This is a genomic window from Haliscomenobacter sp. (genome assembly GCF_965225875.1).
Taxonomy (GTDB): Bacteria; Bacteroidota; Bacteroidia; order Chitinophagales; family Saprospiraceae; genus Haliscomenobacter.
In genome coordinates this window covers 1,892,501-1,950,171 of record NZ_CBDDBS010000002.1, presented here as the reverse complement: position 1 = coordinate 1,950,171, position 57,671 = coordinate 1,892,501, and the positions used below count along the sequence as shown (strand labels likewise).

The window sequence follows — 57,671 nt, the reverse complement described above, 5'->3', positions numbered from 1 at the left end:
TCCAAATAAAGCGCCTTATCCGAAACTATCGGACTACGGCTTTTTCACGGGCATCCAACGCGAGTTGAAGCCCAACACCGGCGTTTTGCCTTACGAATTGATCACGCCACTGTTTACCGATTATGCCCACAAAGCCCGTTTTGTGTGGATGCCCAAAGGTACCCAGGCTACCGTAGCTGCCGACGGTCGACTGGACTTTCCGGATCAGGCTGTTTTGATCAAAAACTTCTATTATCCCGCCGATTTTGCCAAGCCAGAAGCGGATTGGGATGTAGTGGAAACGCGGCTTTTGATGAAAATCAAAGGGGAGTGGCAGGCCTTCACCTACGTATGGGATGAAGCCGAAAATGACGCTGAGCTCAACATCGTTGGAGACATCAAACCGGTAAGTTGGCAGGACGAAAAAGGGCATAAACAAAACATTGAATACCTTGTTCCCAATAAGACGCAGTGCAAGAGCTGCCACAACCGGGATGCCATCATTCAGCCCATCGGCCCAAAGGTAGCCAACCTCAACAAGGACCTGCGCTACCCCGATGGCAAAACCGAAAACCAACTGAGTCGCTGGCAAAAGTCAGGCTATTTGGCTACCGGTGATCATGGCGAGAAATTTGCCAAACTCGCCGCTTGGGACAAACCGGAAACGGGCTCACTGCAAGAGCGAGCCCTGGCCTATCTGGATGTGAATTGTGGGCATTGCCACCATCCGCAGGGGCCTGCGCACAGTTCGGGTTTGTACTTGCAGGCCGACCAGCAAGACTTGGCGCACCTGGGTTTTTGCAAGCCGCCTGTTGCGGCAGGTAAGGGTTCGGGAGGGCGCCAATTCAGCATTGTACCGGGGCAGCCCAAGGCATCGATTCTCTTGTACCGTATGGAAAATACTGACCCTGGGGTGATGATGCCGGAAATTGGGCGAGTGATGGTGCATACGGAGGCGGTAGAGTTGATTCGGGATTGGATCGCGGAGTTGAAGGGAGGGTGTAATTGAAAAAATACTGATGAATTTGGCTTATCTTCAAAGGCATGATGAGCGAAACAAAAGCGACATTAATAGCAGCGCGGATGACACGGATTTGGCGGATTAACGCGGATTTTTATCCCGCCTTAGGCGTGATTGAGATAAGATAGCCACGAATTACACCAATTTTCACGAATTGGACATTCACTTTGTTCATGTCAACGCGTTTTTGCGCAAACGAAGTTTGTGCCTGAATTCGTGAAAATTAGTGTAATTCGTGGCAAGTAAAACTTTTGCCGCAGGCAAAAGAAAATCCGCGTTAATCCGCCAAATCCGTGTCATCCGTGTTGCTATTAATGTCGCTTTGGAATGGTAAAATTTTAATAAGCTTTTAAAAAAGCAACTCAAAACGGAATGGAACTCAAAGCACTCAAACTCTTCATCATCAATCAAGTCCTGCAAACCCAGGACCCTGATGTCTTACAAACGGTGGCCAACGTCCTGAGTGCAGCCCATTCACCGACTGCCCCATCCGAACATTTTACCCCCGAATGGGAAGTAGAAGAAGACTACCGCTCCAACTACAGCGAAGACCGTACCCGTGACTTGCAAAAATCCATCGACGAATTGTTTAATCCTTGAACCATAACCCAAGCCATGTTTGAATACAAATTTGTCAAATTGACCACCAACATTTGGAACAACCTCCCCAAAGAGGATTATCAGGCCATCATTGCGGAACACGCTGAAGAAGGCTGGCGACTCGTGCAAATTTTTTCCAGCATGAGTTCGGCCATGCAAATGAGTTATGAGTTGATTTTTGAGCGGCCAAAAACCGACTATGTCTAGAGATGAAAGATGAGAGATGAATGATGAATTGTTAAAATGGTAAGTATGAAAAAATTGGTGTTGAGTTTTGTATTGGGGCTAGCAGGTGTAGTGCTCGGCCTAGCGCAGCAGGCAAAAATATTGACCTTGCGGGAGCAAGCCGTGGTGCAGGATCGCTGGCTGAAAGAGCGTTGCCAAAACCTATTGCCCGAGTTGATGCGCAAGGAAGGGATCGACATGTGGCTAGTCATTGCGCGGGAGTACAACGAAGACCCAGTGCTGCGCACAATGTTGCCCGCAACCTGGTTGTCGGCACGGCGCACCACTATGTTGCTCATTTATGATCCAGGGAAGGACAAACCCCTGGAGTTTCTGGCTTGTGCGCGTTACGACGTAGGGGAGGTATTCAAAAAAGCCTGGGACCCGGATAAAGAGCCTGATCAGTGGAAACGCCTGGCCCAACTGGTGGCCGAGCGCAATCCCCAACGCATTGGCATCAACCTGAGCACCAATTTTGGGCATGCGGACGGCCTCTCCGCATTCCACCACCAAAAACTCCGCGAATCACTCGACAATAAATACGAAAAACGCCTGGTTTCTGCTGAACGTTTGGCCGTCAACTGGCTGGAAGTGCGCACCCCCGCGGAGCTGACCGTTTATGAACAAATCTGCCGCATCGCCCACGACATTATCGCCGAAGGACTTTCTGAGGTAGTCATTCAACCTGGCATTACCACTACCGATGATGTGGTGTGGTTTTATCGGGAAAAGGTGCGAGGCTTGGGACTTGACTCCTGGTTTCATCCCACCTGCGATGTGCAACGGGCTGATCCCAGCGGCAATGAGCAAAACCGCAGCTTTGCCCAACGCCCTGACGCTGCCATCATTCAACCCGGCGACCTCGTACACATCGATTTTGGCATCAAATACCTGGGCTTGAATACCGACACCCAGCAAAATGCCTATGTTTTGAAACCCGGCGAATCGGCACCCCCTGCGTATTTGCTTCAGGCCTACCAAAAAGGATTGCGCTTGATGGACATCCTCACCAGTGAATACAAAACCGGACGTACGGGCAACGAAATCCTGGCAGCTACCCTCAGCAAAGCCAAAGCTGAAGGTTTAAACCCCCAGATTTATTCACACCCCATCGGGTACCACGGCCACGGAGCCGGGCCTGCAATTGGTATGTGGGACATGCAGTCGGGAGTGCCTGGCACAGGAGATTATCCTATTTTGCCCAATACCGCTTATGCCATCGAGCTCAACAACAAAGTCTTTTTGCCCGAATGGAACAAAGAGGTGCGCATCATGTTGGAGCAGAATGCAGTGTTTGATGGTGAAAAAGTGCATTATGCCGACAATCGGCAGAAAATACTGTATTTGATCCCACGCCCAAAACCTAATGCCGGGCAGTGAGGGATTCTGCAAATAATCACAATTGCAAATGAGCTTTCTCCCGAATTAGCGATTGTAATTAAGGGTTTTATCGATTATTTTTCAGGAACTTATCTTTCAACTGACTCGTTGCACGAGAGGTTAATATCTGGTTGAGGAGTTGAGGAGTTGAGAAGTTGAGGCTACCGCAACGATTTTGACAATGTCCTTGTCTAAGTTTCTGCGGTAGCCTCAACTCCTCAACTCCTGAACTTCTCAACTCCTCAACTCCTCAACCTATGCTTGCTCGTGCACTCAACGCCTACCTTAGTTCTTTCGCTGGACTCCATCGCGACATCTGGATGCTCAGCCTGGTTTCTTTCATCAACCGGGCGGGTACCATGGTATTCCCTTTTTTGGCCGTTTACCTGACCCAGGAATTGGATTTTTCCAAAGGGCAGGCCGCGTTGATCCTGACTTCTTTTGGCGCTGGTGCCGTAATTGGTACCATCATGGGTGGGCGACTGAGTGACTTGATTGGTTCATACAAGATCATGTTTTGGTCTTTGTTTTTGACTGGGCTGTTGTTTTTCGCCATACAACACGTTCAGAGTTTGTTGGGCTTATGCATTGCCGTTTTTATTGTGGGCATGGTAGGGGACAGTTTCCGTCCGGCCAACATGGCATCCATTTCGGCTTACAGCAAGCCGGAAGATTATACCCGTTCCTTATCTTTGGTGCGCTTGGCCATCAATCTGGGCTTTGGCATGGGACCTGCACTAGGCGGTATTTTGGCGCATAGCCTGGGCTACCAATGGTTGTTTTGGGTGGATGGACTCACCTGTATTGGCGCCGCTCTTTTCTTGCGCTTCTTTTTGGTAGAGAAAAAATCGATGCGTAAGGAAAAAGCAGCGACCAAGGCTGAAGGCCGCGCCACGTCTCCTTACCGCGACAAGCAGTTTTTGCTCTTTTTTGTCCTGATTGCCATCAACGCCATTGCCTTTTTGCAGTTTTTCAGCATGGTTCCAGTCTTTTTGAAGGAGAGCTGGCATTGGGACGAAAATGTGATTGGCTTTTTGCTGGCGGGCAACGGCATCATCATCACTTTTATTGAAATGCCACTGGTTTCTCGCCTCGAAGGCCGGCACGCCAAGATGAGTCTGGTGATTTTGGGCGCAGCCATGATTGGGATCGGTTTTATCCTGCTCAATTTTACCCCACATCAAGCTACCGCCGCAATCCTGTGCCTGGTAGCTGTGACCTTTGGAGAGATTTTCCAACTGCCTTTTGCCAACAGTATCGTGGTAGATCGTGCTCCCGCGAGCACCCAAGGGCAATACCTGGGTTTGTATTCCAGCGCCTGGTCATTTGGGCACATCATCGCCCCCAACATCGGTATGAATGTGGCCGAGCAATGGGGCTTTAGTAGTTTGTGGTATGTGTTGAGCGGCTGCTGTTTGGTGGGGATGCTGGGTTTTTGGTGGCTGAAGGGGCAGGGATTTGGTAAAAAATATGCAGCGCAATTATAACAATTTGCATTCTAAATTTTACTTTTGTAAGGAACTGAAAATACTTTAGGATGAAAAGCTATACCCATCATATCCTGTTATTTTGGCTCCTATTTTTTACCCTTAATCCACAGTCTTGGTGCAAAATCAGGACTGTGGAACCGAATACAAAGACGGCCTGCAACGCTCCCAATATCGCTACAATACATGCAGGGCCATCTTCTTGCCAAGTTACACTGAGTTTCCCTGAGCTCAATGTGAATTACCAATTTAGATATCGAATTAAAGGGAAAATCAATTGGGAAAGTCAAACAGTGAGAGGAGCCATCCTGTATTTGGCAGGCTTACAACCTTGTACAGAGTATGAATTTCAAGTTCGCAAGGATTGCTTCAACAACCAATTTTCGGATTGGAGCACATTTCAAAACATAAAGACCCAGGGCTGTAATGAAGCCTATTGCCTGGCTTATGCCAATAAAAGTGATGGCTATATTGACAAATTTGGCTTTGGAGAAGTAGAATATCAGTCGGGCAACGATGGTGGTTTAGGCTTACATTTAAGCCCTCGCTTCATTGCCAACCCAGGTGCCGAAGTGCCCTTTTCCATCACTCCGGTTAAGACCATTGAGTTTTGGGACCTGGACGCTTATTACCGGGTTTATTACACCATTTTTATAGACTTTAATCGCGACAAAGATTTTGATGACGCAGGAGAAGCCATTTTTAAAGACGAAGGTGCTCCAGATAAGGTATACTCCTGGAAAATAGCCATCCCCAAAACAGCTTCCCTGGGCTTGACGCGGATGCGGGTTATCATGTCCAGAAAAACGCTTGGAAAAGTTTGTGAACGCAGCCTCAATATCCTGGAGGTAGAGGACTATTCACTAGGTATCTTTACTCCTTGCCCGGCCTGGCAACCCAGTGGTTTTAAATTGGATTCGGTGAGTAGTGGCAACGCAGCGTTGAGCATTACAGGTGAAAACACGGGTTACAGCTGGCGTTATCGCGTCAAAGGGAATACTTTTTGGATTTTTACCGATTCAACTGCCTCGCCAAACTTAAGCATTACTGGTTTGATTCAAAATACGGAATATGAAGTTCAAGTGCGCCGTAGTTGTGGGGGCGGAAACTGGGGCTCGTTTTCCAATACCTATGCATTTAAAACCCTGATTTGTTCCAATTCCAAAGAAATGACCTGGAATACTTATTTGCGAGAACAATCCAGAGTAGGGGTGGAGTTACTTGGACAAAATGCCTTGAATTACCGTTGGCGTTATAGTCCTGACTATTTTAAGTGGTCTCCGATTTATGAAAGTGAAATTCCTAAAATAGAGTTGGATAGTCTAGATCCAGGAAAGGTTTATCAAATTGAAGTAAGTGTGGAATGCTCTTCTGGAAATTGGAGCAACTGGACCAGGAGTAGTTTTTTTACCTGGGGTGAATGCCAACAAATTCCTTCCAGTCAAATGTCTATAAGCATAGATCTGAGTTTCCGCAGCGACAATATCATTCTAACGTCCAAGATGCAAGCCTCCAACCAATTTTTTTGGAGATTCCGAAAATTGGGCACTACCCAATGGGTTCAAGTAAGTACCAATCGCCCTAGTTACGACTGGTATCCCTCCTTTGTGATATCCGAAGCAACGTATGAGTGGCAAGTCAGCTACCTTTGTGAAAATGGACAAAAAAGTGAATGGTCGGAAGTCAAACAAATCGCTGTTTCACCTAGAGTTTGCGAGCCTGCTCAAACCAAGTTTGTAAAAATCAAAAGAATCAACGCAACTAGCGCCGTTCTTTACGCAGATATCCCATACGGGGTTCAATTCGCCTGGCAGTGGCGGGAAAAAGGGGCGTTTTTTTGGACCAATTTATCAGTTAGTTCTTATGCCAACAAAGAAATTGTACTGGATAAGTTAAAACCCAATACTACTTACGAATTTCAGTTTAGGTATTGGTGTACTTATAGCATACTGGGTTGGTCAGATACGCATAGTTTTAAAACGCTAAATGGATTCTCTCCAAGCTACGGAGATTCGGTTCAAGTCTCCATAAAAAATCCTCCAAGGAATATTCCAATCGTGGTTTCACCAAACCCTAATACGGGTGTTTTTCGGGTAGAAAGTGTGTTTACAGGGCCTAAAAACGTAACCCTCACTGTTCGTGACCTCATCGGCAGAGTAGTTTTTCGTCGGGAGCTTCAGGATCAAATTGTCCTCAACGAGACCTTGGAGCTGAGCAATCAAGCCGCCGGAACCTATTTTTTGGAAATCAGAACCGCTGAATTTTCAAAAATCGAAAAAATCATCATTCAACAACCCTGATTTTAATCAAAAACGATGAAACCTCTATCACTACTAACCGTCCTGATGTTATTGTGGATCACTTCTTATTCAGTTTTGTACGGGCAAAAAACGGATACCACCACTTTTATCAAGTTGTACAGTAATTTTTATTTGTTCGAAAAATTCCGCTCGCCTTTGGTCGATTACAATGCCGGCTATGGCGCCTTTGAGTTTGGAGGGTTTTCTCCTGCCATTCAATGGGCCGGAAAAAAGGAGCGCAAATACCATGAATTAGAATTGAGTGTACTGCGCTTTAAACGCAGCGAAGATGAAATTCGAATTTTAAAGGAAAAAGAATTCAGTCTTCGTTATGAATTTGGCAAAAGGCGCTTGTCCAAAAATGGCGGTAAAAGTTATTGGCAGAGGGGCTGGTCGTTGCGTGGATTTGTTTACGAAACAGATGCTGAGCCACTGTTAATGAGTGGAATCCCAAAATTCGAAGGGTATTATGGCTTTAGTTTCAGCTATGTACCTCGGTATACCCTGCGGCTGAACTCAAGATTCAATGTAGAAGCCAATATGGTTCTGGGCTTAAGTTTATCAGCAGTACATGGGATAACGGATAACCCGGCTTTGACAGAGCGCCAAAAAGAACAATGGCTTTTTTCTTTGGATGTACTGGATGAACTTCCTTTGAGGTTAGGAGTGGTTTATCGCCTTTGAAAGCTGAAAAAGCTGAGGTGTTGCCCGCAATCCGCCGACAACACCTCTTCTTACAAAAACCTCTACTAGAATTAAGCGTAAAAAATATCTGGAGCAGTTAGTTACAACCCATGTCTATTTTTGATTGTGGGTCATTATTTGGAAAGCAGTTACCAGACTTGGTCTTAGTTGGTGCATAGCGTTCCAAATTTGGATCAAATAATCCATTTTCAAGGAACTCAGTCAAGTCATCTACTTCATCCTTAGATAAATTGAGCGGTTTGAATAAGCTGGAAATCTGGCTAGCTGGTACCAAAGGATTTTCAGGAATCCCCGCATTGAAATACTCAACCACTTCCCGCAAGGAAGTTTTGCTGGCACCGTGGAAGTAGAATCCTACATTTTTAAGGTTGTACAATTGTGGTACCTTAAACTTGTGCATGTCTTCCTCCTTGTAAGTAAAGCCACCACGGCCGAGGTTGCGGCGATCGCTTGCGTCCGTGCGGAACACATTGAAATTACTTTGGTACAAGTTGTTTACACCTAATGCAAAGAAGCGGTGAGGGAAAGCATTCAATGAAGGCGTATTGTGGCAATTCACACAACCCGCTTTGCCAAAAAAGACAATGGCTCCTTTCTTTTGTTGTGCAGTCATGGCATCTTTTTCCCCTTTCAACCAACGCTGAAAAGGCGCCTGGTTGGTCAGGATAGTGCGGAAGTATGCCGCGATAGCAAAAGAACCCGTTTTGCGGTTGTAGCGGTCTTTTACTGGAATTTCAGGGAATGCCTTATCAAACATCTCGGTGTAACCCAATTGGTCGGTTACCGTTTTGTTGATCACCTGGCGGTGTACTGCTAGTGCCCGGGCATTGTTGGCTTCAAGCCCCATCAATTGCTCGTGGTTGATGGCAACCAGGGTATCCTGATTCCAGACAGCGCTAGTACCTTCATTGACATTGAAAGACCCGAAAGTACCTGCCCAAAGCGCATTGGAAATGTAAGTGGTGTTGATGACTGGAAGTGGTCTGGCGCCTTGTGCATCCACCTCGTGCCCAAAATAGACCGAACTTTTTTGACGGCCTTCACCACTTTTTCCAAAACCGACCGCTCCATCTGCTATGCCCTGAAAGCGCCCGGCAGTGAACCCACGGTTGGGAATGTGACAACTGCTGCAAGAGAAAGTGCCCTTTGATGAAGGGTATTTGTTTTCAAGCGCTAATCCTGTCTCAAAAAACAACAGACGACCCAGCTCTACTTTTTCCGCTGTAACCGGGTTTTTGGCATCCTGGTTAGGCAAATTGGCGAAATCAGTACTTTCTGGCATGATGTATCCAGCGTAAGATCCAGTCACTGATTTCTGATCCAAAATTGCTTCCAAAGGGCTGTCGAGGTCCAAATCACTAGCGACCTCCCGCTCACAAGAAATAACATAAGCGAGCGCAGCCAAAAAAAGAACAGCTACCAATAGCTTTTTCATTACAGTTTTTTTTGATCATGAGTTAAATAGAGTACCCTATGTTGTTGAAAAGCAACAATAGCAATAAACAATGCGGCCCAATGAAATCTCACTGTAGCCTACAATGGTGTGATTCTAGAGATAAAACCAAGATAAAGCGGTATGGAGATGCAGACAATCAAAATGAGGTGAGTACAATGGAGGGGAGGAATACTCAAACTCAAAAAATGTTCACAAAAATAGCCTCTAAATGTCGCATAAGCGATACTTTGACAAAATTAAGTAGAAAAAAATAAAAAGCAAGCACTTGATATTAATTTTTTTACCAATTCTCAAATTTCTTTACTAACTCTTAACCTTTAGTTTATCTCGCCCATTTTTTGAATACAGTAGAAATAACGATGTTTGAGTGGACATTTTTTTGCCCGTTAAAAGAACATTAAATTATCAATAAAAAATTTTACTATTCATCAGAATATTTGTATAAAATTTTGAATTAGGTGCAAATTGCCATAAGTTTAAGCTGTTTTTTACATTACCAATTACTTTAGACAATGAAGCACTCACTACCCTTTCACCCCCAACGCGGCCTAAAATGGCTCGTTGTATTTCTGGGTTTGTTGCTCTGCAACAGCATCATCCAGGGAAGGTCCAATGCGCCGCTTGGCGTTCCAAATCTGACCGAAATTACCGTTTCTGGCCGCGTTATTGACGCAGAAACTCAAGAAGCACTCATCGGCAGCACGGTATTGGTCAAAGGCACCAGCCAGGGTACCACCACAGACATCAATGGAAACTACAGTATTTCCGTGTCCGATCAAAACGCCATCCTCGTTTTTGAATTCGTCGGTTACGACAAGCAGGAAGTGTTGGTCGGCAACCAAACCAAAATCGACATCAGTCTAAAATCCAGTGCACTAGAGTTGTCCCAGGTAGTGGTCGTCGGCTATGGTAGCACCAACAAAAAAGACATGACTGGCTCGGCAAAGTCCATCAAAAACGAAGATTTTAACCGAGGCATCATCAATTCACCAGAACAATTGCTGCAAGGCAAGGTTGCTGGTGTAAACGTCACCTCCACTACTGGTGAACCAGGCGGCCGCCAAAGCATCACCATTCGTGGCCCGGGCGGGGTCCGCACAGGTAGTACACCTTTGTTTGTACTGGATGGATTGGCTCTGGATAATTCCGGCACAGGTGGCAATACCAACCCTTTGACCTTTCTCAATCCGCAAGACATTGAATCGATTGACGTCTTGAAAGATGCCTCGGCTACCGCTATTTACGGCTCACGGGGTGCCAATGGAGTAATTCTGATTACTACCAAAAAAGGCAAATCTGGCTTCTCAGGGATGACTTATTCTGGTGGACTGGGCATCTCCAGCCTGGCCAATCCCATCGATTTGTTCACTGCCGACGAATACCGCCAGGAGGTACCCAAGGTAGGGGGCGTATTGGAAGATCTGAAGGCCAATACCGATTGGCAAAAAGAAATCAGCAGAACCGCCATTACCCGCAACCATAACCTCTCTTTGAGTGGTGGCGCGAACAAGTTGACTTATTATGGTTCCTTTGGCTTGCAACAACAGGAAGGTATCCTGAAAGGCAACGACCTGAACCTGTACTCTGGTCGCTTGAACATCAGCCAGAAATTTTTGGACGATCGCCTGCAGGTAGACGTGAACTTGAATGCGACCAGCACCCTCAACGAGCGGCCTCCAATCGGTGGCATGATCGGCAGCGCGCTTTCGGCCAACCCTACTTATCCTGCGTATGATGCAGCAACGGGTCTGCCCTACCGCTACGCCAGTGGAACCAACCCACTGATTACGCTGGGACTGGAAAAGGACATCACCACGGTTAACCGGGTCATTGGGAGCATTACGCCTTCCTTGACTTTGGCCAAGGGTTTGGTGTACAAGCTCAACTTCGGCATCGACAATGCCACCTCCACCCGCGACCTGCAATCTTTGGCCAGCGCCGTGCCTCAACAAGATGGTCGCCTGGAAACGATCACTACCGTCAACCGCAACCGCCTGATCGAAAACTACATTACCTACACCTTTAATAATGATGTACATGGCTTGACGGCTTTGGCGGGGCATTCTTACCAAAAAATCTTCCTCCAGGGTCGGAATTCCAGCATCAATAAATTCCCAATTTCGCCCATTGAGCCCATTTACAACCCTGGATTGGGGCAAGAATTGACCCTGGCCAATAACCGTCCCGGTGGTTATGCGCTGATCAATGAATTGCAGTCTTTCTTCGGTCGGGTGAATTACCAATTCCACGACAAGTATTTGTTGACCGCTACGGTTCGCGCCGATGGCTCTTCCAAGTTTGGCGAAAACAACAAGTACGGTATTTTCCCTTCTGTTTCCGCAGGGTGGAGAATCATCGAGGAAGGCTTTATGAAAGGTGGAATTTTCAGCGACTTGAAACTCCGCGCAGGTTGGGGACAAACGGGTAACCAGGAAATTCCTTCTAAAATTACCCAGCCTTTGTTTACTTCAACGGTTTCGGGTACTACCAGTTATCCGCTTTCTGAAACCGGCGCATTCCCGGCGGGCACTACCTTTACCCGTTTGGCCAACCCGGACATTCAGTGGGAGGTTTCTACCCAGATTGACCTTGGTTTGGACTTCGCCTTGTTTAATGGAGCCTTGTCAGGAGCAATCGATTATTTCAACAAAGTATCCAATAACATCCTGCTGGAAGTTATTCCTGCCGACCCTGTTCAACCTGCTTCCTCCATCTGGACGAACGTAGAGGACATGGAAATCACCAACCAAGGGGTAGAACTGGAACTGAACTACCGCAAACGTTTCGCCAATGGTTTCAAATTTGAAGTGGGTGGAAACGTCACTTTTATTGACAACATTGTTGAAAATTCACCTTATACCGTTATTCCTTCCGGTTCTGCATCTGGTTCTGGTTTGACTTCGGCTACCATCAATGGATACGTGAATGGTCAACCAATTGGTACCTTCTTTTTGCGAGAATTTACGGGATTTGACGACAAAGGTTTGAGCACCTACCGCGATACCGATGGCGATGGCGTGGTGAGCGACAAAGACCGCATTTCGGCAGGTAGCGCTTTGCCAACGCGGATGTACAACTTCAATACCGTATTCACCTTTAAAGGCTTTGACTTGCGAGCCAACTTCAACGGGGTTGCGGGCAACATGATTTACGACAACACGGCCAATACCAACTTTTACAAGTTACGTTTGTCCAAGGGCATCAACACCACCAGAGAGGCCATTTTGTTCCCCAACGAATCGGTCAACAATGCAGCGCCAGTATCTACTCGTTTTTTGAAAGATGGAGCTTTCTTGCGTTTGAACAACCTTGCCTTGAATTATACCTTCAACACCGAGGCACTGGGCATCAACAAGTATGTAAAAGGTTTGAACCTGTCGGTAACGGGGCAAAACCTTTGGTTGAGCACGAAGTATGACGGATACGATCCTGAAGTCAACAACGACCGCAGCATCAGTGGCATTTCTTCTTACGGTATCGACTATTTGAGCTACCCTCGCGCCAAATCAGTGATCTTTGGCCTTAATGTAACTTTCTAAGGGCAACAAAAAATAAGTGTTCATTTTGCCAGAGGATTAAATAAGTAAACGGTTCATTTCAAGTGTCTTATTTAATCCTTTGGCTCAAAAAAAATGAACACTTATTTTTGCCCCACTAATAAAAACACGACAACCATGACTAAAAATATAGTTTTCCTCATGACACTACTGGTAGGTGTACTGTTTACCTCCAATAGTTGTACCGATCTCGACGAGATCATCCTGGACGAAACCTCGGCTACGGGGCTTTCTGACAAGCAGGCCGCCGATGGCAACCTGGCTCCGGTGTATGCGGTATTGCCAACTTTGTTTCAGCACACGACCTATTTCGCCCTTCAGGAAATTTCTACGGATGAGGCCATTCTGCCTTACCGCGGCGGAACAGACTGGGGTGACAATGGCATTTACATGGCACTGCATACCCACACCATCACCAGTGCCGACCCCAATGTGCGCAACACCTGGACGACCATCTTGACAGGTATCTCGCGTGCGGTAACGGCCATGAATGCCCTGGCAACCAATCCTGACCCCGTGGCCAAAACCTATCTGGCCGAAGCGCGCGGGATGCGGGCTTATTACAACCTGATTTTGCTGGACTTGTTTGGCCTGGTTTTTATCAAAAATGACTTGGGCGAAATTTCCACCATTATGCGGGGCACCGAAGCCACGAATTTCCTGCGGGACGAATTTCTGGCCGTTGAGCCCGACCTGGCAACGACTGTTGGCCCAGGGCGCTTGAGTAAAGCGGGGGTTTGGGGCTTGTTGGCCCGTTTGCATTTGAATGCAGCGGTATACCGTGATCCTTATGCTGCCACCTTTGATTTTAAGGCAGAGGACATGGATAAGGTCATCGATTATACCAATCGAATCATTAGTGCAGGTCAGCACCAGTTGGTAGCAGATTATTTCTCCATTTTTAACATGGACAACCATACCAACAAGGAATTGATTTTTGCCGTAGACCAACGGGCGGAACTGAATGGCCACAATCGTTTGGCTTACTTCTCTTTGTCCGGCGACCAGTTCCCACTGGCTGCCTTTCCTGCTGCCAATGGCACGGATGGTCCAGCCATCACCCCCGATTTTTACCGTACCTGGGTGGACGCTTATGCACCTACCGACCCCGCCGAAATCGACCCTCGTTTTTATCGTCAAAACTGGACCATTCCCGCCGACTCCTGTGTAGATGGGGCTTCGTTTAACATGAACCGAGGCATCCTACGCGGCCAACAGTATGGGTTTATCCGGGTGAATGGTGCCTTTGTAAAATGCGCTGATGGCAAATTGAAAGTAGGCAAACTCTACAGCTCCAGCCGGAATAAGCCAACCCTGGCGGTAAACTTTACCGAGAAGGTAGATTATACCACTGCAGGCAGTGATTACAGCTCTGGCTACCGGGTATTGAAATATGAATTCAGCAAAAAGTCAGCGAGTGGTCGTAACCTGGGCGATGTGGATTTGCCCATCGTGCGCCTGGCGGACGTATACCTGATGCGCGCCGAGGCCAAATTGCGCAAAGGTGACGCAGCTGGCGCCCTGGCGGATGTAAACGCAATCCGTGCGGCACGTACCTTCAGCAAACCAGCTCCGGCCCTGACGGCTATGACACTAGACTTGTTGTTCCGCGAGCGTGGCTTTGAGTTGTATTGGGAATTGCTGCGCCGTACGGACATGATCCGCTTTGGCAAATACGAAGGCATCTGGACGGAAAAGAGCAACACCGACAAATTCAAACGTTTGTTCCCGATTCCACAAACCGCAATCGACGGCGCTTCGAATATCCCCGGGTATTTGAAGCAGAATCAGAGCTATTGATATTTTAAGTGATCTTTGTTTTGGATGGGCTACCTTCAGTGATGGGGGTAGCCTATTTTTGTTCCTGGCAGAAGATGAGTACGCAGTAGATGACTTGGCAGTAGTTGTTTTTTTGGGTTTTTCGGCCTATCTTTAGTTTTAAAGAACCTTTCTGTACAAGCTTTTTGAGCTTGATTCTCTAGTTTTTAACAATGATAAACTTAGATATCATGCGCAAGCTGCTCTATACATGTTGGCTTATTGTCATCCTTTGCTCCTGCAACCAGACAACAAAAAATAAAGAGGCCTCCACCAAAAATGATGTTCTCACCAGTCAATATGGAGTGCTTTGTGCGCCAGAGGTAATTGACAAATCCTGGTATTCATCGGGAAAAAAAGCCCCCCTGTTCAGCGGGCTTGGAGGACTTCATTTTCCCGTTTCAACAAAGAATAAGGAGGCACAGCAGTACTTTGACCAGGGGCTGATGTTGTCTTTTGGTTTTAACCATGCCGAAGCAGGTCGTTCCTTTTTTGAAGCGACCCGACAAGATCCAAAGTGTGCCATGTCCTGGTGGGGCTTTGCGTACGTTTTAGGCCCGAATTACAATGGTGGGATGGAGAAGGATAATTTTCAACGCGCTTTTGATGCTGCTCAAAAAGCCAAATCGTTGGCAGCCTCTTGCACCCCCAAAGAAAAAGATTTGATCGAAGCCTTAACGCAGCGATATTCGGCAGATACCCTTACTGCTCGTTCCTTCCTCGACTCTGCTTATGCTGCCGCGATGGGTAAAGTGTATAAAAAATATCCGAATGATGCGACCATTGGCTCCCTTTATGCGGAGGCGCTCATGGATTTGCACCCCTGGAATTTGTGGAACAAAGATGGAAGCCCTCAGCCCTGGACGCCAGAGATTATGGCTGTGCTTGAAAAATGTCTACAACTGGAACCCCGACATGCTGGTGCCAACCATTTCTATATCCATGCAGCTGAAATGTCTCAGCATGCAGAAAAAGCTTTGGCTAGTGCTGATCTTTTGATGAATTTGGTTCCGGGTTCAGGCCACCTGGTGCACATGCCTTCGCATACCTATATCCGGATTGGCCGCTATCATGATGGAGCCGTTTCCAACCAAAAAGCGGTGCTGGTGGATAGCTTGTACACGGAAGCCTGTCATGCACAAGGAGTGTATCCGCTTGCCTATTACCCCCACAACTACCACTTCCTGGCGGCCTGCGCGACCCTTTCCGGGGAAAGCAAAATCGCCATGGAGGGTGCAATCGCAACAGCGAATCATGCGCATAAAAGTTTGTTGAAAGACCCGGCCTGGGCAACTTTGCAGCATTATTACTCCATCCCTTGGTATGTACAAGTGAAACTTGGGTTGTGGAAGGAGATCCTTAATTCGCCTGCTCCTGAAAGGGACTTGAAGTATCCTTCGGCCGTTTGGCACTATGCAAAGGGTATGGCCATGCTTTCCCAAAGCAAGGTTTCAGAAGCAAAAAAACAGCTGGTCGAAATAAAATCCATCATGGTCGATTCAACAATCAAAGATTTGACCATTTGGGGAATCAACAGCGTTTTTGATTTATGCATGATCGCTTCAAAAACATTGGAGGGTGAAATTCTGGCCAAGGAGAAAAAATTCCCCGCTGCCATTGCGCTGTTGACTGAAGCGGTTGAAAAAGAGGATGCCTTAAATTACAATGAACCACCGGATTGGTTTTTTTCAGTTCGCCATCACTTGGGAGCAGTGTTGATTGATGCTGGAAAATATCCCGAAGCGCTAAAAGTGTATGAGCAGGATTTAAAGAATTATCCTGAAAATGGATGGGCATTGAGAGGGATGATGAATCTTTATGAAAAAATGGGGGATAAAAAGAACTACGATAAAACGAAATTACGATTTGAAAAGGCGTGGAGATATGCGGATGCGGAAATTGGGGCTTCGAGGATTTTGTAGGGGATTATAGGTTGATCTTGGGCGATCACTTAGAAAAAAAGCATTAACTTTTAGGTGAGTTGATTATGAAATGATTGGGTGATCTAAGGCATAGCGACCAGCGGCAGAGCCGCCAAAACGTCTGTAGCTCAAGGAACGAAGATAGATTTTAAGGTACGTAGTACCGCAACTTTTGCTTTTTGTTCTGATGCACCTTAAAAGCCTTTGATAACTGGCAAGCGCTACCCATCGAGCGAAAACTCTACTGATTTACCCACTTTTCGCTCGCACAGTTCAGGTTTTCTGAGCGAAAAGTGTCCTTTTTTATCCACTTTTCGCTCAGTATTAGGTTCGAGTTGGAGCGAAAACTCTATTTTTTTGAGCACTTTTCGCTTGAACTGCAAATCTTTGCCATCCTAGAATTTTTTTCAAACTTGCAGATTTCAATTTAACCTAGTAGGTGTGTTCCTGTAGTAAATTTTTGGGGGTTATAAGGGCTTTTTGGGGATTTTTCTTATAGCTTGGAGCGGATTCAATGCAATTTACCCTGCGATAATGCGCTGGATAGAGGGGAGTGTGTTGCAGTAGTACCTAGTTTTCGGCAATTAAAAAAAGTAAATGTGGTAAGGATTTATTTTGATTGGAATATTTACTCTTACATCAGAACAGAAAGGGGGCAAGTCTATTCTGAGATAAATGATTTTTTGTCAAAAAATAAATCATCTATTTTACTTGCATATTCCCCCGCACATTTACAAGATTTAAACAGGAGTTATTTTAAATCTGAAAAAGGTAAGCTTGAAACAGAAAAAGACCTTGATTTTTTAGGAGATCTCACTTCTAATCATTGCCTATGCTATGACTTCAAAGAGAAAAGTGTTTATCCAAATGTAATTCATCCCAAGGAATACTTCCAAGAGATATTCGTTGATACTGAAGATGAGAATTTGTTCAATTTCGAGAACCTATTTGATAATGATGATCCACTTGGAAAGCTATGGCAATCTTATTGGAAGCTATTAAAGCTATTACCTTCAGGAATTGATTTTACTCAATTAGACAAATTGCCCAAAGAGTATCAAATAATAAACGATTTCTTCAAATCCACAAAAGGGCGTAATACCTTTGGAGGCCTTTTAGAGGATATTTTGAATGTGATACAAAATCTAGATGACTTCGAAAAGATTTTTAAGACAATTAGAGCGAACTCGAATAAAGATTTAAAAATAGAAACTGATAATTCAAAGTGGGGAAACCCGTTCGATTATATGGATAATGTATTGAAGAGAAATAAGCTACAAAAGAGCTTCTTTGAATTGACTACTGAGACTATCAAGAATTCAAATAAGAAAGCGAGTAGGTTCGATTATTTCTCCAACTACTATATCCAGCTCGATATATTTGGTTATCACAAAGACAAGAAACTATCTAACTTAATTGATGATGCTGCTCATTCCTTTTACGCTGCTCACACAGATATTTTTGTGACTGATGATGATAACACAAACAGAAAATCGTCAGCATTGTATAAACAACTAAACATAGATACGGAGGTCGTATATTCTACAGGTTTTCTGAATTGTATGAGAGAAAGAAAATTGTTTAATGAGGAAAGACCATTACTTGAACAAGTTCAATATTTAATCGAAAATTCATTGCTCCTTATGGATTCGGTAGATGATGAGCTAAACCCTGCCAGAGTATTTATGATAAAACCGTTAATATTAGACTATTTTAACCGGATGCAAATTTCAGAGTACGGAAACTCAACTTCCCTAATTTTCTACAAGAAACAAGGGAATTACTCTAATTTTCTGTTTTGGACAGAGATGGAAACAGTAGTAAACAGAATTGTAAAGGAGTTCGGAACAGACGATAATAATAGAGAAATATTTCAGGAAATCGAAAAAAAAGAAGTGCTTGACAATAATTGGAAAGGCAGGTTTTGGTCTTTTAGAAATTTTGATATTGGAATGAATTATATTGAAGAGCCATTTGGCCTCGCGTTTAAAATTGAAATTAAAAGAACTGTCAACAAAGACTATGATCTTCTCAACGGCTAATCGCCCCCAGACCTCATAGTCAGGCGGTTAAACTAAAAAATCTCTGGTATAGGACGATTTCCATTCATCCATTCCAAGACAAGAGGAGGAATGGTAAGGCAGATATGATTTTTGCCTTTTGTTCCGGTATGCTGCACCTTAAAAACCCTGCACGGTTTAAATGCTACAGACGTTTTGGCGGCTCTGCCGCTGGTCGGTTTGCTTGAAGTAGCCCAAATTGGCTTAACATTTTGAATAGACTTGATGTGATTTGATTATCAAGTGATTGGGAGATTTTAGGCACAAAAACCAGCGGCAGAGCCGCCAAAACGTCTGTAGAAATAGCGCCAGATTTAGTGAGTTAAAGGTGCAGCGCACCGCAACCAACTTACTCCCACCCTTGCACATCATCAAAAAACTCAAAAACGTAACGCTCATCGTATTCCACCTCAAACTTGCGCAACAACTCCAAATATTCAGCCCTAAATGACTTTTTTCGATGATGGACCTCTTGATTTTCAATGTATTTCGCTACAATTGGAATTTGAGAACGACTATAAGAAAATGCGCCATATCCTTTTTGCCATTCAAATTTAAACCGAGATAGTTGATTGATTTTGATGTAATCGTTGGAACTGGTTTTCACGTTTTATACCAAATCGGGAAGCAATTTGGTGTGATTGTACCCGATAAGCATGTGGACATGGTCAGGCATTGAATTAATCGATAACATTTTATGCCCATGATTTTGCACGATGCCAGTGATGTAGCCATGCAATTTTTCTTGCCATACTTTGCTAATGAGTGCATCGCGGTTTTTTACAGCAAATATAATTTGAAAATAGAGTTGGGTATAGGTATTAGCCATTGGGGATTGGGTTGCGGTGCGCTGCACCTTTGACTTATGATCGCGGACAAAATCTACAGACGTTTTGGCGGCGCTGCCGCTGGTCGTTGGCTCAAAATAGTAAGAATAAGGATGAAATTCACAGTTCGTTTAGTCAATGTTTTGAGTCAGTAAACAAAACTATCTTGTAATCTAAAACTCCAATCTGTACCTACTATTTGTCTTGGAGTTTTATAAGGATAGGATAGAGTCTGGTCAATTTGAAATAAAAAAAGCTACATAAAGGTAATATACAAGAAGAAACGGACCCGCGGCAGCGCCGCAAAACGTCTGTAGAAATAGCGTTGGATGATTGAATTAAAGGTGCAGCGCACCGCAACAGTAAGTGTAATTTGTTACGGTGCGCTGCACCTTTAAAAAGCATGGTATCCTTAGTTTCTACAGACGTTTTGGCGGCGCTGCCGCTGGTCGTCGGTCTAAAGTAGCCCAGATTGATACAATGTTTTGAATGGTTGACCAAACTTAGCGTAAGTGCTCAAAGCTCCAGAACTCCGACTACACCAACCCTGGAACTTTGGAACCCCGAACCTTGGATCCTACTCCCAACCACTCGGCCATCTCCCTGGCGTAGCCGGCGCCCCCTTCACATCCAACTGTTTCCCCAATTCCGTTACTTCCCCGGCAATGGCTTTTAATTCGTTCAGTACTGGCTTAAACTGCTTCGCAGCGATGTTATAGTTGTCAATAGCCGACTGCGTAGGTGCCGAAGTGGTACCCCACATCACCCCTTGCGCATACCCCAAACGATCATTGATCGAAGACGGTGCTTCAAATTCCCGGCGCCCACGAGCAGCGTCGCCATTCAATTGTAAGGTCACCGCATTCAATCTGCGTTGTAAGTCATAGGCCTTTTTCAACAAGTCCTGCGGTGGAGCAGGCATTTCCTGAATAGCCGTTTGAATCGCGCTCATCTGGCCGCTCAATTCAGCCCGGATGTTATTCGTTGCGCTGAGTGCCTTGCGCAGACTGGCCACTTTGGCCACAAAATCGGCGTAGGCTGGTAAGTCCGTAGCGGGTAAGGTGACGTTGTTCAGCGCTTTGCAGTTGAATTTGACGGGCCCAGCGATGGTAGTCAATACCCCATCTTCATACTTGCTGAGGCTGACGCTGTAAGTGCCCGGCAAGGCCAATTGCCCCGTTTCTTCCCCACCGAACAACTGGTCGGGAGCAGGCTTGTAACGACCCAAAACCGGAGCGGTGGTATTGTGCCGAAAATCCCAAACGATGCGCTTCAAACCTTTGCTCGCCGATGCTTTGAGGTGTCGCACCACATCACCATCAGCATCAGTGATGGTGAACAAGAGGTAAGGCTCTGGTTGCTCGTCTTCCTTGCGCAATGCCTCGATATCGGGATAATAAACCGGTTCTTTTTTATCAAATTTGGCCTTTTCAGCTTCTTGTCTTTTTGCTTTCAAGGTTTTGATGTCCTCTTTCAGCCAATAGGTGAATACTGCGCCCACGGGCGGGTTTTGCGCTGCGTAATAACTGCTGCCCATATGGCCTTTATCCCGGAGCCCCAGTGGCAGATTTGGGACAAACATCAAGGCGTCCTTGATAGGGAAGATGGTCGCTGCCTGATCAAAAGTTTCCGTTTTGAGGTTGCGCAGAGGCGAGTAGTCATCCAGGATGTAGAACCCACGACCAAAAGTAGCCAGGACCAGGTCATTTTCCCGGCGCTGGATTTCCAGGTCGCGTACCGCGATAGTGGGCAGGCCTGACTTCAGTTGCACCCAGGTTTCACCGCCATTTTGGGTGAAAAACAGGCCGAACTCGGTGCCACAAAACAACAAATTGGGATCGACATGATCCTCTGCGATGCTGTATACACTCCCTCGCTCGGGTAAAGTGGCACTGAGTGATTTCCAGGTTTTGCCCCCATCGCTGGTTTTGAGCAGATAGGGTTTAAAGTCGCCGTAGCGGTGGTGGTTGAAACAGACGTATGCGCCGTTCTTATCGTGGCGGGAAGCAATCACCTGGTGGACATAGCTGTTTTCGGGTACGCCAGGCAGTTTATCCATTTTTTCCCAATTGGTGCCGCCGTCGCGGGTGATCCATAGCAGGCCATCGTCGGTTCCTACCCACAGGATATTTTGATCCAGGGCACTTTCCGCGATGCTGGTGGTTTGGCCGTAGATGTCGGTCGAGCCGTTTTTGGCAAGGGCATCTACACTCCAGATCTTGCCCATGATTTCGAGCTTATTGCGGTCGATCCCCCGCGTCAGGTCGGGACTGATGACCTTCCAACTGTTGCCTCGGTCATCGGTGCGGAAAACCTTATTGGCTCCAAAATACAGCCGAGTGGAGGAGAAATTACTGATGGTCAGGGGAGCATCCCAGTTCCAGCGCAGGGCGGGCTCGTTTTCTCCTTCGAGAGGTTTGATGAAAACGGATTGGCCACTCTTGCGGTCAAAGCGGGAAAGTCCACCGTATTGACTTTGGGCGTAAACGATATCGGGATTGGTTTGATCCACCTGGGTTTCGAAGCCGTCGCCGGTGCTGGTCACGTACCAGTCCGCGTTGCTGATGCCGTTGTCACTGGTAGTGCGGCTGGGGCCACCCAAACTGAGGTTGTCCTGGGTTCCGCCGTGTACATGGTAAAAGGGCAGGCCATTGTCTGTAGCTACTTTGTAAAACTGGGTGACTGGCAGGTTGTGTTTGAACTCCCAAGTTTTGGCAAAGTCCCAGCTTTCATAAATCCCGCCGTCGCAACCTACCCGCAAGTGATTGGTGTTGCTGGGGTCGATCCAGATGCAGTGGTTGTCAATGTGTTTGTTGATTTCACCAAGGTTGCGCACCGTTCGGCCACCATCGTCGCTCACTTTGTAGTAAGAGTCGGTGATGAAGATGCGATCCACATTGCGGGGATCACAGGTAAGTTCCTGGTAGTAGTTGCCACTGGTAAAAACCCCGCTCATTTTTTCCCAACTCGCGCCCCGGTCGGTGGAGCGGTACACGCCGCCTTTGCCTTCCTGGGCTTCAACAACAGCATATACGTAATCGGGGTTAGCAGGGGAGAGGTCGATACCAATGCGACCAACATCGCCGCCGGGCAGGCCATCCAGTTTTTTCCAGGTTGTACCTCCATCGGTGGTTTTGTACAAAGCCGACTCGGGGCCACCGCCAATGTAGGTAAACACCTTGCGCTGGCGCTGGTGGAAGGCTGCATACAATACCTGGGGATTGCGTGGGTCCATGATCAGGTTGCTGCAACCGGTATAGGCGCTAACCGACTTGACATTGGTCCATGTTTCGCCGCCATCGGTGCTTTTGTACACCCCGCGCTCGCCACCGTCGCTCCACACAGGGCCATAAGCGGCAACGTAAACGATGTTGGAATTGCTAGGATCAACGATGACATTTGCAATGTGTTCAGAATTTTTCAAGCCCATGTTGCGCCAGGTTTTGCCACCGTTTTCACTTTTGTATACGCCGTCGCCGTAGGAGACTGCCCGCTGGTTGTTGTTTTCGCCGCTGCCGACCCATACTGTGGCTGGGTTACTTGGATCAAGCGCGACACAACCGATAGAGTAGGAGCCTTGCCCATCAAAAATGGGAACCCAGGTAGTACCCGCATTGTTGGTTTTCCAAACGCCGCCAGAAGAGGTGGCCACATAATACTCCGCTTGATTGCGTGGATTGACCGCAAAATCGCTGATCCTCCCGGAAGTGACCGCCGGGCCGATGCTGCGCAGGGACAAAGCACTGTAGGTAGAGGATTGATGGACGGTTGGTTTTTCCGTTTTGGCGGGAGCCGCCGCGGGGGGTGGTACTTTTTTGTCTTTTTGTGCCCAGAGGGCGGTACTGGTCAGGGTAATGAGTGCCAGAATGGGGATAAACATTCGCATAACCTTGGATTGATTGTTGAAATTGATTTAAATGTAAGCGTTTAGTCGGAAAAGCAGAAAAAATAAAGCCAAGGAAGTGGCTGGGGGTGAGGAAAATGACCCTGTTGGGGGGAGAGATTTTTTTTTGCTGGGTTTGAGCTTAACCGAGTAATTGTGTAACTCTAGTTTTGTTTTACTCGGATAAAATAGAATTAACTCAATAGTTTTGTCGCGAATAAATGCCCAATTCAAACATGAAAACAATAGTAGCCATTGGTGGTGGAGAAAGCTTTGAAGACAATACACCCATTAATAAAAGGATTGTGGAGCTTTCTAAAAAAAGCAAGCCCAATTTGTTGTTTTTGCCAACTGCCAGCGGAGACGCCACAGAATATTTTGATCAATTAAAGGAACATTTCTCCCAGCATGGCTGCAATTGTGATGTGCTGTATTTGATTAGAGAGAAGCCTAAAAAAGAGACGATCGCTGAAAAAATATCAAATGCAGACATTATTTATGTTGGTGGTGGGAACACTTTTAGAATGATGAAGTTGTGGAAAAAAAGGGGCGTTGACGTCTTGCTAAAAGAAGCCTATGAGCAAGGCACGGTCTTGTGTGGGCTTAGTGCTGGATCAATTTGTTGGTTCAAATATGGCAATTCAGATTCGAGAAAATTTAACAATCCTGAAGCTGGTTTAATCAAAGTAAGCGGATTGAATTTGATAAATGCCTTGCATTGTCCACATTATGATAGCGAAGCCGATCGAAAGCCGGATTTAAAAAGAATGATGAAAAAAACTTACGGCATAGTTGCCATAGCATTGGAGGATTGTTGCGCCATTGAAATTTTGGATGACCAATACAGAATCATCAGTGCCAGGGAAAATGCTCGTGCCTACAAAGTATTTTGGAGGGGAGAGGATTTTTTTGAAGAGGTGGTTGAACAGACAGAAACTTATCGGCCGTTGGATGAACTATTGTCAAAAAGAAGATAAAATACTGGGGGAGGAGACTTCAAATCTAGGGCTGAATAAAAAACAAAATTGTACAAAATTACACTTGTGAAAGTTGAACGCTTTGATACCCAAAAAGGCATCTACTGCTTCGAGGAATCCGGACTGAGCACTGGATTTCATGCTCATCCAGCCATTGAAATCATCCAGGTCTTGGAGGGCAATTTTACCATAACGACCAAAAATGCAAGTTATTCACAGCTAAGGATGGCCGTCATTCAAGCGAATACTGTACATGCTTTCGATGGCAAGTCTTGCCGGTGTGCATTGATGTTAATTGAACCCTTATACACCAGTTTTACAAGCATTGTGAATGCATTAGGAGTAGCAATCCCTGATAAAACAGTATTCACTTGGAAGGAATTGAACAGCCATGAAATGAAGACCTTTGATGCCCTCGTCGAAGACTTAATCATTGACAAGCCAGTGCAGGATGAAAGGGTCTTAAAATGTCTAGAATTCATCCCTGCTAACATCCATCAGGACAAATTATTGCTACCTATGCTGGCCGAATATACTCACCTTTCAGCAAGCAGACTCTCGCATTTATTTAAGGAAAAAATGGGTCTTCCCATTCAAAAATACATTTCATGGGTTAGGCTAAAATCGGCTATCGAAATTAGTCTGCAAAATAAGACTGACCTCCAGGAAGCTGCCCTGGCTGCTGGTTTTTACGACCCTGCCCACTTCAGTCGAAGATTCAAGGCCTTTTTTGGTTTGAAGCCTTCCGCCGTTTACAATAGCCGAATCGTACAAGATTAGGTCATTTACCGAGTTTACCTTTGATCCCACATTGTAGTAAATTACATTAATGGTAAACACAAGGTAAAAAACCATGAATCAGTTACCACCAGATTCCAATATTCGTAAGGTTTTGTACGACGATTTACCCGCATTGAAAGGGGTGATTGATACCAGTAGTTTATTCCCTTCAGAATTCCTGGATGACATGATCGCCAGCTATTTTCATCAAGACAACAATACCGAATTCTGGGTAACCTATGTGGAAAAAGAACCTGTGGCAGTAGCCTATTTTGCCCCTGAGCGGCTGACCAATGGCACCTATAATCTGTACCTGATTGCTGTACATGCTGATCATCAGGGTAAAACTATCGGAAAATCCTTGATAGAATTTATTGAACAATTTTTGAAAGACCGTGGGGAAAGAATTTTACTGGTAGAGACTTCGGGCTTGCCTTCTTTTGAACGTACCAGAGCTTTTTATCTCAAAAATGGCTACACCGAGGAAGCCCGTATTCGCGAATTTTATGCTGCCGGCGAGGACAAAGTTATTTTTTGGAAAGCATTGTCATCCTGAAATACGGGAAATAGCTGTTACTACTGTACCTCCATCCCCTTCATCCGTTCATAAATCCCCTTCACCTGCACATCTCCAAACCCATACACTCCCGCTTTTTGCCAAAAAGCTTTAAAAACCGCATTAAAATCCTCCGGATTACCCTGCAAAATCTCGGCAATCAATCGCTCCGGGCGACCTAATTGCCCTTGTGGAGGGAAACGGTCGACATGCGCCTGAACGACTTCTGGCAGCCGATTAAAACAAGCTGATGGCTGATGCGATAAGACTTGCAATTGTTTGAGGTCTTTGCTGCGGAAAGCTTCCCACAAGGCCAGGCCCAGTTCGAGATCGGTTTGGTGAAATTGCACTCTTTGAGCATAAGCTTGTTCCAAACTGGCCGCATCCGCTTGCCCAAAACCATTCCAATGATCCAGCGCCGGTTCCATCGGAAAAACCCGGTATATTTTAAGCTGCGGACTGGCATTGACCAGCAGTGCCAGCATAAACCACATGTTACTTTGGCAAAACAGGTCGTCCTCAAACCACAGGTTGACTTCGGCATCTTCGGGAAGACGCTGAATTTGATCCAGTTCTTTCACCACCATATCGTAATACTTCTCGCGAGCTTCACCATAACCCTGAGCGATGAAATTGGCGCGGATAGACCAAAAATTGTCCAGATCAGCAGCCTGAGCGGGGCCGTCGATCAGGCATTCACGGCAAATGATGCGGTGTCCAGGAATATTGCTTTGGGCAAAGGTTTGGGCCAGGCTATCGCCATTGAGAATGTGGAAGCTCATATTTTTGTTTGGATTTTTTTCAAAAATAAAAGAAAAATGGGAATTTTGTATGAATAATTTTTCCTAAATCCATCACCTATGCTCCAATTCCTAAAAAAGCTCCTCCCAAAATTCAAGCCCACTCCAACCCCGGAATTCGTTGCCCAACAATTGCGCAAACCCCATGGGGCATTTGCCAAAACGATAGGGGAGCGCATGAACGAAAGCAATCGTAGCCTGTACAAGCTGGTTTTGCAACACCTTGAATTACAGCCCGGTGATCAGGTGCTCGAAATTGGCTTTGGCAATGGTCATTTTTTTAAGGAAGTCTCACAAAAAGCCGAAGGGCTCAAACTCTACGGGATTGACTACTCTGCTGCAATGGTCAAAGCAGCGCGTAAGAAAAACCTGGACTTAATTCGCCTGGGGCAGCTTGAATTAAAAATGGGCAGCAGCGACAATTTGCCTTATGCCGCTGGCATTTTTGATGCGGTATTTTGTATCAATGTGATTTATTTCTGGGACAAACCCTCTGCCCATTTGCAAGAAATTGGGCGGGTGATGAAACCTGGGGCCAGGTTTTATATCGGCATTCGGCCCAAAGACATAATGGAAAAACTGCCTTTTACCACACTACTTTTCAAGTTGAGGGGCAAGGATGAAATCCAGCGCATTTTTGCCGAATGTGGGTTTGAACTGATCCACACCCAGGAAGAGACTGAGCCGCCAGTTATTATGTACGGCACAGCTTACGACATGGCGGGCATGTGTATGGTTTTTGAAAAAAAGGCATAATGCTCAGCCTATTTCTGTTTTTTCTTCGCCGCCAATTCTTCATTTTCTACTATCCGCTGTTGAATGATGCGTGCCAATAGCTCCGTGGGCAGTGGTTTTCCGTAAGGCAATTGAATCGCTGAAGGGGAAAACTTGTAATCTTTCAGCTCTGCCCGAAACTGCTCCAAAGTTGAAGCATTCGCAGTGACAAAGCTGTAATGTTTGGCAAAACAAGCAAAACCCACCAAGCTACCCTGGTACTTGTACATGGGCATTTGGTAGCTGATGACTTCCTGGGCAGTTGGGGGAATTTGACTGCGAATGAACTGGCGCAATTCCTCCAGTGCTGCTTGTTTGTCGGCGGCTTGCATGGCAATGTATTCGTCGACAGATTTGTAGTCAGTTTTAGCCATTTTGATCTTCATTTTTTAGTTTAATCAGACATTGTACATCCTTTCCTGCATAAATCTCCAGGCAATAGCCTTCGGGGTCAAGATCGGGACTTTGCAACAGATGGTGAAAAGTTCGACCAATTTCCCCCAGGTCTTTCATATAATCCTGGATGGTAAGCCCAAGATAAGTCCCTTTTTGAATGGTGAAACGATCCAGTCCCAGTGTTTCCGCTTCACCTGGGTTCAATTCAGTCGCGGCAGCCAGGTAATAGATCCCGCCATCGGGCAGGCCGTGGGAGATGCCGAAATGTTGACGCTCCTCTTTGCGGTCGAGCTTTGCATGTAAGGTTTGGAAAGCGGTCAGCACCCCATCGGGGAATGAGCTGGCGGCTACACAACAAGCAGGTATTTCCTTGTCAAATACAATTGTATCCATTGCTTTTCATTTTACTTGTAGTACAAAGATAAATTGTTTGAAAAAAAACTGTGCGTGACGAAAACGACAAGATGAGGGGGTGAATGCGCCAGCTTTTTTGTTTTAAAAACACCAAGACCTGTTTTAGGTAGCTTGGTTTTGATATTTTTACCGAACAATCAATTCAAAAATAAAACCTATCCCAATGCGCACTTATATTATCATTGAACATTTCAGATCGGAAACCATCAAAGCCCTGTATCAACGCTTTGATGAAAAAGGTCGGATGTTGCCCGAAGGGGTTAATTATTTGCATAGCTGGATCAACGAAGATGTTAGTATTTGTTATCAGGTGATGGAAAGTGAATCGCTGGAGTTGTTGAAAAGCTGGATCGCGAAATGGGAGGATTTAGCGGATTTTGAGATTGTGCCAGTGATTTCTTCCGCAGAGGCAAAAGCAAAGGTGTTGGGATGAAAAACAGCGATTAAACATAAAAAACGGTAAAACTATGATTGATTTCAATTTCGCACTAAGGACTCATTTTATGAATTTGACTATCAGGGTGTTAATAAATTTTGGATTACTCTCACTACTGGCATGTGTTAGTAGCCCTGAATCAACCTCTCGAAAAGGTGTTATCTTTTCTCCTGAAAAAAGCAAATCCATTGAGTTTATTAACCCACCATCAAGTGGAATCAATACTCAATTGTTGGTTAATTTTGAAAAAGGTTGGATTAAAGGTGCTGCTGGTGTTTTTGCCATAAACGCGCACGAGGAAGAATTGGTCGTAAAATGGATCGATGAAGAACACTTGTGGGTAGAATACCCTGCTCAAAAAGAATTTTACCAACAAAATGACACCTTACAGTCCTTTCAAGAAAGGCTTTATGTTCAATATCAACCTTACGATTCTTGCCAAATCATCGAGGTAAAAACCCTTGGCATTATGGATACAGTGACGGCTTTTGTAAATGTTGAGTTGGTGAATGCTACTGGAAATCCAGTGATCTGGTTAGTTGATGAGCAAGGAAAAAAGATTTTAGTAAAGGTGGCAAATCCTACTCGCAGTGGTGTTCATGTGCCACATGGCAAGTACAAAATAATGGTTGAAGGGGAAAATGGAAAATGTTACTCAAGTAAGATTTTATTTGAAAGTGGAGCGATCAAAAAAGTGACAATCATCCGAAAATAATTCTCACTCATGAACCTAAACAGCACCATGAAAACCTATAAAAAATACTTCCTCAAAACCCTTAAAGCCCATTTCCCACAAACCTTCAGCCAAATGATAGCGGAAGTGGAATCCCATTATCAGCACATTTCTCTTGATTCCAATTTTTCCGCAACCTCCACCAATCCCATCGACCGGAGGTTGGATTTTAGTGCCTATTTTTTAGCCTTGATCCAAACCCTTGATGAACAGGGTGAGCCTTTTGACCGCATTCGGCTCATCTGTCTGGAAGTGGTGACTGATTACGTCAAACCGAAGAACCAGCTGCAAACCTTGTTCAAAAAATTGCCCGTAAAACTTATGAATACCTGGGTTGGGCAGTATCTGATCAAATCGTTACAAAGCAAAACTAGTAAACTCGGACATCCGGATGGCTTTTTGGCCAACATCATCACTGACAAAGCCGAAACCTATGGTTTTGGATACGGCGTAGATATTCTGGAATGTGGCATCTGCAAATTGTTCAAAAAACACAATTACCAGAAATACGCCAGTATCCTCTGTGAAGTGGATGAGATCACTTCCAACCTGGCCGGGCTACAACTCATCCGCAATGGAACCATTGCCAATGGGGCTAAAAAATGTGATTTCCGGTATAAAAGAATCGAGTAAAGTTGTTGAATAAAACCTTGTCGGCGCAACGGGTGTTTGTTTGCTAATACTTTTAAACATCCCATATGGTTTTCGAATTTGCGGCTCATTCCAATTTCAATTTCCTCACCAGCTTTGCCGAGCAATTCAATGCGCAGGTATTGGAGGATACCTTGATTATCCCCGCATCAATGGGTGAGGGCAGCATTAAAAAAGTGGAACTCGGCCCTAACTTCAAATTGCTCATTCACCGCTACACCTTCAAGGAAGATTTTGTGCTCAAACGGATGGCCCCCGAGCAGTGGCACGACCAAACAACGATCATTTTTTATAGCTCTACCTTATCCTCCCATTTGTTGTCGAACCCCGAACGGGCACAGTTTTATTGCAAAAACTACACAAAATCGGCCATCGAAATTTCTTCCGCTGACCTGAATTCAGAAATACGGTTTCCAGCCAATACCGAAATCTATTTTACGGTAATTGGGGTCAAATCGGCCACTTTGATCGAGACACTCCAGGTAGAAAAGCCACACCACTTGCTCGAATCAATCCGCAATAGCCACACTTATTTGTACTACGAAACCATGTGGCTGGAAGTTGAAAAAGTGCTCAAACAACTGTGCAACATCAATGCCCAGCATGAACTCAGCCATTTTCATTACAAAATCAAGATACAAGAGTTGCTTTACCTCTTGTTCAGCAAATTGTTGAAGCGGGAAAACGAACCAGTGGCCAACATCAATAAAGCAGACATTGAAAAAATCTTTGCCGTGCGCAACCTGATGCTGGCCGATTTGTCTGCACCGCCTCAATTGAGCACCCTGGCCAAAACGAACAACCTGAGTGAAACCAAAATGAAGCAGTTGTTCAAGCAGGTTTTTGGTGACAGCATCTACAATTATTACCAAAAGGCCCGGATGGAAGAAGCCGCTTTTTTGTTGAAACAAGCCAGTTTTTCGGTTTCCGACGTAGGCTATGAGTTGGGCTTTTCCAATTTAAGCCATTTCAGCCGCTTGTTTCAACGGCATTACGGGATTACCCCGAAGAAATATACGGTTGCCGGATAGGACTATTTTTTGGCCTTTTTATGGTATTTTGCGCTGATAAGTCCGCCTAATTTTGGGGTATTGAAAACAACAATTCAATACCTGAACAAATGAAACAGATTTTAAAGGCTTTTCAAAAAAATGGTTTTGCCCTGAAAAACCATGTAGTCATGGCACCCATGACCCGCAGTCGAGCCATCAACAATATCCCCAACGATTTGATGGCTCAATACTACCAACAACGCAGTGGAGCTGGTTTAATCATTACCGAAGGTACCGCACCAGCACCCGAAGGGTTGGGCTATGCGCGTATTCCCGGTATTTTTAACACCGCGCAAATTGAAGGCTGGAAAAAAACCACCACCGCAGTACACGCCGAACAAAGCAAAATTTTCCTCCAACTCATGCACACCGGACGGATTGGCCATGTTGATAATTTGCCTGCTGGAGCAACACTGATCGGCCCTTCCAACATCAAGGCGGCGGGGCAAATTTTTACCGATACTGCTTTGCTGCAAGATCACTCCGAACCTCAGGCCCTGAGTACAGAGGGGATCAAATCCGTCATTGCTGGTTTTGTGAGTGCTGCTAAAAACGCCATCACTGCTGGATTTGATGGCATTGAATTACACGGTGCCAATGGTTATTTGTTGGAGCAGTTTTTGAATCCACACGTCAACAATCGTACCGATGAGTACGGGGGCAGCATCACCAATCGCGCCAGGTTTGTACTGGAACTTGTCGAACAGGTAGCGGCGGCGATTGGTAAAGAAAAGGTGGGGATTCGTTTTTCACCCTTCTCGACTTTTAATGACTTAGCGGCTTACGACCCCGCCGAGGTGCACGAAACCTATGCCTATTTGGCCAAAGAACTGGATAAAATCGGAATCCTTTACCTGCACATTTCCGTAAACCCGGAGCTGCCACAAAAAACCTTCGCCGCCATTCGAGCCAACTTCAACAACATCATCATTCAATGCAATGGTTTGTCCACGGACAGTGCAGAAATGGTGTTGCACGGAGGTGTTGCCGACCTGGTAGCTTTTGGCCGCCCCTTTATTGCCAATCCTGACTTTGTGCTGCGGATCGAAAAGAATGCGGCATTGAATCAGCCTGATTTTAATACAGCTTATACTCCTGGAGCAGTGGGATATACAGATTATGCTACTTTGGGAGAAGTGGAAAGTGTTGCATAAACTGGTGGTATAGATAAATTACCAATAAAAAGCCCCGCTCTGTATCCACAAAGCGGGGCTTTTTTATTGGCACTCGGCCTATTGTTTGTATTCGTTTGGGTAAAACCTAAGCAATCAACTCTGAATCCAGCACTTCTACTTTGTGACTAGGCTCAGGTGTATTGTTGCCGCCACCCTTGTTGTTGCGGGTGAAGAACAAACCAATGCGATCCACGATCGAGTAAATTGCCGGAATCACCACCAGAGTTAGCAACATGGAGCTGGTCAAACCACCTACCAGTGCCCAGGCCAGGGCGTTTTTCCATTCCGCGCCAGCACCTTTGGCAAGCGCAATTGGAAGCATACCTGCAACCATCGCAATGGTGGTCATCAAGATCGGACGCAAACGCGTGCGACCCGCCATAACCAGGGCATCTTTGTAATGATGACCTTCCGCCTTCATCTGGTTGGTAAAGTCGACGAGCAGGATGGCGTTTTTGGCCACCAAACCAATCAACATGATCATCCCCAACATGGCAAAGATGTCCAGTGTTTGCATGGTCAGTGCCATGGCCAACAAGGCTCCTACCATTGCCACCGGAATGGAGAACATCACCACCATCGGATACACCCAGTTGTCGTACAAGGCCACCATGATCAGGTACATGAACAACAAGGCTGCTGCCATCGCAATCAACAAGCTACCGAAACCTTCCGATTGGTTTTTGAGGTCACCTTCATAGGAGATGGTAATGCCTGGAGGAGGAGGATCCTGTGCCATTTTAGCCTGAATCTCTGCTCCGATGGTACCCGAAGGACGACCCAAAACAAAGGATTTAACTGTCACCGAAGCTGCACGGTCTTTGCGTTCCAACATGGATGGGCCCGTAGTTTGGTAAATCCGGGCAAATTGCTCCAGGCGTACAAGTTCCCCGGCAGGGTTCACAAATCCAACTTGAGATACATCGTCGATGTTCTTGCGGTCGAACTCATCCATCGCAATGTTGATGTCGTATTCGTAAGCGCCGTCGCGGTATTTGGCATTGGTGTTGCCACTGAATGCCGTTTGCATGGTCGCACCAACCGTTTGGATGTTGAGCCCGAGCTCGGCCATCCGCTGGCGGTCGATGTCTACCTTGATTTCGGGACTACCTTCTTCTACCGAAAGTTCTGGTGCCAGGGTACCCGGTACTTCTTTGTAAAAACCAAGTACCTTCTCGGCGTATTTCATCGCGTCTTCCAACTTGGTGGCACCCACGATGATTTGCAGAGGCGCTTCATCAGCTCCACCGAAGAAGCTTACTTGAACCGTTTGGACTTTCACCCCTGGTAGGGCTGCCTCCAATTCGTTGCGCACAATCTGAGCATATACGTCCGCCCGCAAGGAGCGTTCCTCTTTAGGGACCATTTTTACGTTTACCTCCGCCAGATAAGGCGTGGCTTGTCCGCTTAAAACCCCCGAAGTACGGCCAATCGTGCTGAAGATATCGGTAATCTCTGGCTTGGTAGCCAGGTATTCTTCTACTTTATTGACGGCAAGGTTGGTTTCTTTCAAGGTACCATCCTTGGGCAATTCTACCTTGATGATGAACTGACCTGCGTCACTTTGGGAGATAAAGGCGGCGCCAATGTATCCGCCACCAATCAAGCCAAAAGAAGCCATCAGCAGCCCGAAAGCTGCCACAACAATTATTAAACTGGTTACCCAGTGCTTCAGTACCCCTTTGAGCAAATTGGCGTATTTATCCGTCATCCAGGTCAAAAAGCGCTCAAAACCAATGAGCAGCAGGTGCCCCGGGTTTTTAGGATTCAGTACGGTCACTTTAGCCACCCGTGAAGCCAACATCGGGGTAATGGTAAAGGACACCAGCAGGGACATCAAGGTTGAGAACACCACGACCCAGGCAAACTGGCCCATAATGTTGCCTACGATACCACCCGCCAGGGTAATGGGGAAGAACACCACCACGTCCACCAGGGTGATCGCTAGAGCGGTAAACCCAATTTCATTCCGACCATCGGCAGCCGCTTGGCGACGGTTTTTGCCCATTTCCAGGTGGCGGTAAATGTTTTCCAGTACCACAATCGAGTCGTCCACCAGGATACCAATCACCAGGGACATGGCCAAAAGGGTCATCAGGTTGAGGGTAAAGCCCATCAAATACATGCCGATGAAGGTGGAAACCAATGAAGCTGGAATGGCCACCATGACGATCAAGGAGTTGCGCAAACTGTGCAAGAACACCAGCATCACCAAGGCTACCAAAAGGATCGCCAAACCAATGTCGTGCATTACGGCATCTACGGCGTCACGGGTAAAGTCGGTCGAGTCATTCGCGATGTTGAACTTCAGATTTTCCTTTTTGAAAGTTTCCTCCAAACTGGCCATTTTTGCCTTGATGCCATCCGACATGGTCACGGCATTGGCGTCTGGTTGTTTGAGGATGGTCATACCAATCGCTGATTTGCTGTTGAGGCGCGAAAGGTCCACCATTTCTTTCAGGTTATCGGATACATCTGCTACGTCGCGTACTTTGATCAGGGTTCCGGTATTGGAAACCCCCACTGTTACATCTTTGATGTCTTCAAGTGAAAGGAACTTACCCGCCAAACGTACGGTAATTTGTTCGCCTTCAGACTTTACCTTACCCGTAGGGAATTCCAGGTTAGCCGACTGGATGGCCATGACCAGATTGAGCAAGGACAGCCCCTGGCTTTCCAGTTTTTGGCGATTGATCTGCACTTTGATTTCCCGTTCCTGCCCACCAATCAAGTTGACCTGACCCACACCATCTACCTGCGACAAGGCAGGTTTGATTCTTTGTTTGATCAAATCGTATTGTTGGGCCTGCGGCAAATTGGTATTCACCGCAATGCTCATAATCGGAAAGTCATCCGAGCTGAATTTCCCCAAAGCTGGATCTTTCGCATCTTCGGGCAAAGTGGACTTCACCGCGTTGATTTTGCGCTGCACATCCTGAAGCGCAACATCGGTATTGACACCGTCCTTGAATTCAATGACGATTGACGACAAACCTTCAAAAGAGGTTGAACGAATGGATACAATTTTTTCCACCCCCGATACGGCGTCTTCAAGGGGTTTGGTCAGTGAGTTTTCAACTTCCGATGGGGAAGCACCAGGATATATGGTACTTACCAATACAATCGGGGCATTGAATTTAGGGATGAGCTCGTAGCTCAAATAGGAATAGGAAACTAACCCTAGGAAGGTCAACACCGCAAAAAATACGATGATGAGCGAGGGCCGTTTGATGGCGATTTCGGTTAGTGTCATTTTTTTTTGATTTTGTAGAGACGCACGGCTGTGCGTCTTACAGCCGTGAGACGCACAGCCGTGCGTCTCTACAACGATTAATTATTCTTCAACTCTCACCTTCATATCATTCTCCAGGTTGATCTGGCCGGAACTTACCACCACTTCTCCAGCCTTCAGGCCAGAAAGTACAGCAGCATAGTCTCCGTAGATGTTGCCAAGCTGGATGGGGCGCAATTTGGCGACTCCATTTTCCACTACAAACACCTTGGCATCGCGGGCACTGCCTACGATACACTCGCGAGGCAGGGCTAAAATGGATACCGAACGACCGGTGTTGAATTCGGCCACACCGTCCATTCCTGCTTTTAATGGAGTCGTGCCTGGATTATCCAGTTCAATCTCCACCAAAAAACGTTGGGCATTGTCTGCTTTTACATCGATCAGGTTGATCACACCAACGAAAGCTTTGTTGGGATACACATCCGTACGCAATTCCACGCGTTGGCCTTTTTTCACCTGAAGTACTTCATCATCGGTCAGGTAAGCCGCCATTTTGAGGCGACGCACATCAATGATGTCCATGATTTTCATGGCAGGAGCCAGGAATGCTCCTTTTTCAATCGTTTTACCTGAAACGGTACCGGAGATAGGCGCTTTCACATAAGTCATGCTGATTTGCTTCTCCAGGTTTTTGATGTTGGCCTTGATGTTTTCGATGCCGTTTTCAGCGTCATCTACCTGTTGCTGGGTAACCCCACCATCGCCGAGCAGGTTTTTCAGGCGGTTTACATCGTTTTCAGCCTTTTTGAGGTTGATGCGAGCCAGCTCCAGTTGGTTTTTCAGCAAGTCATTGTCAACCGCCAAAATCACTGCACCTTCACTGACGAAACTGCCATCTTTCACATTCAACTGGGTAATCCGGCCCTGAGCCTCACTCATTACGGTCAGTTGTTTGATGGGCTGAAAAGTCCCGTTGATTTCAAAGCCACCTTGAATATTCTTAGTGCCCAATGTGGTTACTTTCACCGGAATTTCGGTGTTGCGCACTTGGGTCAGTTTACCGTCGGCTTCAATTTTTTCTTTATTTTTCCCCAATTTCCAGGCTGTGACTGCCGTGAGGCCACCGACTACGACCAAGGTGATGAGGATGCGGATGATATTTTTCATTGTATTGTGTTTGATAAAAGGGTTATCAGGAATGAATCCCGCTAGCTGGATAGCCCGCGATGATTATTTGTACATTTCGCGGATTTTGCCATTGGCGTAATCCAGGTCTACTTTTGCGAGTTGGTATTGCAGCAAGTTGCCCAGGAAGTTCGATTGTACTTCACGCATGGTTTTTTCAGCTACCAATACTTCGGTCACGTTGGCGATACCTTCTTTGTAGCGCTTTTGGGTGACGCTGTACACTTCTTCAGCCACTTTGCGGTTTTCGCGCAGGGCATTTAGGGTATTCCAATAGCTGATCACTTGTTGCTTGGCCTGGCTGTGTTGCAATTGTAGTGATTGCATGGTCTGTTTGCGGTCTTCGGCAATTTTCAACATGTCAATTTTGACTTGCTCGACCTTACTCTTGCGGTAAAAACCGTCAAAGATGGGAATGCTCACATTGAGTCCAACCGCTGAGAAGCTGAACCAGTTCTGGTTTTTGCCCAACTCCCCAAAACCATTGCCTTGACCCTGGAAGTTGTAATTTCCAAAAGCCCGCAAGGTAGGCCAGGAGGTAGCCCGCAATTGATCAGCGTTGAGTTGTTGCAGCGTGGTTTGTTGATCCAGCAGGGTGAGGTCCAGCTTGTTTTGATAAGCTGGCTCAAAGTAAGTTGGATCTACATTGGGCATCACAATCTCGCTGAGCGTATCACTCAAGGTCAACTGCGTTTCCTGCGGCATGCTCATAGCGAACTTCAGGGCTTGCAGGCCTTGTTCGTAGTTCAGCTCGAGGTTTTGCAACTGCGTTTGCAAGGTGATTTGATTGACCCGCAATTGGTCGACGTCCAGTTTTTTGGCCAAGCCATTTTTGTATTGCAGGTCGGTCGCTTTGAGTAAACCATTGATTTGTTCCAGGTTGGCAACGATCAAATCGCGCTGCTTGTAAATGGTTTGAACCTGGTAATACAACTTGACCACATTGTAGGCTACTTCTTCTTCCGTTTTTAATTCTACGGTTTGATTGAGGTTACCTACAGCTTTAATGGCTTTGATGCCTACCCAGTATTGTTGGCTGTACAACAATTGGTTGACTTCCGCACCAGCAGTGGTGTTGAGGTCGGTACCAAACTGCACCGGAACCAATTCATCGGGTTTACCCTGGAAGAAGTTGGGAATCAATTGCGTTGGCAATTTCGCGTTGTACGTAAAGCCAAGACTGGCGTTCACTTGGGGCAATCCCGTACTTTTGTATTCGCGTATCTGTTCCTGTGATTTGCGGGTATCCAGTTTGGCTTTTTGCAGCATTGGGCTGTTTTTTAAGGCAAACTGAACACTTTCTTTCACTGAAAGGGTACTCTGAGCTGAAAGGGTGCCCAGCAACAAAGTGCCCAGCAGCATCCCTTTCAGGCGCAGTACATTTAGGAATCCGTCATAATAACTCATAACAATCAGTTTAAATATCATGGATCAACCCCACGGTGCGGTGGGTGTTTGGGTTATTCAAAAGTCTTAATCAAAAGTTGACACTTCCAGCACTTTGTTTCTCCCGGAGGTATTCTTTGATCTTGCTCAAACCTTGCTCCGAGGCTACCCCCCGTACAAAGTGATAGATGTATTCCTTAAAAACCTGATCGGGTTGAAACTCCCGAATGGGGAAAAGGGACTGATCAATCGGTAAATAGAGACTGCCTACGTGCAGGCGCGCCATAATTTCGGTGTTGAGGTCGCTGCGGTAATCTCCTTCAGCAACGCCACGGTTCAGGTTGTTCAGTATGGACTTGTACACGTGATCGCGTTGCATGTGGTCGATCAGGTTCCAGGCCTCGGGGTAGTATTTTTTGAGGTCGTACACCACACTTGGGGTGAGTTCCTGAAATTGACCGATGACGTGCCGGGCCAGTAGCATGATTTCCTGCAAGGCATTGCTGGCATGGCTGATGATCAAATCCATATCACACACCTCATCCTGTAGATGACTTTCAATCGTTTTGAGGATCAGGTCCTCTTTGTTTTCAAAAAACTGGTACAAGGTTTTTTTGGAAATGCCGAGCTCGCGGGCAATGTCGTCCATGCTCACACTCTTGATGCCGTAACGCATAAAGAGTGACTCAGCTCTACGCATGATCTGTTTCCTCGTGTCCTTATTTTCTTTTGTTTCCATATCGCGGCAAAGGTACACTTAAAAAACTTTGGAAACTTGAAATGGTTTAAAAGTTTCCAGAGTTTTTTAAGTTTCTGGACAAAAGACAAAAAAGGGTCGATGAAGGTTTCCAAAAAGCCGACATTTTTTTATTTTTTTTTCGCCTTTAAAAAAAGGTGAAACTACAAGCTAAACAATTGATAGTCTTTTGGATGTAAAAAATTCTGCCACCACATTTTTCGCCAAATTAAATTTAGTTTTTTTGACTTTCGAGGTTGTTATTGTGTGGGGAACAGGGCGATGTAGCAATATTTGGAGTGTTTTAGTTTTTGTTTATTTTTGATTTATTTCACAAAATTATGGCAGGAAATGTTAAAATGTGCTGTGCGAACGCGACGCTTTGCGGGGGTGAAAACGACAAACGGCAATAGTGCTACTTGCGCTATTGCCGTTTGTGCTGTAAAAATAAATTGGAAAGGCCTTACTCACCAGTTTTTAATAAAAGCATCTTCGTATCCTCTATGGGTGTATAAACCAATTTGAAAACGACGGATACTTCCCGGAGGAATCGCGTTCTTGTAGAGCTTGCTTACATAAAACATCGAAAAATCACTGGGTTTAAAGTTCCTCAAAACAGCATTTGCTACTTTTTTGCCATCGATCCAAACGCCATAAACTTCCGTGCTGGACCAAAGCTGCAGCTGCTCGTTCGTGGGTGATTTTCGTGCTGGTGGAGGTGCTTTAGGAACAAAATTAGCAATGGTTTTGACTTCGGCGCGCTGGGCTTCGCTCATCATTTTGTAAATTTCATTGAGGCGATCTATTTTAAAATTGTCGAGGTGAACCCAACGATTTTTTTTGCCTGTGATGGCCTCAATCGTATCCCAATACCTTTTGACCTCGGCATTGTATTCGTCCAACAAGGCTTGGGATACACCGGATTGCTCTTTTTGCGCGAGTACCTTGGGTGGGCTACTGGGCTGGCTTTGCGATTGTACTTTGTCGCTCAACAACAAAATCATACCAGCAATCAAAGGAATTAAGGCCAGTCTTTTCCAAAAAGACCGCTGCCATTTGGCTTCTTTAGTCATCATTAACAGTCGTTTTTTTGTGATGAAATAATCAAATTGCTGCACTAGCCGGAGTTGCTGGGCCTGGGCAATTTTATCCAAAAGCAAATGTTGATAAGTCGAGATGTCGATGCTTTCCTGCTGGATCACGGCCTCGTCGGCCAAGAATTCGTGATTCAGCTGCATGGCGCGTTTGTAGGCGAACAACACCGGATTGAACCAAAACACTACCCTCAGCAATTCCACAAAGAGGATATCCCAGCTATGTCTTTGCCGGACGTGAGCGAGCTCGTGGGCGAGAATCGCAGTGGAACCATCTTCAGTGTAATCTTTGGGGTTGATGTAAATGGTATTGAAAAAAGAATGAGTCGGGATGTTTTTGGGCAAGATGACCAGGGGCACTCCAGCATAGCTCAATTTTTCGCCTTTGGATTGTATCGCCAATGCCCGATACAGATTATAGAGCAATCGAAGCAGCAGGCTGGCGGCGATGATTGCATAACCCAACCACAAGATGGACTCGATTGGGAAACTGGGAGCTATTTGAGGCACTACCTGAGCTGAAATCGGACTGTCTTGGATTGGCTCATTACCCACTACAAACACAGGCATCACTTCCTGCTCAAACCAAGGAAGCGGTATCAAAGGCACCACCAGTGCAAACCCAAGACTGAACAACAGGTAAAAACGCTTGAAACGATGCATTTTTTCTTGTTCCAGACCAAAGTGGTAAACTATCCAAAGCAGGGCGGAGCCGCCGATGAATTTGAGGAGGTAGAGGATCATGGCTTTTTCTTTTTGATTTCCTGATCCACCATGCGGCGCAAATCTTCCAACTCCTCTTTACTCATCTCGGTAGCCGAGGTGAAAAAGGAAGCGAATTGGGTGGTAGAGCCACCAAAAAAATTGTTGATCATACCTTTGACTTGCTGGGAGAAATAATCGTTTTTGCTGATCAAGGGGTAGTACGCCCGCGAATTTCCGTGGGTATGATAGGCGATTGCTTCTTTTTTCTGCATTCGCATGAGGTGGGTGGCAACTGTGGTTGCCGCCGGTTTTGGATCGGGGAATGCCTCAAGAATGTCTTTCATGTAAGCCTGTTCAAGCTGCCAGAGGTATTCCATTATTTGTTCTTCAATTTTTGATAGCTGCATTTTCTAATACTTTAGAATTGATTCTACAAGATTAGAATAAAAACTTGAAAAAAGCAAGCCTTGTGTGGATGAAAATTTTGAGGGAGCCGCAACGTTAATTTAAAAACAAGCCCATGCTCAAACGTATCCTTTACTCCGCCTTGTTTTTGGTCATTGCGATCATCTTGTACCTCAACGTTCGGCTTTACTACCAACCGCGTTGGAGCAGTTCCTCCTCCCAAACCAATCTGAGTGTAGAAGCCCAGCTCAACTACCTGCAAAAACGGATGCACGCAGGAGCGGCCGCGGACATGCAAAAAATGTATCCCGAAGGCTACCTCTTTCTGAATGCATTGTATGGCTTGAGTTGGTGCAATCTGTTGGAGAAAACTCCGGTCCAATCGCCTTTGTACAAGCAAGGCATCGAAGAAGTGCGCTGGGCCTTGCACGCCATAGAATCTCCAAAAGGCAAGGCACCTTTTTCCCCCAATTTGCCTCTGGCTTATGGCGCTTTTTATAGAGGGTGGAGCAATTATTTACGAGGAAAATACCTGGAGCTATTGCCGGGCATGAGGGAGGACACATTACAGGCTCAAATTTTTCAAGCCAATTGTACACAAATCGCCACGGCGGTCACCGAGAGCAAAACACCTTTTTTGGAATCCTACGTCTACGCAACCTGGCCTGCAGATATGGTGGTGTTGATGGCCAATTTGGCGCAACACGATCGGTTGTTTATGTCGCAATATGGTTCATTAATGCAAGATTGGTTGAAGCAGGTGGACAAAAGAACCGATCAACTGGGCATGATTCCTCATTCCGTCCACCCTTATACGGGCAAAGCCCTTGAAGCGGCACGGGGCTCTTCACAAAGTTTGATCCTCAATTTTTTGATCGAAATAGATTCCACTTATGCTCGCCGACACTTTGAGCGCTACAAAAAAGCTTTTTTAACCCGGCGGATGGGTTTGCCAGGGATTCGGGAATATCCTAAAGGCACCCTGGGTTTTGGAGACGTGGATTCAGGGCCAGTCATTTTTGGCGTTGGGGGCGCAGCATCAATTGTAGGGCAACGCACCATGGCTTTGTACGGTGAAGCGGATGTGGCCATTGGGCTGCGCAACAGCATTGAGGCATTTGGATTGGGCTGGCACTGGGGTAAAAAGAAGCGTTATCTTTTTGGGGCCTTGCCGATTGCGGATGCCTTCATCGTTTGGGCCAATTCGGTGGAAGCGAGTAAGGAGGAGTGTTTGGTGGGGAAGCGGAATTGGAGGTGGAGTTTTCAGTTGGCATTGGTGGTGGTGCTGGCGAGTGTGGGGATGATGTGGAGGATGCGGCCACGGAGTTGAACGAGGAGAACGAAAGCGGCATAATAGCAACGCGGAGGACGCGGATTGAGCGGATTTACGCGGATTTTCTTGACGCTTCTTCGGGCGGCTACTAATATTTCTGGTTCAGAAGATGCAGATATTGGAAGCACATTATGTTCACTTATTCCATTAGCCTGGCCCCACTCAGGAATTTTTTGTAGGCAGCAAGCGCATCAGCACCCTCTGAGGCCTCATTCAATGTATTTGTAAAAGGGTCCCCCTTGAGGTTAAAAGCAAAAATAGTGAGTAGGCTACATCCGCGATTAAAATGTCGGGCAAGGAATGATTCTGCAGTATAACCGGAACCAATCGGGGGATTTGATGGAATGATGTTAGCCGCTTCCGCCGAAGCCCAGGGAGAATTTCCAACCAAATCATAAATTTCTTCTAAAACTGTAGCAGGCTGAGGTTGAGGATACGTTGAAAAGCCTGGTGTATAATTTTTGCCGAAGGCCACTTCAGGGATAGAGAAACAGTTTAGTTCAGCATAAGACTGCTTTCCAAAATCGGGATTAATGGAACGAGCATAATCATAGTATTTCCTTGACAAAAAGGCAATGTGCGCGTAGGTTTTACTTACTGGCAATCCAGCGGCTAGAAATGGTTCAGCCATCCATTCGATGTATTCGCGAAGTATTTCAACACGCTCTTGATCAATGTCTTTGGGAAGATTAGCGAGGCCATATCCTTTATTCAACAATGCATGATATCCAGATGACAGCTGCGTATCACGGTCTTTGTCAAGCGAAGGTTCCCAGCCGATGATGGTGCCCGCATACAGATACCCTTTGTTGGCAGCATTTAACGCATCCAAATTGGATTTAATGGCTAAGGAAATAGTGGTCATAAAATCCTTTACCGCAGCTTTTACTTCTGGGGCATTGAAGCACATCATGGGAGCAAGCCTGTTTTGAACCCAATCGACGTGTCGACTGGTATTTGGCGTTCCCTTCCAGTCAAGCCATTCAACATTGGCTGGATTACCCCAAAGGTCCTTTCGGTTTGCCCAAAACATGCCATCATCCAAGTGAAAGCCCAGCGCGATGTCATACTTTATAGCCAATTCAAAAGTCTGGTTGATTAGCCTGGTGACCTCCGCAGTTGGAAAGTCAAGGGCAATTGGGCCAATGATGACCGCGGTTCTTCTACAAGGCACATTGGAATCCCCCACTTTGGTTTGAACCACCCTGAAAAAATCCTCTATTTGAGCTATGGATACGAAAGGGGCCAGGCTTTGATAATCACCGGTAGGCTCAGTAGCACCTGAGGCAAACATTTGGAAACCCAGGTATTGGATGTCCTCCCTTGCTGAGCAAACCTTTTCTTCCAGGTTTACATCAGGGCTACAGCGAGTCCCAAAAAGGACTGAAGCAATGAACAATAGCAGGATCTTTTTCATATGGGTTGGTTAAAGCAAACTCAGCGCCCTCTTAGCGTGTTCAGTTTTGCCTTTTGTTCGTTGTTCAGGGTGTTTTTGATTCTGACCATTAGGGCAATTTGAGCCTTTTTAATGTTTCGTTCCTCATCGAGAACTTTGTCAAGTTGGCTCAGCACATTGCCTTCATTCACCGTGGACTCAGCCAGCAGTTTTTGAAGCGCCGTCATTTCAGCTTGAAGGTCCCATTGCAGTCTGCCGAATTTTTTTTGCGCTTCTTCTACACTGGAAATAATGAGTTCCTTCTGCTCCTTTTTTAGCTGAATTTCACCCTGATAACGCATGACCAACTCGGGTGGGAAAAGATATTCCTGCATCGGGTCCTTGTCTGGACTTCCTTGCGCGAAGGAGCAGACACTGGTTAGGATGCAACTGACCAATACCAGCCACTTCAAGTTTTTCTTAGTTTCTGTTTTCATGATTGTGCTATTTAAAGTTTTGGAGGTGTTCAGTAAGCAAAAAATCAGTGGGCGAAGTCCAGGTGGTTAGGGTGGTCAACGATACACCTGGCTTAGCGGGCATCAGGTTTTTTGTTGGTTCCTGCCAATTGGAAATGTGAGCTGAGGAATTCAACTGCCCCTCTTTATGGTCCCCATTCAATAGAAGTAAGGTGCCAGCTGTGATTAACAAAGCAATACACGCTGCGGCTTTCCACATTACGTGTACCTTTCTCCTTGCACCTTTGCCCGCTTCCTGCCACATCAACTCAAAATCCGGAACATCGCCGCGCAGAGGTTCGAGACTTTTCTTGAAAGTTGCTTTTAGTTTTTCATCACTCGTTTTCATAATGTATCGACATCAAGTTTGAGTTGGACAAGCAATTTTTTAAAGTTTTCTTTCCCCCTCTGGTAATGTGTTCGTACCGATCCAATGGATAGGTCCATCAGCGAGGCGACCTCCACCAGGGTGAGGTCATGGTAAAAAACAAGGGTAAGCACTTCACGTTGTTGACCTGAAAGTGATGAAAGTAGGTTTCTGAACAACTGCTCATGGTCGGAATCAACATGCCCTTCGGGTCCGGGAATTTGATGGTGAGCGTCATTCAATGTTTCTACAACTCCCCCATACTTTCTGATAAAATCTATACTTGTAAACCTGATGATAGAAAAGAGCCAGGTTTTGAGCTTCGATTTTTCGTTGAACAATGCTTTACCCTCATAAATTTTCAAATACACCGTTTGCAATACATCCTTCGCCATTTCCTTGTCGTAATGACAACAACACAGACTCCATAGGTAACTTTCCTGGTGGAATTCTTGCACCTGCTTTTTCCATTCGGTGTTTTTTTGCATGGATTCAGGTTGAAATGACGGTTGAATTTAAGTTCTTTTGCAATTGGTCGCTTGAACAAGCATTTTATAGGACAAGGTGCAGGAATAATTTTCAAAAAAAGTTTTTTATAAAAAGATGCAGCTCGTGCCGAAGGCTCGAGAAAAAATCAGCGTAAATCCGCTCAATCCGCGTCCTCCGAGCTGCTATTCATGTCGCTTTTGTAGTCCTTTTTTTACGAAAGAAATATTCAAGGCGTCTTCGCCACCCGAAAACCCAAATTCTGATTCGACAAATTTGGATAATTTTTTTCTCGAGCCACTAAATACATACTCTCCTCAAGCATCCCAAACGACCCGCCTCGCATCACTCGCTCCCTGCCGGAAACCGGCCCCCCGGGGTTGGTTTGATTGCCTGCTGTATATGAGCCATACCAATCTTGGCACCATTCGTAAACATTGCCACTCATGTCGTAAATATCCAACTGGTTGGGGCGTTTTTGCCCCACTGGATTCGTTCTTTTTGCATTGTCAGCATACCATGCTACATCTCCAATTTGATCACTACCTGCGTATAGAAAGCGATTTTTAGCAGAAGCCTGCCCACCTCTGGCCGCATACTCCCATTCCGCCTCACTCGGCAAACGATACTTCTGGCCCGTTTGGCGACTCAACCACTTGCAATAGGCATCTGCCCAGACCCAGCTCACGTTGACCACCGGATATTTATCATAACCTTTTGCCGGAGCCCAGCGGGTACTTGCATTTTCAGTAATTTTTTGCAAACCCCATTGGTGTTCTTCCACCGGGTCGCTGGGATAATTAAAGCGCGTTGGATTGTCGTTGATGTCATTTAAAAATACCGCAAACTCGGCATTGGTGACCTCGTATTTTCCCATAAAATAAGTACTCAAAGTAACCTCATGTGCAGGTTTTATGGTTGCATTACAATCTTTGTCTCGCCCGTCAATGCAACCCATCGTAAATGTCCCCCCATTTACCCGTACCATCTCTGGTTGGATAGCAGTATAGTTGTTCCGGCCACTGTTGTTCATCTGCTCCTGCTGCCGCGTATCAACACCCTGCTGCTCCAACGGCACCATTCTCACCTCTGGCAGTTTTTCATTCATCCGCTGCAATTCAGCCTGGGTAAAACTCCGCTCGTAGGGCCGATACCCTTCCGCATTGACCCGAAGCGTCAAAGTAGCTACCCTGGATAAGGTTTGGCGTATGGTTATGTTGCCATTGTTCGAATTCAAACGCCCCGGAATTTTCCGATTGTCGCGGTACAGCCATTCCCAGCTTACGTTTGCTTCCGCGCGGAGGGGGCCACCAGTGACTCCGTCGACAATCCGGCCATTGAAATAAGCCACTTCTTCTTCGGGTGCTTGGGCGGCTTTGCCCCAGATTTTGGAGTAAGGAATAGTCAATTTGGCCACCACTGCAAAGTCCCGTGGGTTGGGATTGATGCGGACCAACTCTACCCGCAAACTATCCGTCCGCCGCTGATCACCGGGCTTAATCAAATTGCTCTGTAAGGTGAAACGTTCATTGCCCTCCCTGGATTGGGCTGACCGCTCTTGTCGAGGTACGTAGGTAGCAACGGCACTGCTGCCTCCATTTCTGCGTTCCAGAGCGGTCAAACGCAAGCGCAGGCTTTTGTCGCGGTTGGGATTGGTGTAATAATTGACTTGGACTTGCAGGCTGGTTTCTGTAGCTGTGTTCGGGAGAATATCGTAAATCCGGGAAGGTTCCTTTTGCAAAAGGGTAGCCAAATTGGGCCGAATGCTGGTGGTGTCAAAAAAGCCTTGAGCTTGCAATTCGGAATGGATGCCTTCAGCTAAGGATGGATCATTGGTCGTATTGATCAAGTAAAAAATGACCCCTAGAGCGTGTTTGCTGGCAGCATGCAAGGCATTAAAAGTAGTGACGTTTCTGCTGTTGATTTGTTTTCGGGCAAAATAATCCACTAAAGCATCATTTTGCTGGAGCTGGAGCATTGCAAGGGAATCGGGCGCCTGCAAGCTGCTGCCATTTCGGGCAGCCTGGTAATATGCCACGCCTATATTGTAGTTCAAGCGGGCCAAATTGAGTGCAGCGGAGCTATGGGTTTGGTCTGCCTTGAGGGCTTGTTCTAGCAAATTGCGCACCTGCGGTGGATAGGCATATGTTTGAGGTGAGTTACTGGGGCCGCTCGCCGTTTTTTGCAATTCCGCAAAAGCTTGCTCCCGATACAACTGCACGGCCTGGTTGTTCAAAATAGCTGCACTGTCGATAAACACCGCTTCTTTAACTAAGGGATTCCCACGCATTTTAACCTTGGGGTCATAGATTCTCTGCTGGGGATCGCTACCGAAAGCCCAACGGTGTAACGTGGGAGTGCTATCCAGGAGCATCAAGATAGAAATGACGGCCAAAGTGGACAGTAAACAAGTCACCATGTTCCAAAACTCCCGGTTGATGGTTTTGGGTTTGGGGGCTTTTTCGACTTCGGGCAACACTGGCTGCGTTTCTTGGCTATTTTCCTCCAAAAAGCGCCGCAGCGTTGGCTCATCAGCGGGCAGGGTGGGGCTAGGGCGGTTAAAATTGCCCATGTTGCTCTGTTGCGCCATGTTTCCTTGTACAAAACTGCCTTCAAAAGTTTCTTCAGCTTGAGCAGTTTGCTCTGTGAATCCCCCTTTGGTCATTGGTCGGGAGCGTCGTTTGGGGGCCAGGATCTGTGCCGCTATACCCCCCATCTCTTCAATGTGCAGGCGATTAAACCAGCCTTGATCGAGCAACAATTTTACTTGCGCTTGTGACTCGCTGCCGTATGGATCCAGTGCAAAACGTTGCACTGCCAGATTGCTTTGTAAAGCCCGATGGGCAAAGCCAGGTGTCGCTTCGGCCAGAGCCGCCTCCAACTCTGTGGCAATGGCTTCACGGGCAATATTGGTATCCCATTCGTCTAGTTCGGACAGCATTTCCTTGCGTAGGCGTGGATTGATTTTGCCTTCTTGCAAACTCGGAATCCGCGCCATTATCAGCAGGTTATCGGCATTCAAGGGAATGTCCAGCGCGGCACCAATGGTCAGTGTAATTTCCCAGGTGGGGGTAGGATAGAGGGCCAGCGCACAAAACCAGCGGTACAAATCTGAACCATAGCCTAAGTATTCAGCATGATCAGCTGCACTGCGCCAGCGCCGGTTGATGTCTGGTTCAGTACGAGAATTGGCCAGTTTTTCTCGCCAGGTCGCAAAAGTGCTGGGCAAATCTTCGGGTGCCATGCCATTGTCGATGAAATTGGCGGCGGCCATTTGCCCCTCCAGGTCGGTGGGGAAAACGGGTAAGAGATTATGGATATTGGCTTCGCGAAAATCCCAACTTTGGGGTGGGCGAGGGCTGAGCAGCAGCCTTTGTTTCCAGCGCTGAAAATCGGCAACAGCTTCCGGACGCAGGGCTTTGTCGGTCTGTCCATAAGGATCAAGCAGGGCATGCGCATCGCCAAATACCACCAAACGGTGCTCCGGGCACAAACGACTGATTTGTTCTAGCGTGATGCCTTGCGGATATTGGGTATTCCAAAAATGGAAAAACTCGCAGCGGTAATAAAACACCTCCGCGTGTACATCCTGATCGTGCAACACCTTAACCAAGTGCCGCAACAAACGCCCCTGGTGGCTGCTTTCATTTTGTTCATCCACCAAGAACAGGTAGTCAGCGGGCTTGGTCGTATTGCGGAATTGCAGGCGGGGAAAACCACCACTGGCAATGGTAACATCCACGGTTTTGGGTACATCTACCTCCTGACGCAGCCCTTCCTGGCGTCGTCGGAGAGCGTCAGCAAGACGAAATTGGCCCGTTAAATTGCGGATGAGGCCATTCAAGGGGCGGAATGGAATGTCATATGGTGGCCGATCTACTCCCTGTTGGTGCACCCCTTGGGCTTGCTCTTTCTTTGGCGGTGGTGGTAACGGCCTCTGTGTTTTTGCCCAGCGGAAAATGCAATAGAAGGTCCATACCCCTAGCAAAAACACCAGCGCCCAGGGCAACCAACCAAAAGTAGCCCGCGTCCGGACCGGATCGTATTGCAAATCATACCAGGGTAAAAAGACCTGGTCTTCACCCACCCGCATAATGGCGGAGGTGCTGGTGGTGCAAAAACCGGATTGGCCAGTTCGGGTCACTTGAAGCTCAACGGTATAGGAGCCTTCTTCAAGGTAGCGGTGGGTAGGTGCACGTTCGGTACTCGTTTGATTGTCGCCAAAATCCCAGCGAAATTGCAAGTCTTTGGTTTCATCCACTAAATTGGGGGCGAAGGTAAAGGTTTCCCCGGGTGGCAAATTGTCGGGCAAATCCAAACCCTCCAACTGCGGTGGGTGGGGGCACTCGATGGTCAAATCCCCACGGTATTGGAAAGTTGTATCACGTCGTTTTTCGTAAACGGCAACTTCCACTATTTTTTCAGGGCTCCCTTTCAGCGTATCAAAAGAGAGCTGCCAGCTCTTTACGCCACTTGCTTCAGCCTCACTTTGCCCACTTTTTTTGTCCAATAGTCGCCAAGTGACTTTTGTGCCAATTGTATCGATGTTGCGGGTGTTCAGGGTGAAAGTTGCAGTGTCTCCAATCCGGACAGGAGTGGAAGAGATACTGTACCCAATTGAAATCCCTTGTGAAGGAGGCTTTGGAAGGTTTTTGCTGACCCAGTAAACCAACCCTACAACAGCAACCAAAATGGGTAAAATCCACCAATACCTGCGCAACCCGGCGCGTAGTTTTTTTAGCCAAACACCACTGGCCTCAGCCTTATCTGCCTCAGTAGCTGCCGCCAGTAATTCGGCGTAATATTGATCAAAAATGGCGTAAAAACGCTCCTGTTCCGCCTTGCTGTGGGCAATAATTGGAGCGAGTAAAAATTTCAATTTTTCTGGCTCCCGCCAAAGTGCAGTGGCCGGACCGCTGATCACTTGCATAAGTCGGACCTGTTCGGCCGGACTAAGTTGGAAGCCCGCGAGTTCCAGGCGTGTGAGCAGGCCTGCTAAGGGTAGATCAATATGTGGGATTTCGGTGTCGATGCTGTTGCGTGTTGTTGAAAAAACATGGTTTTGGAGCTTTCAAATTTAAGGAAATATTGAGACAACACAAGATTTATTGAGAAGAGTGGTGGATAGGGCGCTTTTAACCACAAAGCATGTGTGTGATACCATGGTTTTTCCGAAGCGACTCATTTTCACAAAGGACACCAAGGCAGCACAAAGGTCACAAAGTTAGACGTTGACGACGCTTCGCTTTGTGCCCCTTGTTGTTTCCTTTGCGAAAAAATGGCGCTTTGCTTATAGTCAAGTTCGTAAAAGGTTCAAATTACTCCACGACCACCGCCTGCACCTTCCCTTTTCCGAAACTCATCCAATACAAGCCTGGCTTGACTTCTGTACAATCAAACTCTTGTACTGGCCCCAGCATCAACTCCATTTTAACCAATCGTCCAGCCGCATCATAAAGCCGCAACTGTACTGGGAAAGCCAAATCCTCCGGACTACTCACCGTGAATTTTCCCCGACTTGGATTGGGAAACACCACCACTCCCGGGCTTTGCAACCTGGCCAATTCTGCCTGAATCAAAGACCCCGAGCTCTCCTGATACACTCGAAAAGCCGCATCGTACAAGCTATAAGCAAACCCATTGTACCACAAATGGCCCCCACTGTAGGCATTGGATAAAGCGTATCCAAAGGAGGAACCCGTGAGTACAAAGGTATACTGCTGATTCGCTGTCAAATTAAAGGTATTGTTCAAGGTAATGCTTTGCCAACCCGAGCCAACACTAATCCCCGTTTGTTGGTACAATGCAGTGCCGCTCACTGTATTCCCACTGTAAATGCGTAGAGTAGAATTACTTACCGCCTGGCGCAAATTGACGTCGATCTTACTCAGAACGCCGGTCACTGTTGCGGTGAAGGACTGACCTGAATTGAAAAGATTGTTGACCGAAATATAAGCTTGTTGCGTGTTTTGCTGAATGATGGTGGTCGTGCTGGTTGGGAGGGTGCTGGTACTCAGCTCGTTGCTGTAAGCACTGACTCCGTTGATGTTGGTGGCTCGTACCCGGTAAAAGTAGGCTGTATTGGGACTTAATCCATTGTCGGTATAGGTAATGGTATTGGCCGCCAGCGTGGCGATGGTGCTAAACCCAGCCCCAGCAGATAGGGAGCGTTGCAACTCAAAATTGTCCTCATTGCTGGAATTATCAACCCAACTCAGGGAAATTGAACTACTGGTACGACTTTGTAAAGCCAAAGCGGTAGGTGCATCAGGAGCAGTGCCTGCACCGGCCGAAGTGGTAGCATTGGCCGTATTGGAATAAGCCGAAGAGGTACTGCCGCTGCTTGCTTGCACCCGATAATAATAGGTCGTACTGGCATTGAGCCCGTTGTCAGTGTAACTGCTGCTATTGGCACCCAGGGTAGCAATCACGCTGAATCCGCTACTGCTGCTGGTCGAACGCTCTACTTGATAATTCTGTTCATTGTTCGCATTGTCGGTCCAGCTGAGTGCAATGCTGCTTGAGGACTGCGCCGTTGCACTTAGCCCACTTGGTGCAGCGATACTTGGCGGTGGCGTACTGCCAAATAAATTCCAGAATTCACCCGCCCAGTAGCAGGAATAAAAATTGACATCGGAGCTATAACTACCCGTAGTGCCGCCTTGGGTGCTTCCCGTTCCCGGGTCAATAGCCACAACATGACCCATACTTGTGATGTCGTAGGTAACCACCACTGGAGTGCCACTGCTGTTGTGATAGTTTTTACGTGTGATGTTGCCATTGCCATTGAAGCTGCTTTGGGTCAGGTCGGCGGTGGCATCGGTGCCGTGCACATTCGTCCATTGCTCCATGACTTCGGTGAGGTTCATGTTTTTAACTGTAAAATCACTGGTGCCGTGAAAAACGGCCACGCTGGGCCAAGGACCGGGGTAGGACGAATTTTGACTGCGTACCAAATTGCCCCATTCTTGTGGCGTTTTGTTCACACCTGGTGACATGGCACTAAAAGCGGCGGTAGAACCAATGCCTGCTTTGTAAGGTAAACCAGCCATCACTGCTCCTCCTTTAAATACTTCGGGATAGGTAGCCAACATGACGGTGGTCATCCCACCTCCAGCCGAAAAACCGGTGACAAACACCCGACTCGCATCAATGCTATAATTGGCGGCAAGGTATTCGAGCATAGATTTGATGGACCGGCATTCTCCCTGACCGCGAGTAATGTCACCTGATTCAAACCAGTTGAAACAGCGGGAAGAATTGTTACTGCTGAGTTGCTCAGGGTAAATGACGTAGAATTTATGCTGGTTGGCTAGGGTATTCCAGCCGGTTTCGGTAGCGAATTGGGTAGCGGTTTGGGTGCAGCCATGCATGGCTACTACCACAGGCGCAGAGGCAGGCATGTTGCTGGGTGCATACAAATACATGTTCAAATTGCCTGGATTGGTACCAAATCCGCTGATTTGTTGCAATTGGGCATAAGTATGCTGAAAAAACAAAAGCAGGATAAAAAGGAGGAGGGTCCGCATGATTACGAGTTTTTTGGACTGAACAATAGTTGGAGAAAATCATCCCGCTTTCAGTGCTGTATTGATTTATCGAGAAAAAACGGAATAAAATTCTGACATCAAAACTATTTACTTCCTGCTTGTTTGGGGAAAGGATGAAAAAACAGATAGGGTTGACAACTTGGGTCAACCGGTGTTTTTTAAAGTCTAAAAAACTGATTAATAAATACTTGTATAAAAGCTGTCGCAAAATGCCCCGCTTGCGCCTTTTTTGCCTGATTTTTTGCTAAAGCTGTGATATTGAGGCCATTTTTTTCAATAATTTACGAAGCCCGCCCAGTCATTCCGCTCAAATCAGCCCACTATAGGCAAAGTGACAAAAATCAGTGGAAATGCAGATTTTACAAGGCTTTTCACCCAGCGCGGTGTTGAACTCATGAAAAACAAAATGCCCAGTTTTTCCAGCATCCATTTTTTTATTCCTTTTTCTGCTAGTCAGTTTATTCTGCTAAAACTTCATAATTTTGCTAACCATTTTGTGAAATTTTTAAAATCCTCAAAAATTGGCTGGTAAAACCTTATTCGATAAGATCTGGGACGCCCACGTAGTTGAACAGATCGAAGATGGCCCAAGTGTGGTGTACATCGACCAACACTTGATCCATGAAGTGACCAGTCCGCAAGCTTTTGCCGGACTGGATGCACGCGGACTCAAAGTGCTCCGCACCAACCGTACCGTGGCAACTCCTGACCACAACGTGCCTACCATTGATCAGGACAAGCCAATTCGCGATGACCTTTCCCGTTTTCAGGTGGATAAACTCACTGAAAACTGTGAAAAACATGGCGTTACCCTTTATGGCCTCAATCACCCCTACCAAGGGATTGTGCACGTCGTTGGCCCCCAATTGGGCATTACCCAACCCGGGATGACCATCGTGTGTGGCGATAGCCATACTTCAACCCACGGTGCTTTTGGCAGCGTAGCTTTTGGGATCGGAACTTCCGAAGTTGAGATGGTGTTGGCTACCCAATGCCTGATGCAAAGCAAACCCAAGCGCATGCGCATCACCGTAGATGGTGAGCTGGGGCCTGGTGTAGGCGCCAAGGACATTATCCTGTACATCATTGCCCAAATCACCGCCAGTGGTGGCACCGGGTATTTTGTGGAATACGCAGGTTCGGCTTTCCGCAACCTGAGCATGGAAGGCCGCATGACCGTTTGCAACATGAGCATCGAGATGGGTGCCCGCGGCGGTTTGATTGCTCCCGACGAAACCACTTTCGAATACATTCGTGGCCGCGAATTTGCTCCCAAAGGCGCTGACTTCGACGCTGCCGTAGCCAAATGGCGCGAGCTGTACACCGATGCAGATGCGGTATTTGATGCTGAACTGCATTTCAACGCTGCGGACATTGAACCGATGATTACCTACGGGACCAACCCGGGTATGGGTGTTAAGGTTACTGGTAACGTACCCAACTTGAGCGATATTGAAGAGTCTGGTCGCACCAGCTTTTCCAAATCACTCGAATACATGGGACTTGTACCTGGCGAATCGCTTTTGGGCAAACAAATTGACTATGTGTTCGTCGGCAGTTGTACCAATGGTCGGATCGAAGACTTGCGAGCGGTTGCTCAGTTTGTAAAAGGCAAGAAAAAAGCGGACAACATCACCGCCTGGATCGTACCTGGTTCCAAGCAGGTAGAAAAACAAGCTCAGGAAGAAGGGCTCGTGGCCATTTTGGAAGAGGCTGGCTTTATGTTGCGTCAACCAGGCTGTTCGGCTTGTTTGGCGATGAACGAAGACAAAATTCCCAAAGGTAAGTACGCTGTTTCGACCTCCAACCGCAACTTTGAAGGTCGCCAGGGCCCAGGTGCCCGCACCATGCTGGCAAGCCCAATTACTGCAGCAGCAGTGGCGGTAACCGGAAAAATTGTTGATCCACGCGATCTGTAGGGTCAATCCTAAGTGATTGACCCAGCCAGAGGACAACCACAAAGGGTTGTCCTTACGGAAGTTTCATTTTATAAATCGTCATTTATGGCACGCGAAAAATTCCAAAAGGTACACTCTTCAGCGGTACCAGTACATATAGAAAACGTGGACACGGACCAAATCATCCCGGCGCGCTTTTTGAAAGCGACCACCCGCGATGGTTTTGGGGAAAACCTGTTCCGCGACTGGCGTTACGATGGCAACAACCAGCCTATTGCCGATTTTGCCCTCAACAATCCCATTTACAGTGGGGACATTTTAGTGAGTGGTAAAAACTTTGGTTGTGGTTCCAGCCGGGAGCATGCCGCCTGGGCCATCACCGATTATGGCTTCAAGGTAGTTGTAAGCAGCTTTTTTGCCGACATCTTCAAGAACAACGCACTCAACAACGGCCTTTTGCCCGTTCAGGTAAGTGACGCATTCCTGGCACAAATTTTTGAGGCCATCGAAGCGGATTCAAAAGCAACTTTTACGGTTGACTTGGAAGCACAAACCTTTACCATTGATGCTACTGGTGCGTCAGCCTCTTTTGAGATCAATTCTTACAAAAAAGAATGCATGCTGAACGGATACGATGACATCGATTATCTGTTGAGTTTGAAAGATAAGATCGAGGAATTCGAGAAAAAGAGAGCTTAGTGGAGTGATGAGTGATAGGTGATGAATGATGAATTGTGAGATTCTTGAATTCATCACTCATCATTCATCACTCATAACTCACAATAAGTTATGGGACGGAAGATCGAAATCATGGACACCACCCTCCGGGATGGTGAACAAACCTCCGGCGTATCGTTTACCGATCAGGAGAAGCTCAAGATAGCTCGGTTGTTGTTGGAAGAGCTAAAGGTCGACCGCATTGAAATTGCCTCTGCACACGTTTCGGAGGGGGAGTTCACCGCGGTCAAGAAGATCATGGATTGGGCCAAAGAAAAAGGCTACATCGATCGAATTGAAATCCTGGGCTTTGTGGATGGAGATCGTTCCCTGAACTGGATGCGGGATTCTGGTGCCAAAGTGCTGAATTTATTGACCAAGGGATCGGAGCGCCATTGTACCCAACAATTGCGCAAAACCAAGGAAGAACACCTCAGCGACATCCTGGATGTATTGGCCCGCGCCGAAAAAATTGGCATTCGTTCCAACGTTTACCTTGAAGACTGGTCCAATGGGATGCGCACCTCACCGGAGTATGTGTATTACCTGCTGACTGGTTTGAGCAAGGCCCCGGTGCACCGCATTTTGTTGCCCGATACCCTGGGGATTCTCAATCCCGATGAATCATTTGCTTTTTGCAGCGACGTTATCCAGCGTTTCCCCAGCTTGAGCTTTGATTTTCACGCCCACAACGACTACGATTTGGCTACAGCCAACGTAATGGCCGCCGTAAAAGCGGGAGTCGCAGGTGTACATGTAACGCTCAATGGCCTGGGTGAACGAGCAGGTAATGTTTCCTTGTCCAGCGTAGTAGGGGTATTGAAAGACCATTTGCACTGCGAGGTTTCCGTAGATGAAAAGAAACTGTACTCCGTAAGTAAACTCGTTGAGTCTTATTCCGGCGTACGTATTCCTACCAATAAGCCCATTGTGGGCGAGTTTGTGTTTACCCAAACCAGCGGCATCCATGCCGACGGTGATCAGAAAGGCAACCTCTACCACAACGACCTCAGCCCCGAGCGTTTCAACCGCAAACATTCCTATGCCTTGGGTAAAATGGCTGGAAAATCTAGCATTCGCAAGAACCTGGAGGAACTGGGCATCGAACTCGATCAGGAATCCATGCGCCTCGTCACCAAAGCGGTCAATGAGTTGGGCGACCGCAAAGAAGTGGTAACCCAGGAGGATTTACCCTACATCATTGCCGATGTATTGGAAAAACAAACCCTGGAGCAACGGGTACGCATCAAAAATTATGCACTTTCGGTGGCTGCAGGCCTCCGGTCAGTAGCTACTTTGAGCATCGAAATTGATGGCAAAACCTATGAGCGCACTGCTGATGGTGATGGCCAATACGATGCTTTCATGAGTGCACTGCGCCAGATTTATCAAAGTTTGGGTAAAAACCTGCCCCGTTTGATCGATTATGTCGTAACCATTCCACCGGGTGGAAAAACGGATGCACTCTGCCATACTGCAATTACCTGGCAGCAGGATGAGGGGCGGCCGTTCAAAACCAGTGGTTTGGACTCAGATCAGGCCATTGCCGCCATCAAGGCAACAATCAAAATGTTGAATCTTATCGAAAACCAATAATCAATGAAATTCACTATCGCAAAACTTCCTGGCGACGGCATTGGTCCGGAAGTAGTGGCTCAGGCCGTAAAAGTTCTGGAAGCCGTTGGCACTAAGTTTGGGCATGAATTTGATTTTCAATTTGGCATCACTGGAGCCCATGCCATCGATGAAGTAGGGGAGCCTTATCCCGAAGCAACCCACCAGATTTGTATGAACTCCGATGCGGTACTTTTTGGTGCCATCGGTGACCCAAAATACGACAACGACCCTAAAGCGAAGGTACGTCCTGAGCAGGGTTTGTTGGCCATGCGCAAAAAACTGGGCTTGTATGCCAATATTCGCCCGATCAATACCTTTCAATCCCTGATTCACAAATCTCCACTGCGCCCCGATCTGGTTGAAGGTGCTGATTTTGTGGTAATCCGTGAATTAACTGGCGGTATCTACTTTGGTGAGCCACGCGGCCGCAGCGAAAATGGCGAAAAAGCCTACGATACCTGTGTCTACAGCAAGGAAGAAGTGACCCGGATCACCAAATTGGGTTTTGAGTACGCCCGCCTGCGCAACAAACGCATGACCGTAGTGGACAAAGCCAACGTATTGGCAACCTCTCGCCTGTGGAGAGAAACCGTACAGGGCATGGTGGCTGATTATCCCGATGTAGAGGTTGATTACATGTTCGTAGACAACGCGGCGATGCAAATCATCCAGTGGCCCAAGAAGTTTGACGTGATGCTCACCGAAAACATGTTTGGGGATATCCTGTCTGACGAAGCTAGTGTAATTACGGGTTCCTTGGGCTTGTTGCCTTCTGCATCCGTGGGTATCCATACCTCAGTGTTCGAACCCATCCACGGTTCCTATCCTCAGGCTGCTGGCAAAGACATTGCCAACCCAATTGGTACTGTACTTTCTGCCGCGTTGATGTTGGAGTTGGGACTCAAATTGCCCGCCGAAGCCAAAGCCGTACGCGATGCAGTAGACGCTTCACTAGCGGCAGATGCGGTTACGGAAGATATTGCAACGGATAAATCCAAAGCCTTCAAAACTTCTCAGGTGGGAGATTGGTTGGCGGAATACATTTTGAAATAAAAAGTGAAAAGTGAAAAGTGAAAAGTGAAAAGTGAGTTTGTCCATTAGCT

42 protein-coding genes and 1 pseudogene (1 of these 43 cut by a window edge) are annotated in these 57,671 nt (G+C 46.7%); 25 read left to right on the top strand and 18 right to left on the bottom strand.

Going from position 1 to position 57,671, the window contains the following annotated elements; genetic code table 11:
* The 7 genes from ACO08K_RS10515 to ACO08K_RS10485 all read left to right on the top strand — a co-directional run.
* On the top strand, positions 1–988 hold the 3' portion of the coding sequence (locus ACO08K_RS10515; protein WP_421796349.1) for an SO2930 family diheme c-type cytochrome. 131 nt of this gene lie to the left of the window's left edge; only the last 988 of its 1,119 coding nucleotides appear in the window; its start codon lies off the left edge, out of view; it ends in the stop codon at positions 986–988.
* A gap of 384 nt (positions 989–1,372) precedes the next feature.
* Entirely contained in the window at positions 1,373–1,600 is a 228-nt protein-coding gene (locus ACO08K_RS10510) for a hypothetical protein (protein ID WP_421796348.1), read from the top strand.
* 15 nt (positions 1,601–1,615) lie between these two features.
* Positions 1,616–1,807: a DUF4177 domain-containing protein gene (locus tag ACO08K_RS10505; RefSeq protein WP_421796347.1), complete on the top strand. Its 192-nt coding sequence runs from the start codon at positions 1,616–1,618 to the stop codon at positions 1,805–1,807.
* Positions 1,808–1,852: 45 nt separating this feature from the next.
* Positions 1,853–3,205: a M24 family metallopeptidase gene (locus ACO08K_RS10500; RefSeq protein WP_421796346.1), complete on the top strand. Its 1,353-nt coding sequence runs from the start codon at positions 1,853–1,855 to the stop codon at positions 3,203–3,205.
* A gap of 257 nt (positions 3,206–3,462) precedes the next feature.
* Complete coding sequence (locus ACO08K_RS10495) at positions 3,463–4,692, top strand: MFS transporter (RefSeq protein WP_421796345.1); 1,230 nt, start codon at positions 3,463–3,465, stop codon at positions 4,690–4,692.
* 293 nt (positions 4,693–4,985) lie between these two features.
* Positions 4,986–6,992, top strand: coding sequence for a GEVED domain-containing protein (locus tag ACO08K_RS10490; protein WP_421796344.1), 2,007 nt, complete (start codon positions 4,986–4,988; stop codon positions 6,990–6,992).
* 15 nt (positions 6,993–7,007) lie between these two features.
* Positions 7,008–7,676: a hypothetical protein gene (locus ACO08K_RS10485; RefSeq protein WP_421796343.1), complete on the top strand. Its 669-nt coding sequence runs from the start codon at positions 7,008–7,010 to the stop codon at positions 7,674–7,676.
* 97 nt (positions 7,677–7,773) lie between these two features.
* On the opposite strand, the gene ACO08K_RS10480 is transcribed toward ACO08K_RS10485, so the two are convergent.
* Positions 7,774–9,132 (bottom strand): cytochrome-c peroxidase, encoded by a 1,359-nt coding sequence (locus ACO08K_RS10480; protein WP_421796342.1) that lies wholly within the window; start codon positions 9,130–9,132, stop codon positions 7,774–7,776.
* Between the two features lie 533 nt (positions 9,133–9,665).
* Here ACO08K_RS10480 and ACO08K_RS10475 point away from each other — a divergent pair.
* From ACO08K_RS10475 to ACO08K_RS10460, 4 genes are all read left to right on the top strand, one after another.
* Positions 9,666–12,692: a SusC/RagA family TonB-linked outer membrane protein gene (locus ACO08K_RS10475; RefSeq protein WP_421796341.1), complete on the top strand. Its 3,027-nt coding sequence runs from the start codon at positions 9,666–9,668 to the stop codon at positions 12,690–12,692.
* A 135-nt stretch (positions 12,693–12,827) separates the two neighbouring features.
* On the top strand, positions 12,828–14,510 hold the full coding sequence (locus tag ACO08K_RS10470; protein ID WP_421796340.1) for a RagB/SusD family nutrient uptake outer membrane protein: 1,683 nt from the start codon (positions 12,828–12,830) through the stop codon (positions 14,508–14,510).
* A gap of 209 nt (positions 14,511–14,719) precedes the next feature.
* Positions 14,720–16,450, top strand: coding sequence for a hypothetical protein (locus tag ACO08K_RS10465; RefSeq protein ID WP_421796339.1), 1,731 nt, complete (start codon positions 14,720–14,722; stop codon positions 16,448–16,450).
* A gap of 599 nt (positions 16,451–17,049) precedes the next feature.
* Positions 17,050–18,492 (top strand): hypothetical protein, encoded by a 1,443-nt coding sequence (locus ACO08K_RS10460; protein ID WP_421796338.1) that lies wholly within the window; start codon positions 17,050–17,052, stop codon positions 18,490–18,492.
* A 367-nt stretch (positions 18,493–18,859) separates the two neighbouring features.
* Here ACO08K_RS10460 and tnpA read toward each other — a convergent pair.
* A pseudogene (gene tnpA / locus ACO08K_RS10455) lies at positions 18,860–19,339 on the bottom strand (IS200/IS605 family transposase).
* Positions 19,340–19,914: 575 nt separating this feature from the next.
* Positions 19,915–23,223: a WD40/YVTN/BNR-like repeat-containing protein gene (locus ACO08K_RS10450; protein ID WP_421796337.1), complete on the bottom strand. Its 3,309-nt coding sequence runs from the start codon at positions 23,221–23,223 to the stop codon at positions 19,915–19,917.
* Between the two features lie 233 nt (positions 23,224–23,456).
* On the opposite strand from ACO08K_RS10450, the gene ACO08K_RS10445 reads away from it, so the two are divergent.
* The 3 genes from ACO08K_RS10445 to ACO08K_RS10435 all read left to right on the top strand — a co-directional run bounded on the left by ACO08K_RS10445 (position 23,457) and on the right by ACO08K_RS10435 (position 25,533).
* Positions 23,457–24,197: a Type 1 glutamine amidotransferase-like domain-containing protein gene (locus tag ACO08K_RS10445; RefSeq protein ID WP_421796336.1), complete on the top strand. Its 741-nt coding sequence runs from the start codon at positions 23,457–23,459 to the stop codon at positions 24,195–24,197.
* A gap of 66 nt (positions 24,198–24,263) precedes the next feature.
* Positions 24,264–24,977, top strand: coding sequence for a helix-turn-helix domain-containing protein (locus ACO08K_RS10440; RefSeq protein ID WP_421796335.1), 714 nt, complete (start codon positions 24,264–24,266; stop codon positions 24,975–24,977).
* Between the two features lie 73 nt (positions 24,978–25,050).
* Entirely contained in the window at positions 25,051–25,533 is a 483-nt protein-coding gene (locus ACO08K_RS10435; RefSeq protein ID WP_421796334.1) for a GNAT family N-acetyltransferase, read from the top strand.
* Between the two features lie 20 nt (positions 25,534–25,553).
* Here the strand turns inward: ACO08K_RS10435 and ACO08K_RS10430 are convergent, their stop codons facing one another.
* Entirely contained in the window at positions 25,554–26,315 is a 762-nt protein-coding gene (locus ACO08K_RS10430; RefSeq protein ID WP_421796333.1) for a DUF1835 domain-containing protein, read from the bottom strand.
* A 78-nt stretch (positions 26,316–26,393) separates the two neighbouring features.
* Here ACO08K_RS10430 and ACO08K_RS10425 point away from each other — a divergent pair, with 78 nt between their 5' ends.
* On the top strand, positions 26,394–27,089 hold the full coding sequence (locus ACO08K_RS10425) for a class I SAM-dependent methyltransferase (RefSeq protein ID WP_421796332.1): 696 nt from the start codon (positions 26,394–26,396) through the stop codon (positions 27,087–27,089).
* Positions 27,090–27,097: 8 nt separating this feature from the next.
* On the opposite strand, the gene ACO08K_RS10420 is transcribed toward ACO08K_RS10425, so the two are convergent.
* Positions 27,098–27,481: an iron chaperone gene (locus ACO08K_RS10420; protein WP_421796331.1), complete on the bottom strand. Its 384-nt coding sequence runs from the start codon at positions 27,479–27,481 to the stop codon at positions 27,098–27,100.
* On the bottom strand, positions 27,474–27,896 hold the full coding sequence (locus ACO08K_RS10415) for a transcriptional regulator (protein WP_421796330.1): 423 nt from the start codon (positions 27,894–27,896) through the stop codon (positions 27,474–27,476). Before ACO08K_RS10415 ends, ACO08K_RS10420 begins: the two co-directional genes overlap by 8 nt.
* 184 nt (positions 27,897–28,080) lie before the next feature.
* Between ACO08K_RS10415 and ACO08K_RS10410 the strand changes: the two genes are divergently transcribed.
* The 5 genes from ACO08K_RS10410 to ACO08K_RS10390 all read left to right on the top strand — a co-directional run bounded on the left by ACO08K_RS10410 (position 28,081) and on the right by ACO08K_RS10390 (position 31,943).
* Positions 28,081–28,350: a DUF3303 domain-containing protein gene (locus tag ACO08K_RS10410; protein WP_421796329.1), complete on the top strand. Its 270-nt coding sequence runs from the start codon at positions 28,081–28,083 to the stop codon at positions 28,348–28,350.
* 34 nt (positions 28,351–28,384) lie between these two features.
* The gene (locus tag ACO08K_RS10405; RefSeq protein ID WP_421796328.1) at positions 28,385–29,068 is read left to right on the top strand and encodes a hypothetical protein; all 684 of its coding nucleotides are present in this window, start codon (positions 28,385–28,387) and stop codon (positions 29,066–29,068) included.
* 27 nt (positions 29,069–29,095) lie between these two features.
* Complete coding sequence (locus ACO08K_RS10400) at positions 29,096–29,719, top strand: L-2-amino-thiazoline-4-carboxylic acid hydrolase (RefSeq protein WP_421796327.1); 624 nt, start codon at positions 29,096–29,098, stop codon at positions 29,717–29,719.
* A gap of 65 nt (positions 29,720–29,784) precedes the next feature.
* Positions 29,785–30,768 carry a helix-turn-helix transcriptional regulator gene (locus ACO08K_RS10395; protein WP_421796326.1) on the top strand — a complete coding sequence of 328 codons (984 nt, stop codon included), beginning with the start codon at positions 29,785–29,787 and terminating at the stop codon, positions 30,766–30,768.
* 89 nt (positions 30,769–30,857) lie between these two features.
* A complete protein-coding gene (locus ACO08K_RS10390; RefSeq protein WP_421796325.1) occupies positions 30,858–31,943 on the top strand; it encodes an alkene reductase in 1,086 nt (361 codons plus the stop codon).
* Between the two features lie 106 nt (positions 31,944–32,049).
* Here ACO08K_RS10390 and ACO08K_RS10385 read toward each other — a convergent pair whose 3' ends face one another.
* From ACO08K_RS10385 to ACO08K_RS10360, 6 genes are all read right to left on the bottom strand, one after another.
* Entirely contained in the window at positions 32,050–35,217 is a 3,168-nt protein-coding gene (locus tag ACO08K_RS10385) for an efflux RND transporter permease subunit (protein ID WP_421796324.1), read from the bottom strand.
* An 81-nt stretch (positions 35,218–35,298) separates the two neighbouring features.
* Positions 35,299–36,366 (bottom strand): efflux RND transporter periplasmic adaptor subunit, encoded by a 1,068-nt coding sequence (locus tag ACO08K_RS10380; protein WP_421796323.1) that lies wholly within the window; start codon positions 36,364–36,366, stop codon positions 35,299–35,301.
* Positions 36,367–36,429: 63 nt separating this feature from the next.
* Positions 36,430–37,791 carry a TolC family protein gene (locus ACO08K_RS10375; RefSeq protein ID WP_421796322.1) on the bottom strand — a complete coding sequence of 454 codons (1,362 nt, stop codon included), beginning with the start codon at positions 37,789–37,791 and terminating at the stop codon, positions 36,430–36,432.
* Positions 37,792–37,861: 70 nt separating this feature from the next.
* Positions 37,862–38,470 (bottom strand): TetR/AcrR family transcriptional regulator, encoded by a 609-nt coding sequence (locus tag ACO08K_RS10370; RefSeq protein WP_421796321.1) that lies wholly within the window; start codon positions 38,468–38,470, stop codon positions 37,862–37,864.
* 503 nt (positions 38,471–38,973) lie between these two features.
* A complete protein-coding gene (locus ACO08K_RS10365; RefSeq protein WP_421796320.1) occupies positions 38,974–40,344 on the bottom strand; it encodes a M56 family metallopeptidase in 1,371 nt (456 codons plus the stop codon).
* On the bottom strand, positions 40,341–40,712 hold the full coding sequence (locus ACO08K_RS10360; protein WP_421796319.1) for a BlaI/MecI/CopY family transcriptional regulator: 372 nt from the start codon (positions 40,710–40,712) through the stop codon (positions 40,341–40,343). Before ACO08K_RS10360 ends, ACO08K_RS10365 begins: the two co-directional genes overlap by 4 nt.
* Positions 40,713–40,825: 113 nt before the next feature.
* Here ACO08K_RS10360 and ACO08K_RS10355 point away from each other — a divergent pair, with 113 nt between their 5' ends.
* Positions 40,826–42,040: a hypothetical protein gene (locus ACO08K_RS10355; protein ID WP_421796318.1), complete on the top strand. Its 1,215-nt coding sequence runs from the start codon at positions 40,826–40,828 to the stop codon at positions 42,038–42,040.
* A gap of 142 nt (positions 42,041–42,182) precedes the next feature.
* Here ACO08K_RS10355 and ACO08K_RS10350 read toward each other — a convergent pair whose 3' ends face one another.
* The 6 genes from ACO08K_RS10350 to ACO08K_RS10325 form a co-directional block, all read right to left on the bottom strand.
* Entirely contained in the window at positions 42,183–43,460 is a 1,278-nt protein-coding gene (locus ACO08K_RS10350; protein WP_421796317.1) for a hypothetical protein, read from the bottom strand.
* A gap of 20 nt (positions 43,461–43,480) precedes the next feature.
* Positions 43,481–43,915 carry a hypothetical protein gene (locus tag ACO08K_RS10345; RefSeq protein WP_421796316.1) on the bottom strand — a complete coding sequence of 145 codons (435 nt, stop codon included), beginning with the start codon at positions 43,913–43,915 and terminating at the stop codon, positions 43,481–43,483.
* Between the two features lie 7 nt (positions 43,916–43,922).
* Positions 43,923–44,282, bottom strand: coding sequence for a hypothetical protein (locus ACO08K_RS10340; protein ID WP_421796315.1), 360 nt, complete (start codon positions 44,280–44,282; stop codon positions 43,923–43,925).
* The gene (locus tag ACO08K_RS10335) at positions 44,279–44,788 is read right to left on the bottom strand and encodes an RNA polymerase sigma factor (RefSeq protein ID WP_421796314.1); all 510 of its coding nucleotides are present in this window, start codon (positions 44,786–44,788) and stop codon (positions 44,279–44,281) included. Before ACO08K_RS10335 ends, ACO08K_RS10340 begins: the two co-directional genes overlap by 4 nt.
* Positions 44,789–45,015: 227 nt before the next feature.
* The gene (locus ACO08K_RS10330; protein WP_421796313.1) at positions 45,016–49,716 is read right to left on the bottom strand and encodes an SUMF1/EgtB/PvdO family nonheme iron enzyme; all 4,701 of its coding nucleotides are present in this window, start codon (positions 49,714–49,716) and stop codon (positions 45,016–45,018) included.
* 388 nt (positions 49,717–50,104) lie between these two features.
* Complete coding sequence (locus ACO08K_RS10325; RefSeq protein ID WP_421796312.1) at positions 50,105–52,315, bottom strand: PHB depolymerase family esterase; 2,211 nt, start codon at positions 52,313–52,315, stop codon at positions 50,105–50,107.
* Between the two features lie 542 nt (positions 52,316–52,857).
* On the opposite strand from ACO08K_RS10325, the gene leuC reads away from it, so the two are divergent.
* The 4 genes from leuC to leuB all read left to right on the top strand — a co-directional run bounded on the left by leuC (position 52,858) and on the right by leuB (position 57,621).
* Entirely contained in the window at positions 52,858–54,255 is a 1,398-nt protein-coding gene (gene leuC, locus ACO08K_RS10320; protein ID WP_421796311.1) for a 3-isopropylmalate dehydratase large subunit, read from the top strand.
* An 84-nt stretch (positions 54,256–54,339) separates the two neighbouring features.
* Positions 54,340–54,933: a 3-isopropylmalate dehydratase small subunit gene (leuD, locus tag ACO08K_RS10315; protein ID WP_421796310.1), complete on the top strand. Its 594-nt coding sequence runs from the start codon at positions 54,340–54,342 to the stop codon at positions 54,931–54,933.
* Positions 54,934–55,023: 90 nt separating this feature from the next.
* Positions 55,024–56,547 carry an alpha-isopropylmalate synthase regulatory domain-containing protein gene (locus tag ACO08K_RS10310; RefSeq protein WP_421796309.1) on the top strand — a complete coding sequence of 508 codons (1,524 nt, stop codon included), beginning with the start codon at positions 55,024–55,026 and terminating at the stop codon, positions 56,545–56,547.
* Between the two features lie 3 nt (positions 56,548–56,550).
* Complete coding sequence (gene leuB / locus ACO08K_RS10305) at positions 56,551–57,621, top strand: 3-isopropylmalate dehydrogenase (protein WP_320028025.1); 1,071 nt, start codon at positions 56,551–56,553, stop codon at positions 57,619–57,621.
* Positions 57,622–57,671 lie beyond the last annotated feature (50 nt).

What these genes read in the sequence shown, in the direction of transcription:
- ACO08K_RS10480 (WP_421796342.1), bottom strand. Translation starts at nt 9,132, where the DNA reads ATGAAAAAGCTATTGGTAGCTGTTCTTTTTTTGGCTGCGCTCGCTTAT.
- ACO08K_RS10465 (WP_421796339.1), top strand. Translation starts at nt 14,720, where the DNA reads ATGCGCAAGCTGCTCTATACATGTTGGCTTATTGTCATCCTTTGCTCC.
- ACO08K_RS10410 (WP_421796329.1), top strand. Translation starts at nt 28,081, where the DNA reads ATGCGCACTTATATTATCATTGAACATTTCAGATCGGAAACCATCAAA.
- ACO08K_RS10450 (WP_421796337.1), bottom strand. Translation starts at nt 23,223, where the DNA reads ATGCGAATGTTTATCCCCATTCTGGCACTCATTACCCTGACCAGTACC.
- ACO08K_RS10335 (WP_421796314.1), bottom strand. Translation starts at nt 44,788, where the DNA reads ATGCAAAAAAACACCGAATGGAAAAAGCAGGTGCAAGAATTCCACCAG.
- ACO08K_RS10470 (WP_421796340.1), top strand. Translation starts at nt 12,828, where the DNA reads ATGACTAAAAATATAGTTTTCCTCATGACACTACTGGTAGGTGTACTG.
- ACO08K_RS10475 (WP_421796341.1), top strand. Translation starts at nt 9,666, where the DNA reads ATGAAGCACTCACTACCCTTTCACCCCCAACGCGGCCTAAAATGGCTC.
- ACO08K_RS10445 (WP_421796336.1), top strand. Translation starts at nt 23,457, where the DNA reads ATGAAAACAATAGTAGCCATTGGTGGTGGAGAAAGCTTTGAAGACAAT.
- ACO08K_RS10345 (WP_421796316.1), bottom strand. Translation starts at nt 43,915, where the DNA reads ATGAAAACAGAAACTAAGAAAAACTTGAAGTGGCTGGTATTGGTCAGT.
- ACO08K_RS10415 (WP_421796330.1), bottom strand. Translation starts at nt 27,896, where the DNA reads ATGGATACAATTGTATTTGACAAGGAAATACCTGCTTGTTGTGTAGCC.
- ACO08K_RS10435 (WP_421796334.1), top strand. Translation starts at nt 25,051, where the DNA reads ATGAATCAGTTACCACCAGATTCCAATATTCGTAAGGTTTTGTACGAC.
- ACO08K_RS10420 (WP_421796331.1), bottom strand. Translation starts at nt 27,481, where the DNA reads ATGGCTAAAACTGACTACAAATCTGTCGACGAATACATTGCCATGCAA.
- ACO08K_RS10375 (WP_421796322.1), bottom strand. Translation starts at nt 37,791, where the DNA reads ATGAGTTATTATGACGGATTCCTAAATGTACTGCGCCTGAAAGGGATG.
- ACO08K_RS10400 (WP_421796327.1), top strand. Translation starts at nt 29,096, where the DNA reads ATGAAAACCTATAAAAAATACTTCCTCAAAACCCTTAAAGCCCATTTC.
- ACO08K_RS10310 (WP_421796309.1), top strand. Translation starts at nt 55,024, where the DNA reads ATGGGACGGAAGATCGAAATCATGGACACCACCCTCCGGGATGGTGAA.
- ACO08K_RS10495 (WP_421796345.1), top strand. Translation starts at nt 3,463, where the DNA reads ATGCTTGCTCGTGCACTCAACGCCTACCTTAGTTCTTTCGCTGGACTC.
- ACO08K_RS10325 (WP_421796312.1), bottom strand. Translation starts at nt 52,315, where the DNA reads ATGCGGACCCTCCTCCTTTTTATCCTGCTTTTGTTTTTTCAGCATACT.
- ACO08K_RS10385 (WP_421796324.1), bottom strand. Translation starts at nt 35,217, where the DNA reads ATGACACTAACCGAAATCGCCATCAAACGGCCCTCGCTCATCATCGTA.
- ACO08K_RS10395 (WP_421796326.1), top strand. Translation starts at nt 29,785, where the DNA reads ATGGTTTTCGAATTTGCGGCTCATTCCAATTTCAATTTCCTCACCAGC.
- ACO08K_RS10350 (WP_421796317.1), bottom strand. Translation starts at nt 43,460, where the DNA reads ATGAAAAAGATCCTGCTATTGTTCATTGCTTCAGTCCTTTTTGGGACT.
- ACO08K_RS10355 (WP_421796318.1), top strand. Translation starts at nt 40,826, where the DNA reads ATGCTCAAACGTATCCTTTACTCCGCCTTGTTTTTGGTCATTGCGATC.
- ACO08K_RS10510 (WP_421796348.1), top strand. Translation starts at nt 1,373, where the DNA reads ATGGAACTCAAAGCACTCAAACTCTTCATCATCAATCAAGTCCTGCAA.
- ACO08K_RS10425 (WP_421796332.1), top strand. Translation starts at nt 26,394, where the DNA reads ATGCTCCAATTCCTAAAAAAGCTCCTCCCAAAATTCAAGCCCACTCCA.
- ACO08K_RS10340 (WP_421796315.1), bottom strand. Translation starts at nt 44,282, where the DNA reads ATGAAAACGAGTGATGAAAAACTAAAAGCAACTTTCAAGAAAAGTCTC.
- ACO08K_RS10405 (WP_421796328.1), top strand. Translation starts at nt 28,385, where the DNA reads ATGATTGATTTCAATTTCGCACTAAGGACTCATTTTATGAATTTGACT.
- ACO08K_RS10390 (WP_421796325.1), top strand. Translation starts at nt 30,858, where the DNA reads ATGAAACAGATTTTAAAGGCTTTTCAAAAAAATGGTTTTGCCCTGAAA.
- ACO08K_RS10370 (WP_421796321.1), bottom strand. Translation starts at nt 38,470, where the DNA reads ATGCGTAGAGCTGAGTCACTCTTTATGCGTTACGGCATCAAGAGTGTG.
- ACO08K_RS10330 (WP_421796313.1), bottom strand. Translation starts at nt 49,716, where the DNA reads ATGCAAGTGATCAGCGGTCCGGCCACTGCACTTTGGCGGGAGCCAGAA.
- leuB (WP_320028025.1), top strand. Translation starts at nt 56,551, where the DNA reads ATGAAATTCACTATCGCAAAACTTCCTGGCGACGGCATTGGTCCGGAA.
- leuD (WP_421796310.1), top strand. Translation starts at nt 54,340, where the DNA reads ATGGCACGCGAAAAATTCCAAAAGGTACACTCTTCAGCGGTACCAGTA.
- ACO08K_RS10430 (WP_421796333.1), bottom strand. Translation starts at nt 26,315, where the DNA reads ATGAGCTTCCACATTCTCAATGGCGATAGCCTGGCCCAAACCTTTGCC.
- ACO08K_RS10360 (WP_421796319.1), bottom strand. Translation starts at nt 40,712, where the DNA reads ATGCAGCTATCAAAAATTGAAGAACAAATAATGGAATACCTCTGGCAG.
- ACO08K_RS10380 (WP_421796323.1), bottom strand. Translation starts at nt 36,366, where the DNA reads ATGAAAAATATCATCCGCATCCTCATCACCTTGGTCGTAGTCGGTGGC.
- ACO08K_RS10505 (WP_421796347.1), top strand. Translation starts at nt 1,616, where the DNA reads ATGTTTGAATACAAATTTGTCAAATTGACCACCAACATTTGGAACAAC.
- ACO08K_RS10365 (WP_421796320.1), bottom strand. Translation starts at nt 40,344, where the DNA reads ATGATCCTCTACCTCCTCAAATTCATCGGCGGCTCCGCCCTGCTTTGG.
- ACO08K_RS10500 (WP_421796346.1), top strand. Translation starts at nt 1,853, where the DNA reads ATGAAAAAATTGGTGTTGAGTTTTGTATTGGGGCTAGCAGGTGTAGTG.
- ACO08K_RS10485 (WP_421796343.1), top strand. Translation starts at nt 7,008, where the DNA reads ATGAAACCTCTATCACTACTAACCGTCCTGATGTTATTGTGGATCACT.